A 56,175-nucleotide genomic window follows, 5' to 3' on the forward strand; every position below is an offset into this window, starting at 1 on the left:
GTCGGCTTCACCAAGACGGTGGCGCTGGAAACCGCCGAGGAGCCGATCACCTGCAATGCGATCTGTCCGGGCTATGTGCTGACGCCACTGGTCGAGGCGCAGATCCCCGATCAGATGAAGGTGCACGGGATGGACCGCGAGACGGTGATCCGCGAGGTGATGCTGACGCGGCAACCCTCGAAGCAGTTCGCCACGGTCGAGCAACTGGGGGGAACGACGGTCTTCCTGTGTGCCGAGGCGGCGGCGCAGATCACCGGCACGACGATTTCTGTGGATGGCGGCTGGACGGCGCTGTGAGAGATTGCGCCTCGGGGCAAGCCCGAGGCGACCCGCCGCGGGCTCCGCCCCGGACCCCCGAGGTATTTCAGGCAAGATGAAAGAGGGGCGCTCAGGCGGCCTTCTTCGCCGCCTTGCCCGGTGTCTCGGGCTTCTTGTCGGCCGGATAGACGAGCCCGGCCGAGATGATCAGCTTGGCGGCATCCTCGACCGACATGTCGAGATAGGTGATCTGGCTTTCCGGCAAATAGAGCAGAAACCCCGAGGTCGGGTTCGGCGTCGTCGGCAGGAAGACCGAGATCAGCGGATCTTCCGCCTCCCCCTGCAGCGCAATCTCGCCCTTGGCCCGGGCCGAGACGAAGGCGATCGCCTTCAGCCCCGGGCGGGGATAGTCGATCAGGCAGGCGCGGTCGAATTTCGTGTCGCCCTGGCTCAGCACGGTTTCGGCGATCTGCTTCACGCCGTTGTAGACAGAGCGCACCACCGGCATCCGGTCCACCAGCGCCTCGCCGAAGCGGATCACCGCGCGGCCGATGAAATTGCGCGCCAAGGCCCCGACGGTGATGGTGAAAAGCAGGAAGATCACCACCCCCACGCCGCGCAGATTGGTGCCGACATAGGTTTCGGGGCGCATATGCGCGGGGATGAAGGGCAGCACCCAGCTGTCGACCATGCCGGCGAGCGTCCACATCAGCCACAGCGTCGCGGCGATCGGCGCAATGACGATCAGCCCGGTCAGGAAGGACGCCCTCAGCCCGGCCAGAACGCCCCGCTTGTGCGGCTGCGGCATGAGCGAGAGCTGTTCTTGCGGCGTCGGATGCGGGTCATGCTCGGTCATGCTGGGCCTCGTGGTTGCGCAAGAAGTAGGGACCGCAGGCGGCGGGCGCAATGCGCCCGTCACCGTTCGGCGGCGATTTCGCGGGCAATGGCGGCGCCAAGGCGGGCATTGTTCAAAACAAGGGCGATATTGGCCGCAAGCGAGCGTCCCTCGGTCAGTTCGAAGATCCGCGAGAGCAGGAAGGGCGTGACCGCCTTGGCGGCGATGCCCTGCGCCGCCGCCTCGGCCAGCGCGGTCTCGATCACCGGCACGATCGCCTCGCGGGGGATCTCGGCCTCGGGCGGGATCGGATTGGCGACAAGCTGGCCGCCCGCAAGGCCAAGACGGGCGCGCAGCAGATGGGCGCGGGCGATCTCGGCGGCGGTTTCGGCGCGCAGCGGTGCGCGCAGGCCCGAGCTGCGCGACCAGAAGGCGGGGAAGTCGTCCTGACCGAAGGCGATTACGGGAACGCCATTCGTTTCAAGAACTTCCAGGGTCTTGTTCAGATCAAGGATGGCCTTGGCCCCGGCCGCGACGACGGTGACGGGGGTCAGGCCCAGCTCGGTCAGATCGGCGGAGATGTCGAAGCTCTCCTCGGCGCCGCGGTGCACGCCGCCGATGCCGCCGGTGGCGAAAACCGCGATCCCGGCCAGATGCGCGCAGATCATCGTGGCGGCCACCGTGGTGGCGCCGATGCCCCCGCTGGCCAGACAAAAGGCCAGATCGGCGCGCGAGAGCTTCATCACCCCCGTCGCCCGGGCCAGGGCTTCCAGCTCTGCCCCGGTCAGGCCGATGTGGATCCGCCCGCCCATCACCGCGATCGTCGCCGGGGTGGCGCCGGCGCTGCGGACCTCGGCCTCGACCCGGCGGGCGGTCTCGAGGTTTTGCGGAAACGGCATGCCGTGGGTGATGATCGTGCTTTCCAGCGCGACGACCGGGCGGCCTGCGTCCAGCGCGGCGCGGACTTCGGGGGAAAAGGCAAGCGGCAGGGCGGTCATGTCGGTTTGTCTCCGGAGACGTAGCGAGCGGCGGCGGCAAGGGCGCGGTCAAGGGCGGTCTCGCGGTCCGCGCCTTCGCGCTCGGCCACCAGATGGGCGGCCATGAAAGTGTCGCCCGCGCCGGTGACGCGGGTGACCAGAACCTCGGGCGGGGTGGCGGTGATGACGCCTTGTCCGCGCGAGCCATCGGCGGCGGCGCTGCCGCCATCCGTGACAAGGACATGGCTGGCGCCGCGGGAAAGCAACCCCTCGGCCGCGGCTTCGGCGGTGGTGAAGTCGCGCTGGCAGAGGATGCCCGCCTCTTCGCGGTTCACATAGATCGTCGCGCGGGGATGGGGCAGCAGCGGCGCCAGCCGTTCGGCCTTGCCGGGGCTGGCGGGGGCGACGCGCAGATCGGCGCGGGCAAAAAGCGGCGAACGCGCGATCTCGGCCAGCAGCGCCTGGGTCAGGTTGCCATCCAGCGCCACCGGCCCCGCCCAGGGCTGCGCGGCGCTGCCCAGACGGCCATCGGTCAACGGGCGCAGGATCTTGTCGCCCGCCGCCTCGAGGCTGTGCGCATCGGCAATGGCGGCGATCAGCCCGTTCGCCCCCTCGATCGCCATGTAGCGGTCGGTGGGCAGATCGTCCGAGCGATAGAGGAACCGGCAGTCGATCCCCATCAGCTCGGCCGACTGGATCAGCTCGGCCCCCTGCGTGTCGCGACCGATTGCCGTCAGGATGGCCGGGCGCAGCCCGAAGCGGGTCAGCGTCATCGCGATGTTCATCGCCACGCCGCCGGGCAGGCGGGTGATCCGCCCGGGCACGTCGGAGCCCGCGCGCATGTGCACCGGCGCGCGGCCGATGATGTCCCACAGGACCGAGCCGATGCAAAGAATGTCGGGAGTGTCTTTCATGGTCCCTTGGTGCTACGGCTTCGCGGAGGGCGCAAGGGGGGGCGCTGCCCCCTCGGCGCTTTCGCGCCTCTCCCCCGGGATATTTGCAGCAAGATAAAGGAACACCGATTTATCTTGCGCCAAATATCCCCGCCGGAGGCTTCGGCCGTCAAAGACCGGCGCGGGGGCTTGCCAGACGGGCGGGGCTGGTCTATAGGGCGCGCACTTCACAGGCGGAGGCGGGCCAACGGCGGGAGACATCCCCGTTCGGTCCACCGGTTGGGGGCAACCCTGAAATTCCTCCGCTCAGGCGCAAACCGGAAAGGAAATGGACCATGGCGCTTCCCGATTTCTCGCTGCGTCAGCTTCTTGAAGCTGGCGTTCACTACGGCCACCAGACGCAACGCTGGAACCCGCGCATGGCGGAGTTCATCTATGGCGAGCGGAACGGCATCCATATCATCGACCTGACCCAGACCGTGCCGATGCTCGACGCGGCGCTGAACGTGGTCCGTGACACCGTCGCCAAGGGCGGCCGCGTGCTCTTTGTCGGCACCAAGCGTCAGGCTGCGAAAGCCGTCGCCGATGCCGCGGAAAAATGCGCGCAATACTACATGAACCACCGCTGGCTGGGTGGCACGCTGACGAACTGGAAGACCGTGTCGCAGTCGATCGCCCGTCTGAAGCAGATCGACGAGATCATGGCCTCGGGCGCCGAAGGCCTGACCAAGAAAGAACGTCTGGGCATGGAACGCGAGCAGGCCAAGCTGCAGGCCTCGCTGGGCGGGATCCGCGAAATGGGCGGTCTGCCGGACCTGCTCTTCGTGATCGACGTGTCGAAGGAAGACCTCGCCATCCTCGAAGCGCAGAAGCTGGGCATCCCGGTCGTGGCCGTGGTCGACACCAACTGCTCGCCCAAGGGCGTGGACTACATCATCCCCGGCAACGATGACGCCGCCCGCGCCATCGCGCTTTACTGCGACCTCGTCTCGCGCGCGGCGCTGGACGGCATGAGCGCCCAGATGGGCGCCGCCGGTGTCGACCTGGGCGCGCTGGAAGAAGCCCCGGTCGAGGACGTCGCCGAGGCCTGAGGCCCGGCCGTCACACAAGCTTCATCGGGCGGGGGTAACCCCGCCCTCACCTCATTCCAAGGAGAGTTCCCATGGCTGTCACCGCTCAGATGGTGAAAGAACTGCGCGAGACCACCGGCGCCGGCATGATGGACGCGAAGAAGGCGCTGACCGAATGCGACGGCAACATGGATGCCGCCATCGACTGGCTGCGCACCAAGGGCCTGGCGAAAGCCGCGAAAAAGGCCGACCGCGTTGCCGCCGAGGGTCTGATCGGCGTCGCCGTGACCACCGGCCGCGGTGTCGCGATCGAGATCAACTCGGAAACCGACTTCGTGGCGAAGAACACCGATTTCCAGGCGCTGGTGCGCGACGTGGCGAAAACCGCGCTGGAAGTGGGCGAATCGGTCGAAGTGGTGAAAGCCGCGGCGCTGAACGGCAAGACCGTTGACGAAGTGCTTGGCGAAGCCATCGCCCGCATCGGCGAGAACATGACCTTCCGCCGCCTGCACATTCTGGAAGGCGACACCATCGTTTCCTATGTCCACAATGCCGCCGCCCCGGAAATGGGCAAGATCGGCGTTCTGGTCGCGCTGAAGGGCGATGCCGCCAAGGCGCAGGAAATCGGCAAGCAATTCGCGATGCATATCGCGGCGACCGCGCCGATCTCGCTGAACGAGGCCAGCCTTGATCCGGCCGTGCTGGAGCGCGAGCTGCAGGTGCAGACCGCCAAGGCGCTGGAAGAGAACGCCACCTCGGCCAAGCCGAAGCCCGAGCAGGTGATCCACAACAACATCATCCCGGGCCGGATGAAGAAGTTCCTCGAGGAAGTGACCCTCGTGAACCAGAAATTCGTGATGAACCCCGATGTGACCGTGGCCCAGGCCGCGACCGAGGCGGGCGTGGAAATCACCGGCTTCGCGCGTCTTGCCGTGGGCGAAGGCGTCGAGAAGAAGGAAGAGGATTTCGCCGCCGAAGTGGCGAAGATGGTCGGCGCGTAGGCGCTGCCCCCTCGGCCAAGACAGCGCCGCCCTTCGGGGCGGCGTTTTTGTTACGATGTGGGCATTTGCGGCGCCCTGAACCGTCAGGGCGCGCTTTCCTGCATATCTTGTGCATGAAATTGAAACGGCCCAGACGGGTGACTATAAACCCGCTGGGCCGTACCGGAAAACCGGTGGGATCTCGCCGGATCAATCTTCGACTGCTTCCCTGTTCCTGGCCGAAGCCACCACTCACGGAACACGTGTATCTAAGGCATTTCCCATGGATTCGGAGTAGTCAGGTATTCCTTACCATGCCAGAATGTCGCAGCCCCCGGGGCCGCTCGACCGGCTCAGGGGGCCGAGGTGATGAAAAGCTGCTTCTGCATCGACGCCTTGAGCAGCGCCTGCGCGGTGGTTTCGACCTCGAGCGCCTCGCGGGCGAGGCGCAGATGTTTCTCGACCGTGGCCGTGGTCGGGCCGAGGATCTGCGCGATATCGGCCGAGGTCTTGCCGTCGCCGACCCATTCCAGCACCTCGCGCTGACGCGAGGTCAGCGGCCGACGGGTGGTCGAAAAGGGCAGGGCGCTGATTTTCAGATGCATGATCGAATTCAGCACCCGCAGGTCACGCCCATGCTCCTCCCAGATCGCGTCGACATCGGCCTGGGTCAGGCCGGGCTGCGCGCAAAGGCCGATCGCCCCCTTGGCGCGGGCGGAGGTGTCGGGAAAGCCGATCGAATAGCCCGCCAGAACCTGAAAACGGCGGTTGAGGTCGATCACCCTGCGCTCGCCTTCGGTCAGCTCGCCCGCGGCCATCCGTTCGGCGACGACGCGCCACGAACAGGCCCCCACCGAGTCGAGGGCCCATTTCACCATCGGCGCCTCCGAAAAGAGACCGGCGCCGAGGAAGGAATTCAGATAGGCCGGATCGTGGTTGGACAGGATCAGCGTATCATCGAGCGAGCCGAGATTCTGCGTCGCGCGGAACCGGGTGAACCCGTAGATCAGACGGTCGAAGCCGAACTTGGCCATCTGCGCACAATGCATGCTCCAGATGGTCGCGACATCATCGGCGACCAGAAGTTGTTCAAGATGATCCAGCATTGCGCGCGTCTCACACCTCGCAAGCTTGCACAGATCACGGTTTTGCCATGTGTCGCCCCCTTGGCGCAAGTGTGTTCCGCCCCGCGGCGCAGGGCATGTCACAAGGTCGCAGACTGCACCATCCCCAAAGGATCTGTGCAATTATGCTTTTTTACCAAGCGTTTAAGTTTCGACCTTCACACGGCGAAACCGCTGTTGGCGGCCTTGGCGCGCAGCATCGGCACCAGGGCAGACAGATCATAGCCCGCATTTTGGGCAGTTTGCAAAATCTCGTCGAGGGGGCGTCGTCCGGCCTGGCTCAGGGCCCACAGATGCGAGGAGCGCGTCCCGGACCGGCACCAGGCCAGAACCGGAGCTTCGGCCGCGGCAAGGGCGGCTTCGAAAGCGGCGATCAGATCGGCGCTCAGTTCCCCCGGATAATAGGGCAGATGCACATAGGACAGCCCCGCGGCGGCGGCGGCCTCCTGCAGCGCGGCATTGAGACCGGCGTCGACCTCTTCATCCGGGCGATTGTTGATCAGCGTGCGAAAGCCGAGGCGGGCGGCCTCGGCAATATCGTCAAGGGCGATCTGCGGCGCCACAGCGAAATCGGGCGTCAGGGTACGCAGGTCCATGTCTTCCTCCGGCAAGTTCCGTGGCCACTCTGGACCGCGCTGCCGACAGGTGCAAGGGGCTCAGGGCAGCTCCGGGATCGCTTTGGTCGCGGCGCGGGTCAGATCGGGGATCAGCCAGTCTGCGGCCGTGAAATCGTCGCCGCGGGTGTATTCCGAAGGCGTCAGAACCACCCGAAGCTCGGCCGCCTTGGCCGAGGCGAGACCGGCACGGCTGTCCTCGAAGGCCAGGCACGCCGCGGGCGGCAGTCCAAGACCCTGCAAAGCCAGCAGATAGACATCGGGGGCGGGTTTCTTCTGCGCCACCTCGTCCCCGGCGGCGATCACCTCGAAGATGTCCCCGGCAGGCCTGCGGAAGGTGGCGGCGATCAGCGCATCCACATTTGCCCGCGTGGTCGTGGTGGCGATGGCGAGACGAAGTCCCGAAGCTTTTGCCCGGTCGATCAGCGCCGCGACACCGGGCAGCAGGCCGACCTGACCCGAGGCGATGATCTCGACATAGCGTTGCGTCTTCGCTTGGTGCAGCGCGGCGATGTCCACATCGGAGGGGCCGGAGCCCACGGTCTCCCGATGTTTCGCCATCCGCTCCTTGCCGCCGGTGGTGCGCAGAAGCGTCCGATAATCTTCCTTCGACCAGTGCCAGTCCAGTCCCTGGGCCGCGAAAGTCTCGTTGAAGGCCTGCCGATGCACTTCCTCGGTTTCCGCCAAAGTGCCGTCAACGTCGAAGATCAGCGCCTTCAGCTCCATGTCCATTCCTCAACGATGCCGGGCAGGGCATTGAAATCGCTGAACTTCGCGGCATGCGGCAGATCTTCGACCGGGGTCTTGCGATAGCCCTCGGTATAGATCAGGAACGGCAGCCCCGCGTTTTGGGCGGTCTGTGCGTCGATCTCGCTGTCGCCGATGTACAGCGCATGGTCGCGGCCCAATAATCTTTGCGCCTCCTGCACCATCTCGGGGTTCGGCTTGCGCGTGGGCAGGCTGTCGCCGCCGATCACAAGCTGGAAATAATCGCTCAGACCGACATGGGCGATCGCCGCAAGCGCAGGCTTGTAGGGCTTGTTGGTGGTGATCGCCATCGGGCAGCCCATCGCCTGCAGACGTTGCAACGCTGTGATCACACCCGGGTAAAGCGTGTTGCCCGCGACATCGGTTTCATAGCGTCCGACAAGATCGGCATAGATCGCGTCGAAAAGCGGCCCTTCGGGATCTTCACCGGCGGTCGTCAGCAGGCAGCGCACCAGATGGGGCGCGCCCTGTCCGACGAAACTGCGGATCTGATCGAGGCTGAGGGGCGCGTAACCGCGTCCGGTCAGCACATCGTTCGAGACCTTGTGAATGGCGGGCGCCGAGTCGATCAGCGTGCCATCGAGATCGAAAATCAGCGCCGGCGCCATCAGTCTTTCCATTTGATCGAACACCCGAGCGAGGCGATCTGGTCGCGCGGTCCCTGACCCGTTTCGGCCACGCGCACCATCGCCTCGTAAAGTTCGCGCCGCGCATCGGCCGGGCCGGGCTGGCGCCCCGAAGCATCCAGACGCCCGCGATACTGCAACGCATCCTCGGCATTGAACCCGAAGAAATCCGGTGTGCAGATCGCATCGTAAGCCTTTGCCACGGCTTGCGTTTCATCAAACAGATAGGGGAAGCGGAAGCCGCGTTCCGCAGCCAGCCGCGCCATGTGCTCGGGGCCGTCCTGCGGATAGGTCCCGACATCGTTCGAGGAAATCGCCGCAACGCCGATGCCCAGATCCATCAGCGCCTCGGCATCGCGCTGCAGCCGGTCGAGGATCGCCTGAACATAGGGGCAATGGTTGCAGATAAACATGATCAGCAGGCCTTTCGGCCCGCGGATGTCATCCAGGCTCCAGAACCTGCCCGAGGTGTCGGGCAGGCGGAAATCCGGGGCTTTCCAGCCGAAGTCGCAAACCGGGGGAGAGACGCCCATGACGACCTCAGAGCGCCGCTTGCGCCGCGGCCCGGATTGCCGCGATGTTCTTGCCATAGACCTCGGGGGTTGCAACCGAACCGCCCTTGAAGACGCCCGAGCCCGCCACGAAGACATCGGCGCCCGCCGCGGCCATCAGGGGCGCCGTCACCGGGTCCATGCCGCCGTCGATCTCGATATGCACCGGACGGTCGCCGATCATCGCGCGCAGCTTGCGCACCTTGGCCGTCATGTCGATGTATTTCTGCCCGCCAAAGCCCGGGTTCACCGTCATCACGCAGACAACATCCGCAATATCAAGGACATGCTCGATCGCTTCGGCGGGGGTGCCGGGGTTGATCGCCACGCCCGATTTCATTCCGGCGGCGCGGATCGCCTGCAGCGTGCGGTGGATATGCGGCCCGGCCTCGACATGCGCCGTCAGCACATCGGCGCCCGCCTGCGCATAGGCGTCGATATAGGCATCGACCGGCGAAATCATCAGATGCACGTCCATCACGGTTTTCACATGCTTGCGAAAGGCCGCGACGGCGGGCGGACCAAAGGTGAGGTTCGGCACGAAATGCCCATCCATCACGTCGACATGCACCCAATCGGCGCCCTGCGCCTCGATGGCCTGGATTTCACGGCCGAAATCGGCGAAGTCGGCAGAAAGGATCGAGGGGGCGATCTTGATGGAACGGTCGAAGGTCATGTCGGTCTCCTGAGGGGTTGGGCGGGGTGTCCCCCGCCCGGATAGCACCGGCGTTCAGTTAACGCCCAGAGCGACGCGCCAGCCCGGATAGAGCTTGTCGGCATCGTTCGGGAAGCTTTCGAACGCCCGGGCCAGTTCGCGATGCGATTTCGCATAGGTCACCAGATCCACGCCCGCCTTCCAGGCGTCGCAGGACTGGCGCAGCGATTTCGCCCCGGCGGTGCCGCCATCCAGGTGACCAAAGGCACCGCCGCCCGAGGTCTGGATCACGTTCGAATGGCCGAGGTTGTCGAAGAAGCCCGGCAGACGCAGCGCGTTCATGCCGCCCGAGATGATCGGCGTCGTGGCCTTCATGCCCAGCCAGTCCTGATGGTAGAACGGGCCCTGCGCCGCCTCGTCGGTCAGCATGTAGGCCATGATCTTGTCGGAGGCATCGCCCTCCATCTTGCCATAGCCCATCGTGCCGGTGTGGATGCCCGAGGCGCCCTGCAGACGCGACATCTTCGAGAGCACGAAGGCGGTGTAGCCGCGCATCGACTGCGGCGAGGTCACGGCGCCGTGGCCCGCGCGGTGATAGTGCAGGAACTGGCGCGGGAATTGCCGACGCGCGGTGGTGATCGCCGCCGGGCCGGTGACATAGCCATCCACGAGGAAGGCGACGTGATCGGCGTTTTCGCCAAAAGTTTCAAGGATGTATTCGCCGCGGGCGACCATTTCGTAATGGTCGTCGGCGGTGATGTTGGCCGAGAAAAGCTTGGCTTCGCCGGTTTCGTCCTGCGCCCGTTTCATCGCATCGGCGACGAGACGGATGGTTTCCTTCAGCGGCGCGAAGGTCTGGTTGCCCTGCGGTTCGTCATTCTTGATGAAATCGCCGCCCAGCCAGAATTCATAGCAGGCATCGGCAAAGGGCTTCGGACGCAGACCCAGTTTCGGCTTGATGATCGTGCCGACGACCATGCCGCCATCGACCACCGGACGGCCCAGAACGCGCCACATGTCGGCGATGTTCATCGAGGGGCCGTCGAACAGGCGCAGATAGCAGGGCGGCACGTAGAATTCGTGCATCTTGGCATATTCGACGTCGCCCATGCCCTGGTTGTTGCCGATCGTCAGCGTCAGGAACGAGCACAGCATCGCCCGGCCGTCGATGATGTTTCTGTCAAAGAGTTCAACCGGATAGGCGATCTTCATGATCTCCTTTTCCGGGTCGATCTCGTAGACCAGCGCATCGACGCCGCGGGTGAAATCGTCGGTGGTCGAGACCTCGACGTTCGTCCCGGTCGAGCTTTCGGCGGCGAAATGGGCGGCGGTTTCCAGATAGCCGTAGCCCGCCTTGGGCTTCATGACATAGGCGCAGAGCACATGGCGCCCGCCGGCGATGAGATCGGCTTCCTTGAGGTCGAGCCGGGCGTAACGGTTAGACTGATCCATGATGAGGGGTCCTTTCGATCAGGCGGTTTTCGGCGCAAGCGAGCCGCTGGCATAGCGTTTCGCCATGTCATCCATCGGGATGACCTTGATTTTCGACGCATGGCCCGCGGTGCCGAAGGCCTCGAGACGCGCCTTGCACAGATCGCGCATCGCATCCATCGCGGGCTTCAGGAATTTGCGCGGGTCGAATTCGGCCTTGTTCTGCTCGGCGATGCGGCGGAACTGCCCGGTCATCGCCATGCGGCAGTCGGTGTCGATATTGACCTTGCGCACGCCCATCTTGATGCCGCGCACGATTTCCTCGACCGGCACGCCGAAGGTTTGCGGCATCGCCCCGCCGAATTCGTTGATGATGTCCTGCAGATCCTGCGGCACCGAGGACGAGCCGTGCATGACAAGGTGGGTGTTCGGCAGTTTCTTGTGGATCGCCTCGATCACCGACATCGCCAGGATCTCGCCATCGGGCTTGCGGCTGAACTTGTAGGCGCCATGCGAGGTGCCGCAGGCGATCGCCAGCGCGTCGACTTGGGTTTTCTTCACGAAATCAACGGCCTGATCGGGGTCGGTGAGCAGCTGGCTGTGATCCAGAACGCCTTCGGCGCCGTGGCCATCCTCGGCCTCGCCTTGCCCGGTTTCGAGCGAACCCAGAACGCCCAGCTCGCCCTCGACCGAGGCGCCGACCCAATGCGCCATGCGCGAGACGCGCTCGGTGATGTCGACGTTGTACTCGTAGCTGGCCGGGGTCTTGGCGTCGCCCTCGAGCGAGCCGTCCATCATCACCGAGGTGAAGCCGTGACGGATCGCGGTCATGCAGGTGGCTTCGTTGTTGCCGTGGTCCTGGTGCATGCAGAGCGGAATATCCGGATAGATCGCGGCCAAGGCCTCGATCATCTTCGCCAGCATGATGTCATTGGCATAGGACCGGGCGCCACGCGAGGCCTGGATGATGACCGGCGCATCGACGGCCTTGGCGGCCTCCATGATGGCGAGGCCCTGTTCCATGTTGTTGATGTTGAAGGCGGGCACACCGTAGGAATATTCCGCAGCATGGTCCAACAGTTGCCGAAGGGTGATCAGTGCCATTTTCTCAGTTCCTTGAGTTCGCGGCCTTTTTCTTGGCCGAAATACGCCGGGGGTCCGGGGGCAGCGCCCCGGCGTTTTCTCAGATCAGCTTGCCCATCGCCACGGCGGTATCGGCCATGCGGTTCGAGAAGCCCCATTCATTGTCATACCACGACAGGATGCGGACCATCCGGCCCTCCATCACCTTGGTCTGATCCATGTGGAAGACCGAGGAATGCGGATCGTGATTGAAGTCCGACGAGACGTTGGGCTGGTCGGTATAGCCCAGCACGCCTTTCAGCGGGCCATCGGCGGCGGCGCGGATCGCGGCGTTCACTTCCGCCACGCTGGTGTCACGGGCGGCTTCGAAGACCAGATCGACGACGGAGACGTTCGGGGTGGGAACCCGGATCGCGACGCCGTCGAGCTTGCCCTTGAGTTCGGGCAGCACCAGACCCACGGCCTTGGCAGCCCCGGTCGAGGTCGGGATCATGCTCAGCGCGGCGGCACGGGCGCGGTAGAGATCCTTGTGCATCGTGTCGAGCGTCGGCTGATCGCCGGTATAGCTGTGGATCGTCGTCATGAAGCCTTTCGTGATCCCGATCGCGTCATTCAGCGCTTTCGCAACGGGGCTCAGGCAGTTCGTGGTGCAGGAGGCGTTCGACACGACCAGGTCTTCGGCACTCAGCGTGGCGTGGTTCACGCCAAAAACGATCGTCTTGTCGGCATTGTCGCAGGGCGCCGAGACCAGGACGCGCTTCGAGCCATTTTGCAGATGGGCCGCGGCCTTCTCCTTGGTGGTGAAGATGCCGGTGCATTCCAGCGCGACATCGACATTGCCCCAGGGCAGCTCGGCCGGGTTGCGGATCGCGGTGACCTTGATCGGGCCGCGACCGACGTCGATCCAGTCCTCGCCGGTGGTCACGGTCGCCGGGAAGCGGCCGTGGACAGAATCGAAGCGCAGCAGATGGGCGTTGGTTTCCACCGGGCCAAGGTCGTTGATCGCGACGACTTCGATATCGGTGCGGCCCGACTCGACGATGGCACGCAGCACGTTGCGGCCGATGCGGCCAAAACCGTTGATGGCAACTTTGACGGTCATCATTTCCCTCAGATCAGGTTTTTTGCTTCAGAGACAAGCGCCTCTGCGGTGATGTTGAAGTGTTGATAAAGCTGCGGGGCAGGGGCCGAGGCACCAAAGCCGGTCATGCCGACAAAGGCATCGGTGGGCCCAAGCAGCATGCACCAGCCTTGCCGGATCGCCGCCTCGCAGCCCACCCGCGGCGCCGTGCCCAGAACCTTCGTCACATAATCGCGCGGTTGCGCCGCGAAAAGTTCAAAGCAGGGGGCAGAGACGACGGCGGCGCGGATCCCCTCTTTCGCCAGCTGATCGGCGGCGGCGAGCGCAATCTCGACCTCGGAGCCGGTGGCGATCAGCGTCACCTGCCGGTCCTCGGGACCGCGCAAGAGATAGGCGCCGCGCGCGGTCAGGTTCTCGGCCGTATGGGTGGTGCGCAGCGTCGGCAGGTTCTGCCGCGACAGCACCAGCAGGTTCGGCGTCGCCTTGGAGGTCATGGCGATTTCCCAGGCCTCGGCGGTCTCGACCGCATCGGCGGGGCGGATCACGTTCAGGTTCGGGATCGCCCGCAGCGAGGCCAGATGCTCGACCGGCTGGTGGGTCGGCCCGTCCTCGCCCAGACCAATCGAGTCATGCGTCATCACATAGGTGACCGGAACCCCCATCAGCGCCGAGAGGCGAATGGACGGGCGGCAGTAATCGGCAAAGGCCATGAAGGTGCCGCCATAGGGGCGCAGGCCGCCATGCAGCGCTATGCCGTTCATCGCCGCCGCCATCCCGTGTTCGCGGATGCCGTAGTGAATATAGTTGCCCGCAAAGGCGCCCGGCTTCACCGAGACCATCCCCTTCGACCGGGTCAGGTTCGAGCCGGTCAGATCGGCCGAGCCGCCAACGGAGTGGGGCAGGGTGGCATTCACCACCTCGAGCGCCATCTCGCTGGCCTTGCGCGTCGCCACTTTCGGCTTGTCGGCGGAAAGACGCGCCTTATAGGCCGCGATGGCGGCGGGCAGGGCCGAGGTGTCGTCGGCCTCGGCCTTGATGAAGTCGGCGCGGGCCGCGTGGTTTTGCAACCGCGCCTCCCAGTTGGCCCGCGCCGAAGCCCCCCGTGCCGCAACCCGGCCCCAGGCCGCGGTGAGTTCGGAAGGGATCTCGAAAGGGGCATGCGGCCAGTCAAGGAAAGCCCGCGCGGCGGCGATTTCCTCGGCGCCCAAGGGCGCGCCGTGCACATCGTGGCCGCCCTGCTTGTTCGGCGCGCCAAAGCCGATCACCGTGCGGCAGGCGATCATCGAGGGGCGCGGGTCGGCCTTGGCGGCCTCGATCGCGGCGGCGATCTCATGGGGCGCATGACCGTCGCAGGATTGCACATGCCAGCCCGAGGCGGCAAAGCGCGCCTTCTGATCGGTCGAGGTCGAAAGATCGGTGTCGCCGTCGATGGTGATGCGGTTGTCATCCCAAAACACGATCAGACGGCCCAGCCCCAGATGCCCGGCCAGGTCGATCGCCTCGTGGCTGATGCCCTCCATCAGGCAGCCGTCCCCGGCGATGACATAGGTGAAATGATCAACCAGATCATCGCCATAACGTGCGTTCTTCATGCGCTCGGCCAGCGCCATGCCGACCGCGGTCGCAATCCCCTGACCGAGCGGGCCGGTCGTCATCTCGATGCCGTCGGCATGGCCATATTCGGGATGGCCGGCGGTGCGGGCGCCAAGCTGGCGGAAGTTTTTCAGCTGCGCGATATCCATGTCGGCATAGCCGAGCAGATGGTGCAGCGCATAAAGCAGCATCGAGCCATGACCCGCGGACAGCACGAAGCGGTCACGGTCGGGCCATTTCGGCGCCGCCGGGTCGATCTTCATGAAACGGTTGAAAAGAACGGTGGCGACATCGGCCATGCCCATCGGCATGCCGGGATGCCCGGATTTCGCCTGTTCCACCGCATCCATCGCCAGCGCCCGGATGGCATTGGCCATCCGCGTTTCCTGCGCCATATCGAGATCCTTCATGGCTCCTCCTCCCTGATGAGCCTTTCGTCCGAGCGGCGGGCCCGGTGGGCCGGGCCTCGCCAATGTCTTGAAATCGTTCCGGTTCAGGCCCGCGCGCGACGGCCTTCGCGCACCAGACGCTCGATCAGCGGCGTCAGGATCAGCTGCATCGCCAGATCCTGCTTGTTGCCCGGAATGACGATCGAGTTTGCCCGGCTCATCCACGACCCATGGATCATCGAGGTCAGATAGGGGAAATCGATGCCGCGCGGGTTGCGGAAGCGGATCACGATCAGGCTTTCGTCCGGCGTCGGGATCCAGCGGGTGATGAACGGGTTCGACGTGTCGACAACCGGCACGCGCTGGAAGTTGATGTCGGTCTGCGAGAATTGCGGCACGATGCAGTGCACATAGGCATGCATGCGACGCAGGATCACGTCGGTGACGGCCTCGGTCGTGTAGCCGCGCTGCGCCCGGTCACGGTGGATTTTCTGGATCCATTCAAGGTTGATCACCGGCACGACACCGATTTTCAGGTCGGCATGGGCAGCGATGTTGACCTGATCATTCGTCACGCAGCCATGCAGGCCCTCGTAGAAGAGCAGGTCGGTATCTTCCTCGAACGGCGCCCAGTCGGTGAAATGGCCCGGCTCGACCCCGTATTTCGCCGATTCATTGGCGTCGTGGACATAACGCCGGGTGCGGCCCTTGCCGGTTTCGCCATATTCGCGGAAGACGCGTTCCAGATCCTCGAGCGCATTCGCTTCGTAGGAGAAATGCGAGAAGGTGGCATCGCCCGCGGCATAGCGGCGTTCCAGTTCCGCCTTCATGTCGGCGCGGTTGAACCGGTGGAAGGCGTCGCCCTCGATCGAGACGGCTTTCACCCCCTCGCGGCGGAAGATCTGGTCGAAGGTCGCCTTGACGGTCGAGGTGCCAGCCCCCGAGGAACCGACGACAGAGATGATGGGGTATTTTTTCGACATGGGATCAGCTCCGGAAAAGACCGCGGGTGTTGAAGAGTGCCGAGGTCTCCTCCCCGGGCAGGTCGTGATAGGCGGTGACGCGGGCCACCTTGGCCGCGCAGCCGAAAACGAAGGGCGTGCGCGCATGCAGCTTGTCGGGCAGGGCGGAGAGGATGTCCTCGCAGCCGTCGGTGGCGCCGCCGCCCACTTGCGTGATCAGAAAGGCGATCGGCGCACATTCATAGACATGGCGCAGACGGCCGCGGGCATAGCCCTTGCGTTCGTCGCCCGGATAGAGGAACACGCCGCCGCGCATCAGGATGCGGTGGGTTTCGGCAACGAGCGAGGCGATCCAGCGCATGTTGAAGTTGCGCCCGCGCGGCCCCTCGGCGCCCGCCACCAGATCGTCGATGAAGGCGCGGATCGGCGAGGGCCAATGCCGGTAGTTCGAGGCGTTGATCGCATATTCCGACGTGTCTTGCGGCAATGCCTTGATGTCGGGCAGGCGCTTGAAGCTGCGGCTGTCGAGATCAAGCACCCAGTGATGCACGCCGCGCCCGAAGCTGCACACCAGCGCGCATTGTGGCCCGTAGATGATATAGCCGCCCGCGATCTGTTCCGAGCCCTTGCGCAGGAAGCTGGTGTTCGGATCGTCGGTCGCCGGGAAGATCGAGAAGATCGTGCCGATCGACACGTTCACATCGATGTTCGAGGAGCCGTCGAGCGGATCGATGGCCAAGGCGAGCGTACCTTTGCCCAGCGTCACCACTTCGTCCTGTTCTTCGGAAGCATAATAAGCGACGGCGGTGCCCGTCAGCGCCTCGCGGAAGGCGTCGTCCGCCATCACGTCGAGCGCCTTTTGACCATCGCCCCCGGCATTGGTGCCGACGCCCGCCGCCAGGTCCGTTTCCACCCCGTTGCGGGCAATGGTGCGGGCCAGATCCGCCCCCACACGCGCCAGCCGGGTCATCACATCCGCCAGTTCCGGGCTAAGCCCGAGACCTTCAAGCTCGATCGCCATGGCCTCCTCCTCATTCGGTTGGCCGGACGTTGCGCCGAAAGCGGTTTCATGCAAATTTGAAATTCGGCAACTCGCTTTCAGGAAAATTTAATATGGTCCGGCTGGACGGGATCACGATGAAGCAACTGCGCGCGCTGAGGGCGGTTGCAAAATGGGGCTCGCTGACTGCGGCGGGACAGGCGCTTGGCCTGACGACGCCAGCAATTCATACGCAAATCAAGGGTTTGGAGGACGCAGTTCAAGTGCGTCTTTTGCAGCGGGCCGCCGATGGCGCGGGGTCGGACCTGACCGATGCCGGTCATGCGATGCTGGCGGCGGCGAAGCGGATCGAAGACGCTTTGTCGCAGGCCGGGGCCGATCTGGCAGCGCTATCACGCGGGAAAACCGGCCGGGTGACGCTGGGCGTGGTCTCGACGGCGAAATATTTCGCGCCAAGGCTGGTCAAGGCCCTGAGTCTTTCGCACCCGGATATCGAGGTGGCGCTGCGGGTGGGCAACCGCGAGACCACGATCGAGGGGCTGGAACGCGGCGCCTTTGAAATTGCGATCATGGGGCGGCCGCCGCGGCGCCCGCCGGTTCTGGCCGAGCCGCTGGGGCCGCATCCGCATACGCTGCTCGTGCCGCCGGGGCATCGGCTGCTGGGGCAGGGGGTCAGTGCGGATGCGCTGCTGGACGAGGTGTTCCTGACGCGCGAACCGGGCTCGGGGACGCGGATCCTGATGGAGCGCTGGCTGGACCGGGTGGCGGACGGACGCGCTTTCGAGACGATGGAGATGGAGAGCAACGAGACGATCAAGCAGGCGGTCATGGCGGGGCTGGGCATCGCCTTTCTCAGCCTGCATACGGTGACCGAGGAGCTGGGCTCGGGGCGGCTGGTGGAGCTTTCGGCGCCGGGGCTGCCGATCGTGCGCAACTGGTTCATGGTGCGGCGCGAGGACGAGGTGCCAAGGCCGGTGGCCGAACGGCTGTGGGAAGCGATCCTGGCGCTTCGGGGCAGCTATTTTCCAACGATTCCGATGATTGACGCGTCGTGATGGCGGGGTCATTGTGAGCGCAAACGGGTCACGGGCACGGGGTGGTGTCGGGCCGGAACCGTCTTTCGGAAGGAGATTGCGATGAGCTATGCGATGGTGGTGACCGCTCCCGGCGGGGTGGAGAATTTTCGTCTGCTGGAGCGCGATGTGCCGCAGCCGGGTCCGGGCGAAGTGCTGTTGCGGCAGACCGCGATCGGGCTGAACTATATCGATGTCTATTTTCGCACCGGGCTTTATCCCTGGGGCGTGCCTGCGGATCTGATAACCGGGGGCGAGGCTGCGGGGGTGATCGAAGCGGTCGGTCCCGGCGTCGATCTGCCGGTGGGACAGCGCGTCGCCTATACGGTGCGCAATGGCGCCTATGCGAGCCACCGGGTGATTGCGGCCGAGGATCTGGTGCCGATCCCGGAGGGGATCAGCGACGAGATCGCGGCGGCGGTGATGCTCAAGGGGCTGACCGTGCATTACCTGATCCATCATTCCTATCCGGCCGCCGCGGGGGACTGCGTTCTGGTGCATGCGGCGGCGGGCGGTGTCGGGCTGCTGGCCGGGCAATGGCTGAAACACAAGGGCGTGCGGGCGCTTGGCACGGCGGGCACGGCCGAGAAATGCGCGCTGGCGCTGGCGCATGGCTATGATGCGGTGATCGATTACAAGACCAGAGATTTCGTCGCCGAGACGATGCGGCTGACCGAGGGCAAGGGCGTGAAGGCGGTCTACGATTCCGTTGGCGCGGTGACGGTGAAGAAATCGGTCGAAGTGCTGGAGACTTTCGGAACGCTGGTCAGTTTCGGGCAAAGCTCGGGACCGGCGCTTGATTTTCGGATCACCGATCTTTCCCGCGGCTCTTTGCGTCTGACACGGCCGACGCTGTTTCATCACACGGCGCAACCGGGCTGGCTGCGCAAGGCGAGCGCCGAAATGTTCGATCTGATCCTGAAGGGAACGATCCGGGTCGAGATCGGTCAGCGCTATGACCTGAAAGATGTCGCCGCGGCCCATACGGCGCTTGAAAGCCGAAAGACCACCGGCTGCACGATTTTGACCCCGTGATGGGTCCTGGATCGCACCCGCATTTTACATAATACTGATTATAGGATTTTCCTGTGTGAGACCAAAGGCGCCACCTCTTCGAAGTGGCGCCTTTGATTGTCAGGTGATCACATCCGGGCCTTTCCGTCCCGTTCGGGCCTTGATCCCGACAAGATCCTCTGTCGCCGCGATGATCGGCGCCAAAGCGTGCTGAGGATCTTCTGTCAGGCCCTCCGGTCCGGCGACATACCGCTCCAGATAGACCCGCAGCGTTGCGCCTTCGGTGCCGGTTCCGGACAGACGCAAGACCGCGCGCGAGCCACCTTCGAACAGGATGCGAAAGCCCTGATGTGCGGAAATCGAGCCGTCGACCGGATCTTCATAGCTGAACTCATCTGCATCTTGCACCACAAGCCCCTGAACTTGCGTCCCTTTCAAGGAAGACAGCCGATCGCGCAAATCACCGAGCATGGCGTTGGCCTGATCGACCGGCAAAGCCTCGTAGTCGTGCCGCGAATAGTAATTCCGCCCGAAGGTCTCCCAATGATCCGCCATGATTTCGGCCACGCCCATGTTCCGGGCCGCAATGATGTTCAGCCACATCAGCACGGCCCAGAGCCCGTCCTTTTCCCGAACATGGTCGGACCCGGTACCGAAGCTTTCTTCGCCGCAAAGGCTGACCCGTCCGGCATCCATCAGATTGCCGAAGAATTTCCACCCCGTCGGCGTTTCATAACACGCCAGTTTCAAGGCCTCGGCCACCCGATCAACGGCGGCAGAGGTCGGCATCGACCGCGCCACCCCCTTCAGACCTTGCGCATAACCGGGCACCAGATGCGCATTGGCGGCGATGACGGCAAGGCTGTCCGAGGGCGACACATAGATGCCGCGACCGACAATCATGTTGCGGTCCCCGTCGCCGTCCGAAGCCGCCCCGAAATCGGGCGCATCGGGGCCCATCATCTCGGCCATCAACTCATGTGCCCAGGTCGGATTCGGATCCGGATGCATGCCGCCAAAATCCGGAAGCGGTTGTTCGTGAACGACCGTGCCTTTCGCAGCGCCCAGCCGGTTTTCGAAAATCTCCACCGCATAGGGACCGGTGATGGCGCACATGCTGTCCATCCGCATCGCGAATCCCTCGTGAAAGAGACCCCGCAACGCCTTGAAATCAAAAATGGATTCCATCATGTCGGCATAGGCCGACACCGGGTCGATGACGTCCACCACCATGTCGCCCAAGCGGCTTTCACCGACCATCGTCAGATTGACATCTGGCGCGTCGAGCTTCCGATAAGAGTCGATGACCTGCGTGCGTGCAAATATCGCGTCCGTCACCGCCTCCGGCGCGGGACCGCCATTGGCCATGTTGTACTTGACCCCGAAATCCTCGTCGGGGCCGCCCGGATTGTGACTTGCGGAAAGGATGATGCCGCCATCGGCCTTGCGCAGACGGATCAAGTTGGAGGCCGCAGGCGTCGAGAGCCAGGACCCCTGCCCCACGATCATCCGCGCCGCACCGCCAGCTGCCGCGATCTTCAGGATCACTTGAGCAGCTTCGACGCCGAAATAGCGGCCATCGCCCCCGAGGACGAGCGTCTTTCCGGCAACTCCGCCGATCGCATCGAACGTGCTTTGGACGAAATTCTCGAGATAGCCCGGTTGCATGAAGACGGGCGTTTTCTTGCGCAACCCGGACGTCCCGGGTTTCTGGCCCTCGAACGGGCGTGTCGGATGGGTGGTCATGGACTTGGCTCCTGCCGTGCAGTCGATCGGATGAACAGTTGAACGGATTGCGCGGCAACGCAAGTCGCTGCGGCAAAATGCGGGGCTTCGGGGCGATCAGGTTCGGCCGTGTCGATCAGCAGCCGCCACGCGCCGTCTGGCAGATGCACCTCGGTCGCCCCTCCCGCGTTGAAGACGGCAAACATCGCTTCCCCCGAGGCAAGACCCGGGGGACCCTCGGCGGCGCCCCGCACCTCGGCGCAAAGACAGCGCGACTGGGCGTCATGCCAATCTTGCGAGGACAGTTCGGCACCGGAAGGCAGCCGCCAGATCAGGTCGCGAACCCCGTCCTGAGCGCGGATCTTGGCATGCAGGAAACGGGTCTGTCGCAAGACAGGATGGTCTCGGCGCAGCCGGATGAGACGCGACACAAAGGCAATCAGCCCCTCGTCCGCGGTCTGCCAATCTACCCAGCCGATCGGATTGTCCTGCGCATAAGCGTTGTTGTTCCCCGCTTGCGAATTGCCCAGTTCATCCCCGGCAAGCAGCATCGGGACACCTTGCGACAGCATCAGGGTCGCCAGCATCGCCCGCTTTCGCGACGCCTTCGCACCGGCATCAGGCAAAGCCTGCGAGAAATTCGCATTGTGACCGTCGCGATTGTTTTCACCATTCGCCTCGTTTCGCTTTTCCGCATAGGAAACAAGGTCATGCAAGGTGAACCCATCATGGGCCGTAAGAAAGTTGACCGACGTCGTCGCGGGTCGGCCACGATGATCGAAGATCTCCGCAGAGCCCGCAACGCGCCGCGCCAGTTCCGGAATCAACCCGGCATCCCCCCGCCAGAACTGCCGCACACCATCGCGGAAGCGATCGTTCCACTCCACGAACGGGTAAGGAAAAGCGCCCAGGCGATAGCCGCCGGGACCGATGTCCCAAGGTTCCGCAATCAGTTTCACCGCGTTGAGAACCGGGTCCTGCCGGATCGCAGAGATCAGCGAAGCCAGTTCCTTGAACTCTCCCGTCGAGGCCCGGCCAAGCGTCGTGGCCAGATCGAAGCGGAAGCCATCGACCCCCATTTCCTCGACCCAGTGACGCAAGGCATCCATCACCAGACGCAGAACCATCGGATGCGCAAGGTTGAGCGTATTCCCCGTCCCAGTGTCATTGACGTAAGAGCGCCCACCTTCACACAACCTGTAATAGGAATTATTGTCAATTCCGCGCAGGCTCACGGTCGGACCGGTCCCATCGCCCTCGCCCGCGTGATTGAAGACGACGTCCAGGATGACCTCGATCCCGGCCGCATGCAAAGCCCGGACCATGGCGCGAAAGCTCTCACGCGTGCCATACCGCGGATCGGGGGCCATGAACCCGATCGGCTGATACCCCCAGTAATTGCGCAGCCCCTTCTCGACCAGAAAGCGGTCATCGATAAAGGCCGCGACAGGCAAGAGTTCAAGCGCAGTGACCCCGAGCCGTTTCAGATGCTCGATGATCGGCGGCGACGCGACAGCCTCATAGCCCCCTCTCAAGGCCGCCGGGACTTCGGGGTGCTGCATCGTCAGCCCACGCACATGCGCTTCGTAAATAATCGTTTGCGACCAGGTTCTTGTAGGCCGATCCCAAAGTGGCTTCTGAATTTCGCAGACGATCCCGCGCGCCGTTGACGCGGCGGAATCGCGCCGATCCGGCCGGGTCGCGCCGACGCCCCCCTGCATTGACGGCCCCCAGACCAGAGGGCCCGTCAGGGCCCGCGCATAGGGATCGACGAGCAGCTTGGACGGGTTGAACCGGTGACCGATCTCCGGGGCCCAGGGTCCATAGACACGATATCCGTATTCCGCACCCGGAACCAGGCCGGGAACAAACCCATGCCACACATCCCCGGCACGCCCCGGCAGGACAAGTCGGGTCTCCTGGTCACCGTCGAAAAGGCAAAGCTCGACCTTTTCCGCATGGGCAGAAAAAAGAGCGAAATTCACGCCGCCGGAAACCGGGATTGCCCCCAGGATCTCTGCCCTTCCCGGTCCGATCTTCATCGCGCCAGCAACCGTTCATAAAGTGCCGCGTAACGGGCGGCAGACCGCGACCACCCAAGATCGGACTTCATTGCCCGCTTCATCATCGCGGTCCAGATCCTGCGATCGGCATGCAGATCGCACAGCTGCCGCATCCCCTGTCGCAGCGCCAAGGCATCGACCGGATGGAACACGACGCCCGTCGCCGCTTGCCCCGCCAGGCTTGCCGGGGAAGCCCCGATCACCGTGTCGGCAAGGCCGCCGACCGCGGAAACAAGGGGCAGGCAGCCGTAACGCAACCCATAAAGCTGGGTCAGACCGCAGGGCTCGAAGCGCGAGGGCACAAGCACCGCATCTGCGCCCGCAAACATCCGATGGCTCAACGATTCGTCGTAACCGATCCGCACCCCGACCCGGCCGGGGAAGCGTGCGGCCAGACCGCGCACGAGATCTTCGGCCCAGGAATCGCCAGAGCCAAGCAGGGCAAGCGCCCCCCCTCTGGCGACCAGCTCCTCGACCGCAGGCGGCAGAAGGTCGATCCCCTTTTGCGCCGTCAGCCGCGAGACGAGGATCACCAAAGGTTCGTCGATCTTCTTTTCAAGTTGAAATTCAGCCTGCAACGCTTTGCGATTTTTTGATTTTCCGGAGATGTTCGTCACAGAGAAAGAAATGCACTCCGGGTCGGTTTCCGGATTCCATACCCGGTCATCGATGCCATTCAGAATACCGACAACCACACCGGCCCGCGCGGCAATGACCCCTTCAAGCCCCTGACCATATTCGCCGCGCATCAGTTCCTCGGCGTAGCGGGGACTGACGGTGGTAATCGCATCGGCAGTCGTCAGACCGGCCTTCAGGGTCGAGATGTCTCCCCAGAACTCATACCCATCCCGGTGGAACGCCTCGCGTGGCAAGCGCAGGGCGCCCATCTTGTCGGCCCCCACACGGCCCTGAAAGGCCATGTTGTGAATCGTGATCAGGCTTGGCAACGACGCCCCGGCATAGCGCAGATAAGCAGGCGCAAGGGCGCCTTGCCAGTCATGCGCATGCAGCACATCCGGCCGCCAGTCCTCCGCGCCCTCGCGCGCCACAGCTGCCGCCGCCCAGCACAAAGCGGCAAACCTCTCGGCATTGTCGCCGAAATCACCGTGGAGATCGGAATAGGGACCGCCCGCCCGATCGTAGAGATGCGGCGCGCTCAGCGCCATCACCTCCATCGTCCCGACCTTGCCCAGATGCACCTCGGCCGGTCCGCCAAAAAGGTCCGGATCGCTCCAGACCACGGTCGTGGCCGCAAGCCGATCCAGCACGCCACGATAGGCGGGAAGCATCACCCGCATCTCCCAGCCCTGCCCCGCAAGCGCTTCGGGCAAGGCCCCCACAACATCGGCCAGGCCACCGGTTTTCACCAGCGGAACCGCCTCGGACGCAACGGAAAGAACACGTTTCATCGCCGTCCCCTTGATTATGCGCATCTGGTCGCCGTTTGACTCAAATCGGTTGCCGTCTCAGCCCAGGGCTGCCGCACGGGCGTCAAGCATGCTTTGCGTGATCAGCACGATCCCGCCCTCGGTCCGGCGGAACCACTTCGCATCTTCTTCCGGGTCCACCCCGACGACAAGTCCCGGCGGAACCTTCACCCCGCGGTCGATGACGCAACGCGTGAGCTGGGCACGTTCGCCGATATCGACATAAGGGAGGGCGACAACATGTTGAACTGTCGACCAACTATGCGACCGGCACCCGGTGAACAGAAGCGAGTTGCGCACTTCGGAACCCGAAACGATGCAATCCCCCGAGATCAGCGAACTGACCGCACTGCCGCGCCGCCCGTCTTCGTCATGGATGAATTTCGCCGGCGGCACGATCTCGGCATAGGTCCAGATCGGCCAGGCATTGTCATAAAGATCAAGCTTCGGCGTGAATTCCGTCAGGTCTATATTGGCCTGCCAGAACGCGTCGATCGTGCCGACGTCGCGCCAATAAGGCTCGTGTTCCAGACCCGACGTCACGCAGCTTTCCGAGAACCGATGCGCCATCGCCTTGCCATATTTCACGATCTGCGGGATCAGGTCGTGACCGAAATCATGGCTGGAATGGGGATCCTCGGCATCGCGGATCAGCAACTCGCGCAGGAACACCCAGTCGAAGACATAGATCCCCATCGAGACCAGCGAATGGGTCGGATCTTCGGGCAGCCCCGGCGGATTGGCCGGTTTCTCGATGAACTGGGTGATGCGCCCGGTCTTGTCCGCCGCCATACAGCCGAAGGCGGAGGCCTCGGCTCTCGGCACGGTCAGACAACCGATCGTCACATCGGCCTTGCTCAGCACATGCTGCAGCAACATCACCTCATAATCCATCTTGTAGATGTGATCGCCAGCCAGAATGATCACATATTTGACGTCATAATCTTCGATGATGTCGATGTTCTGCGCCACCGCATCGGCGGTGCCCAGATACCATTTGCTTTCGTCGATCCGCTGACTTGCCGGAAGAATATCAAGATATTCATTACGTTCCGCGCGGAAGAAGTTCCAGCCGCGCTGCATGTGCCGGATCAGGCTGTGCGCCTTGTATTGTGTCGCGATCGCCATCTTGCGAATGCCGGAGTTGAGCGCATTCGACAGGGCGAAATCGATGATGCGTGTCTTGCCGCCAAAATAGACCGCAGGTTTCGCGCGCCTGTCGGTCAGCTCCTTCAGACGGCTCCCCCGACCGCCCGCCAGAACGAAGGCCATGGCCTGTGACGAAAGCCTCTGGTTCGGTTGCGGTTTCATGCTTTCCTCCCTTGCGCCTCAGGCGGGCGTGAACATCACCACGGAGAGTGGTGGCAGATAGACCTCGGCGCTGAACGGGCGTCGCGTGGTGGCGATCTCGTCGGCCTCGATCGCGCCGAGATTGCCCCAGTTGGCACCGCCATAATAGCCGCTGTCGGAATTGAAGATCTCGCACCATGTCCCCGCCTGGGGCAGGCCGATGCGATAGGTGCGGTCGAGAGGCGTCAGATTGGCCGCCACCACGACAGGATCTGCGCCCGGGGCACGACGTTCGAAAACATAAACCGACGCTTCGGCATCATCCGCCTCGATCCAGTCGAAACCGGAGGGGTCGCAATCGCCCCAATGCAAGGCCGGGGTATCGCGGTAAAGCTTGTTCAGATCGCGCACCAACGCCTGCATGCCGCGGTGCAGCGGGTCGTCCAGAAGGTGCCAGTCAAGGGCCCCCTGATGCGCCCATTCGCGCCCCTGCGCGAACTCCTGCCCCATGAAGAGCAGCTTCTTGCCCGGATGCGCCCATTGGTACGCATAGAAGGCCCGCAGGTTGGCGAATTTCTGCAACCCGTCTCCCGGCATCTTGCCCAGCATCGACCCCTTGCCGTGAACGACCTCGTCGTGACTGATCGGCAGGATAAAGTTCTCGCTGTAAGTGTATGAACTTGCGAAGGTAAGTTCGTTGTGATGCCAGCGGCGATGGATCGGATCGCGGGAAAAATACCGCAGGCTGTCATTCATCCAGCCCATGTTCCACTTGTAGCCGAAGCCAAGCCCGCCCAGATGCACCGGCCGGGTCACCCCCGAAAAGGCGGTGCTTTCCTCGGCCACCGTCATGATCCCCGGGGCGCCGCCATAGGCCTCTGCATTGACCTCTTTCAGAAAGTCGATCGCCTCCAGATTTTCTCGTCCGCCATGAATATTGGGCACCCATTCGCCGTCCCGCCGCGAATAGTCGCGATAGAGCATCGAGGCCACTGCATCGACCCGAAGCCCGTCGAGGTGATATTCCTCAAGCCAGAACAGCGCGTTGGCCAGAAGGAAATTCTTCACTTCGCGCCGGCCGTAATTGTAGATCAACGTGTTCCAGTCCTGATGGAACCCTTCTTTCGGATCGGCATGTTCATAAAGCGCGGTCCCGTCGAAGCGGCGCAGCCCATGATCGTCGGTCGGGAAATGGCCCGGCACCCAATCCAGGATCACCCCGACACCCCGGCGATGCGCGGCATCGACAAAAGCCGCGAATTCCTCAGGGCGCCCATGGCGGATCGTTGGCGCATAAAGCCCGATCGGCTGATAGCCCCAGGAGCCATCAAAGGGAAATTCGGTTATCGGCAAAAGCTCGATATGCGTGAACCCCATCTCGACGACGTAATCGACAAGTTGCCCCGCCAGTTCGTGATAGCTCAGAGCGCGTCCGCCCTGATCCCAGACCCGTCGCCAGGAGCCGAGATGCACCTCATAAATCGAAATCGGTGCATGAATGTCCTGCATCTTCTGGCGTTGCCCGATCCAGGCGCCGTCGCCCCACAGATGCAGTCCAAGCTCGCGGACCTGAGACGCCGTCTGCGGCGGATGCTCGGCGCCAAATCCCACCGGATCGGCCTTGAAAGGCTGAACGACGCCATCGGCCGACAGGATCTCATATTTGTAAACTTCGCCCGCCATCAGGCCCGGCACGAAGATCTCCCAAACCCCCGTCGCGCCGCGACGGCGCATCTGATGTCGGCGGCCATCCCAGATGTTGAAATTTCCGACGACCGAAACCCGCCGCGCCGAGGGCGCCCAGACTGCGAAATGCACGCCGCGGATCCCCTCGTGCCAGATCACATGCGCGCCCAGAACCTGCCACAGACGACGATGCGTGCCCTCTCCGATCAGATATTCGTCGATCTCGCCAAGCACCGGACCGAAGGCATAGGCATCCTCGAAATCCCAGGTGGATTGGGCATTGCGGGCGCGCAGACGATATCTGCCGCCTTCCCATTTTCCTGCGAAGAGTCCGTTGGTTACATGTTGAAGCTCAGCTTCTGCCCCGGTCTCGCGGGAAATTGCCCAGACATGTTCGGCCCCCGGCACGAGCGCCACCAGACGCCCCCCTTCCGGGGTCTGATGCCAGCCCAGAATCGAAAAAGGATCGTCATGCCGGCCCTCGGCCAGCGCCAGCGCCTCGGCAGACAAGATCATCGACATTCCTTCACCTTCAAAGGGCGGATTCGGTCCCCCAAATATCCGTCATGTAACCACGAATGGCGCGGTCGGAGGAGAAAAACCCCATCCGCGCCGTGTTCAGGATCGCCATCCGCCACCACCGATCCGGCTCGGCGAAGGTCTGGTCCACTTCCGTCTGCGCATCGCGATAGGCCTCGAAATCCGACGCGACCAGGAAATAATCGCTGTGCCACATGTTATGGACAAGCCCGTGATAGCGGCTCGGCTCCTCGGGACAGAAACGCCCCTCGGCGATCATCTGCAGCACGTCCTGCAACGGCTGGCTTTTCAGGATCGCATGGCGGGCATGTTCGGGATCCTTGCGCCGCTCCGTCACCTCTTCCGCCGTCAGACCGAACAGGAAGAAATTCTCCGCCCCGACCTCGTCGCGGATCTCCACATTGGCGCCATCCAGCGTCCCGATGGTCAGCGCCCCGTTCAGCGCGAATTTCATGTTGCCGGTGCCCGAGGCCTCCTTGCCCGCGGTCGAGATCTGTTCGGACAGATCCGCGGCCGGGATCAGCCGCTCGGCCATCGAGACATTGTAATTCGGCGGATAAACGATCTTCAGCCGGTCGCCGACATAGGGATCGTTGTTGACCACCCGCGCCACATCGTTGATCAGCCGGATCACCTCTTTGGCGGCCTGATAGCCGGGCGCCGCCTTGCCGCCGAAGATCTTCACCCGCGGCACCACCTCGGCCGTCGGGTTGGAGCGGATGACATGCCATTCGGCAATCGTCTGCAGGATGTTCAGCAACTGCCGCTTGTATTCGTGGATGCGCTTGACCTGCACATCGAACAACGCGTCCGGGTTGACCACCACCCCCTGCGTCTGCGCGATCCACTCCGCCAAAGCGACCTTGTTCGCGCGCTTGGCTTTCGCAAAGTCATCCCGGAAGACTTTGTCTTCGCTCAGTTTATCCAGTTCGCGCAGGCGGTCGAGATCGGCCTCCCAACCCTGCCCGATCGCCCCGGTAATCAACCGCGACAGCGCCGGGTTGGCCATGCGCAACCAGCGCCGCGGCGTCACCCCGTTGGTCTGGTTGATGATCCGCCCGGGATGCAGCTTGTCAAGCTCGGGGAACAGGTTCTTCTTCACCAGCTCCGTATGCAGCGCCGAAACGCCGTTGACCTTGTGCGAGGTGATGAAGGCCAGCTCGCCCATCCGCACCTCGTGATGCTTGACGATCCCCACATAATGCGGCCGCGTCGGATTCATCCGCAAATGCCAGGCGTCGATCGCCTCGATGATCTGCATGTGCCGCGGCAGCACCGAGCCCATCAGATAGGTCGCCCAGCGTTCCAGCGCCTCGGGCAAAAGCGTGTGGTTGGTATAACCCAGACATTTGACGCCGATCTCCAGCGCCTCTTCGAAACTCATGCCATGCACGTCGCTGAGCAGCCGGATCAGCTCGGGGCCGGCGATCGCGGGATGCGTATCATTCATCTGGATCGCGACATGATCGGGCAGATCGGTCAGCGCCAGACCGGCCGTCAGATGACGGCGCAAGATGTCCTGCAACGCCGCCGAGGTCAGGAAATATTCCTGTTTCAGGCGCAGTTCCTTGCCCTGAAAAGTGGTGTCATCCGGATAAAGCACCCGGCTGAGCGTGCGCGCCAGGGCCTCCGGCTCGGCGGCAGCGGCGAAATCCCCATGGTTGAAGCGGGCCAGATCGAAAAGCGTCGTCGGCTTTGCCGCCCAAAGCCGCAAGGTGTTTGCCCAGCGTCCCTGCCAGCCGATCACCGGCATGTCATAAGCTTCGGCGATCACCGTTTCCGCCGGGGCCCAGACCGATTTGCCATTCACGATCTCGACCGTGCCCTTGAACCCGATCTCATAACAGACTTCGGGCCGCTCGAATTCCCAGGGGTGACGCTGTTTCAGCCAGTCCTCGGGGGTCTCCACCTGGCGGCCGCCATCGAACCACTGCCGGAAAAGCCCGTGCTCGTAGCGGATCCCATAGCCATAACCCGCACAGCCCAGCGTTGCCATGCTTTCCATGTAACAGGCCGCAAGCCGTCCCAGACCGCCGTTCCCAAGCGCCGCATCCGGTTCATCTTCGACGACCTGATGCCAGTCCTGCCCCAGCCCCTCGATGGCCTCGCGCGCAATCGCCCGCATGCCCAGATTGATCGCGGCATCTTCAAGCACCCGGCCGATCAGGAATTCCATCGACAGGTAATAGACCCGCTTGCGCCCCTGTTCATAGGTTTGCCGGGTGGCGTCGAACCAGGGTCCGACAATGTGATCACGCAGCGCAAGGCTCAATGCCATGCGCCAGTCGTAAAGCGAGGCATGGCCCGCATCCTTGCCCATGGAATAGGTCAGATGGCGCAGGATTTCCGCCCGGAAAGCCTGCGACGCTGGGCGCGCTTGCATCTCTCACTGTCAAACCCTTCTTCGTTCTCCCACCCCCTTGATGGGATGCCGCCCCGCCGCCGTCAAGCCGAACCCGCCCCATCGGACGTTCTGTCATTGCCGCGGCAAAGAATGCGCCTATGCTTGCTTCATATAGTGGCACGGAGATGACGATGGGCAGAGATTGGTGGCGTGGCGCAGTGATCTACCAGATTTATCCGCGCAGTTTTCAGGATTCGAACGGCGACGGCATCGGAGACCTGAAAGGCATCACCGAAAGGCTGCCCCATGTCGCCGCGCTCGGGGTCGATTCGATCTGGCTCAGCCCGATCTTCCGCTCGCCGATGGACGACATGGGCTATGACGTCTCGGATTATCGCGATATCGATCCGGTGTTCGGCACGCTTGCGGATTTCGACGCGCTGGTGGCGCGCGCCCATGATCTGGGTCTCAAGGTGATCATCGACCAGGTGCTCAGCCATTCCTCGGACCGCCATCCCTGGTTTGCCGATTCGAAGCGGCGCGGTCCCAAGGCGGACTGGTATGTCTGGGCCGATCCGAAGCCCGACGGATCGCCGCCGAACAACTGGCAGTCGGTCTTTGGCGGCTCGTCCTGGGAATGGTCGCCCGAGCGCGGCCAGTATTATCTGCACAATTTCCTGATCTCGCAGCCCGATCTGAACCTGCGCAATCCCGAGGTCCAGGACGAGATGCTCGAGGTGTTGCGGTTCTGGCTTGATCGCGGCGTCGACGGCTTCCGGCTCGACACGGTGAACTATTACATCCACGATGGCGCGCTGCGCGACAACCCGCCGATGCCCCCCGATCCGACGCGCTGGCCGCCGGTCTCGACCTATGACATGCAAGACCATGCCCATGACAAGAACCGGCCGGAAAACCTTGATTTCCTTGCGCGAATGCGCAAGCTTCTGGATCAGTACGAGAACCGCTGCATGGTCGGCGAGATCGGCGAAGTCCCCCATCGCGCGCTGCCTTTGATGGCGGAATACACTTCCGGAACGGCGCATCTGCACATGGCCTACAGCTTCGACATGCTGGGGCCGAAATTCGCCCCGGCGCATTTCCGCAGGGTGCTTGACGGCTTTTTCCGCGCGGCCCCCGACGGCTGGCCCTCCTGGTCCTTCTCCAACCATGATGTGAACCGCCATGTCACCCGCTGGGCCGGATACGGCGATCAGGATGCGGTGGCGAAACTGGCGATCTCGATGCTGGCCTCCTTCGAGGGCACGATCGGCCTTTATCAGGGCGAGGAACTGGGCCAGACCGAAACCGACCTCGCCTATGAGGAGCTGACCGATCCGCCCGGGCTGCGCTTCTGGCCAGAGAACAAGGGGCGTGACGGCTGTCGGACGCCGATGGTCTGGGACGGCACCGCGCAGGGCGGCTTCAGCACGGTCAAGCCCTGGCTTCCGGTCAAGGCCCCGCGCCTTGCGCGCAACGTCGCCGCTCAGGAGGCTGATCTCGCCTCGGTGCTGCACCATTACCGCGCCGTTCTGGCCTTCCGCCGCGCCAGCGCCGCGCTGCGCACCGGCCGCACCCGCTTCCTCGACCTGCCCGATCCGGTGCTGGGCTTCCGGCGCGAAACCGACACGGAAAGCCTGACCTGCCTCTTCAATCTCGGCCCCGATCCGGTGACTCTCAGCGGGATTATCGGCACGCCGACCGGACCGGTGGTCGCGGCAAAGATCCAAGATGGCACCGTGCAGCTTGGCCCGAATGGCGTGATCTGGCTGCGCTGAAGACGCGGGAACAGATAAGGAACACCCTCTATCCCCTTCGTCTTGCTGAAAATATCCCGGGACAAGACGGGATCGGAAAGCCTTCCGGTGGGGGGGCCTTCCGGTCGAACGGGCTGCCCAAGGCAGCCCCCCTCGGGATCAGGACACCGGCAGCAGGATCAGGAACCGGCTGCCCTGGCCCTTTTCGCTTTCGATCTTCATCCGCCCGCGATGGCGCAGAACGATATGCTTGACGATCGCCAGCCCCAGCCCGGTCCCGCCCTGCTCGCGCGAGCGATGGGTGTCGATGCGATAGAACCGCTCGGTCAGCCGCGGCAGATGAATCGGATCGATGCCTTCGCCGCGATCCGCCACCACGACCCGCAAGGCCGCGCGGCGCAGAACCGGCTCATAATCGATCTTATCGACAGAAATCCGCACCTCGCCGCCGCTGCCGCCGTATTTGATCGCATTCTCGATCAGGTTGGTGAAAACCTGCGTCAGCTGGTCGGGATCGGCGGGGATCTTCAACCCCTCGGTCAGGCCCTCGCGCAGCAGCTGCACCTGCCGCGCCTCGGCCAGGGGCGCCAGCGCCTGCATCGCGCCGCGCAGCACCGCGCCCAGATCCGTGCCCGTCGTCGGCCGCCGCCGCTCCTCGGCCTCGACCCGGCTGAGCGACAGAAGATCCCCCACCAGCCGGTTCATCCGCCCGGCTTCCCGCTCCATGATCGCCAGAAAGCGGTCGCGCGCCACCGGATCGTCCTTGGCCGCACCGCGCAACGTCTCGACAAAGCCCATCAGGGCTGTCAGCGGCGTGCGCAGCTCGTGGCTGACATTGGCGACGAAATCGCGCCGCATCGCCTCGGCCGTCTCGACCGCGGTGCGATCTTCGAAGGTCAGCACCAGGGAACCCTCGGCCAGCGCGGCGACCGTGACCAGTACCTGCGTCTCCCGCCCCTGACTGCCCAGCCGCAGCCGCACCTGCTGCCGTCCCTGCCCGGCCAGCACCGCCTCGACCGCCTCGATCAGCCCGGGCTGGCGCAGCACCGTCACCAGCGTCCGCCCCACCAGCCCCGTCCCCAGCAGCGCCTCGGCGCCGGAATTGGCATGCAGCACCCGCTGCGCGGGAGACACGAGCAGAATCGGAAACGGTAACGTCTCGGCCAAGGAGATTGTTGACGAATCCGCCATTTTTCGGTCACCCTGACATATCCAATGCTTGACCCGAGCAAGCTTCGGGAAACGATACCCAAGTTCAAGGCCGCATGCAAAAGCCAGGGGGGCTAAGCTTTTGCTGAATTCGCGGATGTTGTTGTCATGAGCGATGGGTTTCCGTCGCAGTACCGGATGGAATGATGCCCCCGCCGATCGATGCCCCCAAAAGCAGCAAACGTCTTGATCCCGCCGAGGTGTCGCTGGCCGGGCGCCGCATTCTGGTGGTCGACCCGTCGCAATCCCTGCCGCGTGCCCTGCGCGGCGTGCAGGGCGCCTCGATCACCATCGCGCGGCTGGCGATGATCGACGCCGAGATGCTGGCCCGTGTCAGCCCCGATGTCGTGCTGGCGCCGCTGTTCAGCCCGGGGCACGACATTCTGGACCTTGCCCGTCTGCTGGACCGGCTCGGCTATCAAGGACCGCTGCGGGCCTATTCGCCCCCCCTGCCCAACACCGCGATCGTTTGCGCCGAAGTGCGCCAGATCTGGGGGGGCCGCGATTTCGACATCCTCGAAGTGCCGCCCAGCTGGAACTGATCAGACGGGCGTCAGCCCGCGGGCGAACCGCGCCGCATTGGCGCGGTAATGTTCGGCCGATCGCAACAGCCGCGCCCGGGCGGCCGCGTCAAGCTCCCGCACCACCTTGCCCGGCGCGCCCATCACCAGCGATCCGTCCGGGATCTCCTTGCCCTCGGTGATCAGCGCCCCGGCGCCGATCAGGCAGCCGCGTCCGATCTTCGCCCCGTTCAGCACCACCGCCCCCATCCCGATCAAGGACCCCTCGCCGATCGTGCAGCCATGCAGCATCGCCCGATGGCCGATGGTGCAATGCGCCCCGATGAGCAGCGGAAAGCCCATGTCGGTATGGCAGATCACCGATTCCTGCAGATTCGTTCCGGCCCCGACCCGAATTTCCTCGTTGTCGCCGCGCAGGGTGCAGCCGAACCAGACCGAGGCGCCCTCTTCCAGCACCACCTTGCCGATCACATTCGCATCGGGCGCCACCCAGACACCCTGCCCCAGCACAGGCGCAACACCGTCCAGCGCATAGATCATCTTGCCTCGAACTCCCTGTTCAGCCCGCGCACGAACTCGGTCAGCCCCGGCTGGCGCACCGCCCGCGCCCGTTCCGCCTGCAGGATCGTCACCAGCTCGGCCTCGGAAGCCGCGATATCGCGGTTGATCACGACGTAATCATATTCGCCCCAATGGCTGATCTCGTCGCGGCTTTTCGCCATCCGCCCGGCAATCACCTCGTCGCTGTCCTGCGCGCGCATCCGCAACCGCCGCTCCAGATCGGCGATCGAGGGCGGCAGGATGAAGATCGACACCACATCCTGCGCCAATCTCGAGCGCCGCACCTGCTGACCGCCCTGCCAGTCGATATCCAGAATCACATCCCGCCCCTCGGCCAGCCGCGCCTCGACCGGGGCCGAGGGCGTGCCGTAAAGATTGCCGAAGACCTCGGCATGTTCCAGCATCTCGCCCGCCGCCACCATCGCTTCGAATTCGGGGCGCGAGCGGAAATAATATTCCCGCCCGTCTTCCTCGCCCGGGCGCGGATTGCGCGTCGTCGCCGAGACCGAAAACGACAGCGACGCATCCCAGGCCATCAGCCGCCGCGCCAAGGTCGATTTCCCCGCCCCCGAAGGCGAGGACAGGATGATCAAAAGGCCCCGGCGCCGCATCTCGGGCATGACTTACTCCACGTTCTGAATCTGCTCGCGCATCTGGTCGATCACATGTTTCAGGTCAAGCCCGATCGCGGTCAACGCGGTCGATCCCGACTTCGAACAGAGCGTATTCGATTCGCGCACGAATTCCTGCGTCAGAAAATCGAACTTGCGCCCGATCGGCCCGGGATCCGTCAAAAGCGCCCGCGCCGCCGCCACATGCGCCCGCAGCCGGTCGATTTCCTCGGTCACGTCGGCCTTGACCGCCAGCAGCGCCAGTTCCTGCGCCACCCGCTGCGGATCGCCCCCGGTCTCCAGCACCCGCGCCAGCGCCGCCTGCAGCGCCGCCGCCACCTCGGGCCGCCGCGCCTCGGCCATTTTTGCCGCCTGCTCGGTCAGATCGGCGATTCTGTCGATCTGCGCCACAATTATGCCACCAAGCTGCCCGCCTTCGGCCGCACGCATTGCCAGAAAATCAACCAGAAGCCGGTCCAGATCGGCCAGCAGCGCCTCGCGCAGCGGCCCCTGCTCCTCGGTTTCGCCGCCGCCCTGATCCAGCACGCCGCGCAGCGACAGCAGGTCCGTGGCCCGCGCCGGAGCGAGGCTGACCCCATGCTGCCGCGCCGCCTCCTCGACCTCGCGCAAAGCCGCCAGCGCGGCCGCCAGACCAGGCCCCGAAAGACGCAGCCGATCCGCCCCGCTTCCCCGCGCAAGCTTCAGTGAAAGCTGAATATTCCCGCGCGAGACCCGCTGCGTCAGCGCCGCCCGCACAGCCCCCTCCAGCCCCTCGATCTCGGGCAGGCGCAGCCGCAGATCCAGGCCCTTGCCATTGACCGAGCGGATCTCCCACAGCCAGTCATGGCCATGGCCGGAACCGGAAACAGAGGCAAAGCCGGTCATCGACAGCGGGCCTTGCAGCGAACGGGCGGTAGAGACAGGTTTAACCATTTAAGACTTTAGTTCCCCATATGGCCGAAAAAAGGCGTATTAAGACTTCAGTAAGCATTTCACTCCCGGGGTCAACCGAAAGACCCGAAACGCCACAGGCCGGGGGTGCAGGGGACGGCAGCCTCGGCTGCGGGGACAGTTGCAGCTTCGGGCTGCATCGCAATGGCGCGGCTGCGGCCGCAAACACGGGAAGAACGACGATGGACCGCGACTTCGACACAGTTGAAAAAGTGGCACGGCTTGGGCAGGCTGGCGTCGGGCGGCGCATCGTGGCGCAGATGCGGGCCTATTGGGAAGGGCTGCGCGCCGGTCGCGACGTGCCCGCCCGGGCCGACATCGACCCGCGCGGTCTGGAAAACGCGCTCGAATATGCCTTCATCCTGGAACGCGTCGCCCCCGGCATGGGCCGCTTCCGTCTGGCGGGCATGCATCTGAACGATCTGATGGGGATGGAAATCCGCGGCATGCCGCTGACCGCGATGTTCACCCCCGAGGGCCGCAAACGCGTCGCCGATGCGACCGAGGCGGTGTTTCAGGGCCCGGCCATCGCCGAACTGGTGCTGACCGCCGAAGCCGGGATCGGCAAGCCGCCGATGACGGCGCGGCTGCTGCTGTTGCCGATGACCTCGGACATGGGCGACGTGACCCGCATCCTGGGCTGTCTGGTCGGCGAAGGCCAGGGCATCGGCCGCACCCCGCGCCGCTTCCTGGTCGATGCCGCGCATGTGCAGCCGATCACGCCTTGTGCTTCCACCGCGCCGCTGCCCGCCCCGGTCCGCCCCGAGGCCTTCGGTCTGGGCAAGCGCCTGCCGCATCTGAACACGCCGAAAACGCCGACGCTCGCCCCCGCGCCCGCCGCCCGGACCCCCGCCGCCCAGACCCCGGTGGCGCAGCCGCCGCGGCAGCCGGTCTCGGCGATGACGCCCGAGGAACGCCGGGCGATGTTCCGGGTGGTGAAGTAAGATCCCCGCAAGAAAAAGGCCCGGCATCACCGCCGGGCCTTTTCTTTTGAACCAAGGACTTGCGGGGCGATCTTAAAGCCCCGCAGCCTTTTTCATCACGCGCAGGTCCTGCAGCTCCTCGGCGACGAGGAAGGCCAGTTCCAGCGATTGGCTGGCGTTCAGCCGCGGATCGCAGGCGGTGTGATAGCGGCTCGACAGGTCTTCGTCAGAGACCGCCCGCACGCCGCCGGTGCATTCGGTCACATCCTTGCCGGTCATCTCGAAATGCACGCCGCCCGGGATCGTGGCCTCGGCCTTGTGGATGGCAAAGAACTCGCGCACCTCGCGCAGCACGGAATCGAACGGCCGCGTCTTGAAGCCCGAGGCCGATTTGATCGTGTTGCCATGCATCGGATCGCAGGTCCAAAGCACCTGCGCCCCTTCGGCCTGCACGGTGCGGATCAGCCGCGGCAGATGCTCGCCCACCTTGCCCGCGCCAAAGCGCGCGATCAGCGTCAGCCGCCCCGGTTCATTTTGCGGATTAAGCTTCGCCATCAACAGCTTGAGATCTTCCTCGGTGGTCGAGGGACCGCATTTCAGCCCGATCGGGTTTTGCACGCCGCGGCAGAATTCGACATGCGCACCATCGACCTGCCGGGTCCGGTCCCCGATCCACAGCATGTGACCCGAGCCCGCGATCGGCAGCCCCGTCGTGCTGTCGATCCGGCACAGCGCCTCTTCATATTCCAGCAGCAGCGCCTCGTGGCTGGTGTAGAAATCGACCTTGCCCAGCTGATGCGCCGTCTCCGAGGTCACGCCCGCGGCGGCCATGAAATCCATCGCATCCGAGATCCGCTCCGCCACTTCGCGATAGCGCGCGGCATCGGCCTCGTCGGTAAAGCCCGAAATCCAGCTTTGCACCCGGTGAATATCGGCATAGCCGCCGGTCGAAAACGCCCGCAGCAGATTGAGCGAGGCCGCCGCCTGGGTATAGGCCTGCAGCATCCGGTTCGGATCGGGCAGCCGGGCTTCCTGCGTCGCTTCGAACCCGTTCACGATATCGCCGCGGTAACTCGGATATTCGACGCCGCCGATGATTTCGGTCGGCGCCGAGCGCGGCTTGGCGAATTGCCCGGCCATCCGCCCGACCTTGATCACCGGAACCTTCGCCCCCCAGGTCAGCACGATCGCCATCTGCAACAACACCTTGAAGGTGTCGCGCAGGTTGTCGGCGGAAAATTCGGTGAAGCTTTCGGCGCAATCGCCGCCCTGCAACAGGAACGCCTCGCCCTTCGCGGCCTTCGCCAGATCGGCCTTCAGCCGCCGCGCCTCACCGGCAAAGACCAGCGGCGGCATCTTGCCCAGCTGCGCCTCGACCGCGGTCAGGGCCGCAGCGTCGGGATAATCGGGCATCTGCACCCGCGGCTTCGCGCGCCAGTCCGATTTCATCCATGCCTTGGCCATAGTCCACTCCCTTCGGGGCTTTTCGTCGCCCGGCCTTATAAAGCGATGCGTGAAATAGAACAAACCCGTTTTTCGGCCCCGGCCCCCGGGCTGGCAAGCGGCTTGCCCAGACCGAAAGGCCCCCTTGCGCTGCGACGCAAAGCCTGATTGTGTGCGTGAAACGACATGAAAGACGTCGCAAAAATGCGCCTCCCCTCGACCACCCCCCGCACCCACACCCGCCCCGCGCCCTCGCAGGGCACTGTGCGCCTGACCGCGCCCGAACGCTCGCGCCGCTACGTGTTCTTGCTGCTCGACCGCTTCACCATGATGGCCTTTGCCAGCGCGATCGAGCCGCTGCGACTGGCCAATCAGGTCTCGGGGCTGAAGCTTTACGACTGGAAACTGGCCTCGGACGACGGCCAGGACGTCACCTGTTCGAACGGCACGGTGTTGCGCGTCGACATGGGGCTCGACGAGATCTCGCGCGATGACACCGTGCTGGTCTGCGGCGGCATCGACGTGGCCGAGGCGACGACGAAGCCGATCCTGAACTGGCTGCGCCGCGAGGCCCGGCGCGGGGCGGCGGTGGGCGGGCTGTGCACCGGCGCCTGGGCGGTGGCCAAGGCCGGTCTGCTCGACGGCAAGCGCGCCACCATACATTGGGAGAATCAGGACAGCTTCCTCGAGGATTTCGAGGGGGTGAAGCTGACGAAATCGGTCTTCGTGATCGACGGCAACCGGCTGACCTCGGCCGGGGGGACGGCCTCGATCGATCTGATGCTGAAGCAGATTGCCCGCGATCATGGCGAGGGTCTGGCCAATACGGTCGCCGATCAGTTGATCTACAACTCGATCCGCACCGATCAGGACACGCAAAGGTTGTCGATCCCGACCCGGATCGGCGTGCGGCATCCGAAACTGGCCCAGGTGATCGGCCAGATGGAGGCCAATATCGAAGAGCCGATCAGCCCGGCGAAACTGGCCGAGGATGTGGGCATGTCCACCCGCCAGCTGGAACGGCTGTTCCGCCGCTATCTGAACCGCTCGCCAAAGCGCTATTACATGGAGATCCGCCTGCAAAAGGCCCGCAACCTGTTGATGCAAACGGAAATGAGCGTGATCAACGTGGCCTTGGCCTGCGGCTTCGCCTCGCCCTCGCATTTCTCGAAATGCTACCGCGCGCATTACCAGACCACGCCCTATCGCGAACGCGGCACCTCGGGCGGGGCCGAGGAAGAGGCGGCCGAAAGCGTCGTCGAAGCGGGGCTGGATGGTCTCGACGAGGATTTTCTTGACTGATGCGTCAGAATGTTGCGCAAAACGGGCCGGTTCAGATCGAAACTTGACCAACTGGCCTATTTTCTTTTCCAGTTTCCGGTTCTAACCTGCGCCGCCAGGACAATGTTCCAACTTGGGAGTGAACACATGAAGAAGCTTCTCCTGGCAAGTGCCACGCTGGCGCTGACCGCTGGCGGTGCCTTTGCCGACGAAGTGAAACTGGGCATCTCGCTCGGCTTCACCGGTCCGCTCGAATCGATGTCGCCCGCGATGGCGCAGGGTGCCGAACTGGCGATGAAGGAAGTGAGCGACTCGGGCAAGTTCATGGGCGGTGCGACCGTCGTGGGCGTGCGGGGCGACAGCACCTGCATCGACTCGGCGGCAGCCTCGGCCACCGTCGAAAAACTGATCACCGCCGATGGCGTCAAGGGGATCGTCGGCGGCATGTGCTCGGGCGAAACCGTCGCCTCGCTGCAAAACGTCGCCATGCCGAAGGGCGTCGTGATGATCTCGCCCTCGGCCACCTCGCCCGCGCTCTCGACGCTCGAGGACAACGGCCTGTTCTTCCGCACCTCGCCCTCGGATGCGCGCCAGTCCGAAGTGATGACCGACATCATCATGGAACACGGCATCAAGTCGGTGGCGCTGACCTATACCAACAACGACTACGGCAAGGGCCTGGCCGACAGCTTCGCCGCAGCTTTCGAAGCCAAGGGCGGCAAGGTCACGATCAACGCCGCACATGACGACGGCAAGCCGGATTACTCGGCCGAAGTCGCCTCGCTGGCCTCGGCCGGCGGCGAAGCGCTGGTGATCGCGGGCTATGTCGACCAGGGCGGTTCGGGCATCCTGCGCGGCGCGCTCGACACCGGCGCCTTCTCGACCTTCGTCTTCCCCGACGGCATGGTCGGCGGCAAGCTCGAGACTGATTTCGGCAAGGAAGTCAACGGCTCCTTCGGCCAGATGCCGTCGTCGGAAGGCGAAGGCAAGGACAAGTTCCTCGCCGCCGCGACCGCCGCGGGCTTTGACGGCACCGGCGTCTATTCGGGCGAGGCCTATGATGCGGCTTCGCTGATCCTGCTGTCGATGGCAGCTGCCAATTCGACCGATCCGGCCGTCTACAAGGGCAAGGTGATGGATGTCGCCAATGCTCCGGGCGAAAAGATCCTTCCCGGCGAGCTCGGCAAGGCGCTCGATCTGATCGCGGCCGGTCAGGACATCGACTATCAGGGCGCGACCTCGGTCGAGCTGATCGGCGCGGGCGAATCCGCCGGCACCTTCCGCGAAATCGAGATCAAGGACGACAAGATCGAAACCGTCAAATACCGCTGAGGTTTCGAAAGAGATCGAAGCAGCCCGGAGAAATCCGGGCTGTTTCCTTTGAAAACAAAGCCGAAAACGGCACAGAGACCGGCCCTTCGGGGCCACCGAGGGGACTGCATGATCCGGGTCGAGAACCTGCACAAGCACTTTGGCGGCTTTCACGCCGTTGACGGTGCCTCGCTAGACATCGCCAAGGGATCGATCACCGGGTTGATCGGTCCGAATGGCGCGGGCAAGTCGACGCTTTTCAACGTCATCGCCGGGGTGCACAAGCCCACCTCGGGGCGGGTGACGATGGCGGGCGAGGACATCACCGGGCTGAAACCGCACGAGCTGTTTCACAAGGGGCTGTTGCGCACCTTTCAGATCGCGCATGAATTCCCGACGATGACGGTGCGGGAAAACCTGATGATGGTGCCCTCGGGCCAGTCGGGCGAGACGCTGTGGAACGCCTGGTTCGGCCGCGGAAGGATCGCCGAGGAAGAGGCGGCCCTTCTGAAGAAGGCCGACGAAGTCCTTGACTTCCTGACGATTTCCCATCTGAAGGACGAACGCGCCGGGAACCTTTCGGGCGGGCAAAAGAAGCTTCTGGAACTCGGCCGCACGATGATGGTCGAGGCGAAGATCGTCTTTCTGGACGAGGTCGGCGCCGGGGTGAACCGCACGCTTCTGAACACGATCGGCGATGCGATCGTGCGTCTGAACAAGGAACGCGGCTATACCTTCTGCGTGATCGAGCACGACATGGATTTCATCGGCCGCCTGTGCGATCCGGTGATCGTCATGGCCGAGGGCAAGGTGCTGGCCGAGGGCAGCCCGGCCACGATCATGCAGAACGAAGCGGTGATCGAGGCCTATCTGGGCCGCGGCCTGAAGAACAAGATCAAGGCGGAGGCGCAACAATGAGCTTTCTCGACGCCTCCGAGATGACCGGCGGCTATGGCGCCGCCGACATCCTGCACGGCTGCACGCTCAAGGTCGAAAAGGGCCAGATCGCGGTGATCGTCGGCCCGAACGGCGCGGGCAAATCCACCGCGATGAAGGCGGTCTTCGGCATGCTGCGTCTGCGCGGCGGCCGGGTGACGCTGGATGGCGAGGACATCACCGCGCTCTCGCCGCAGGAGCGGGTGAAGAAGGGCATGGGCTTCGTGCCGCAGGTGAACAACGTCTTCCCGACGATGTCGGTCGAGGAAAACCTGGAAATGGGCGCCTTCATCCGCGCCGACGATTTCCGCGACACGATGGACCAGGTCTATGAGCTGTTCCCGATCCTGCGCGAAAAGCGCCATCAGAACGCCGGGGAGCTCTCGGGCGGGCAGCGCCAGCAGGTCGCCGTCGGCCGCGCGCTGATGACGAAACCCAAATTATTGATGCTGGACGAACCCACCGCGGGGGTCTCGCCCATCGTCATGGACGAGCTTTTCGACCGCATCATCGAGGTGGCGCGGACCGGAATCTCGATCCTGATGGTGGAACAGAACGCCCGGCAGGCGCTGGAAATCGCCGATCAGGGCTATGTTCTGGTGCAGGGCGCGAACAAATATACCGACACCGGGGCGGCGCTGATGGCCGATCCCGAGGTCCGCCGCACCTTCCTCGGGGGTTGAGATGAAAACGCCCCTTCTGGCCGCGCTGCTGCTGGCCGCGCCCCTGCAGGCCGAGACGATCCACCCCGAGCGCGCCTTCGTGCTGAACTGTCACTTCACCCAGTCCTGCATCTCGGGCGGCTGCGGCGAGGAAGATTACAACGTGACGCTCGAAACCCGCGGCGCCGAGGCCACCTTCCGCGACCACCGCGCCAAGATCGCCTTGGCGGGCGGCTTCGATCCGGTCTCGGGGCAAATGAGCTTTGCCTCTCAACCCTCGGACGGATCATCCTATTTCTTCTCCGACTTCGGCGCCTCCGGGGCCGTTTTGTCGATCCACACCCAATCCGAGGGACAAGCCCTCGTGATCGCCTTCGAAGGCCGCTGCGAGGAGGTGCAGTGATGGATATCCTCAATGCCTTCGTGGCGATCCTGAATTACATCATCGTTCCCGCCACCGCCTATGGCGCGCAACTGGCGCTGGGCGCGCTGGGCGTGACGCTGATCTACGGCATCCTGCGGTTCTCGAACTTCGCCCATGGCGACACCATGGCCTTCGGCACCGGGCTGACGATCCTTGTCACCTGGGGGCTGCAATCGGCGGGCATCAGCTTCGGGCCGCTGCCGACGGCGCTGCTGGCCCTGCCCTTCGGCATCGCCCTGACCGCGGCGATGGTGCTGGCCACCGACAGGGTGGTTTACAGCTATTATCGGAAGGTCCGCGCCGCGCCGATCTACATCACCATGGTCTCGGTCGGCGTGATGTTCGTGATGAACGGCCTCACCCGGGTGCTGATCGGCGTCGACGAGATCAAATTCGCCGATGGCGCCCGGTTCCTGATCTCGGCTGCCGATTTCAAGGCCGCGACCGGCCTGACCGAGGCGCTGGCCATCCGCGGCAGCACCGCGATCACCGTGATCACGGCCGGTCTGGTCGTCTGGGCGCTGTTCTGGTTCCTGGCGAAGACCCGCACCGGCAAGTCGATGCGCGCCTATGCCGACAACGAGGATCTGGCGCTGCTCTCGGGCATCGACCCGAACCGCGTCGTCGCCGTGACCTGGGTGATCGCCGCGGCGCTGGCCACGATCGCGGGCACGCTTTACGGCCTCGACAAGTCGTTCAAGGCCTTCAACTACTTCCAGCTGCTGCTGCCGATCTTCGCCGCGGCGATCGTCGGGGGCCTGGGCAGTCCGCTGGGCGCCATCGCGGGCGGCTTCGTGATCGCCTTTTCCGAGGTCTCGATCACCTATGCCTGGAAGAAGGTGGCGATGTATCTGATCCCCGGCTACGAACCCGAGGGGCTGCTGCAACTGCTGTCCACCGAATACAAATTCGCGGTGAGCTTCGCGATCCTGATCATCGTGCTGCTGTTCAAGCCCACCGGTCTGTTCAAAGGAAAATCGGTATGAGCACGCATCAACCGAAAGCCGCGAAGGGCGGCAAATGGCGCGCGCCCGCAATGTTCGGGGCGCTTGCGGTCCTGTTCCTGCTCGAAGGCACGGTCTCGAACAGCTTCTTTTCGGGGCATTGGGACAATGCGCTCGGCATCCTGCGGGTCGGGCTGATCTCGGCGATCCTCGCGCTCGGCGTGAACATCCAATGGGGCTATGCGGGGCTTTTCAACACCGGCGTCGTGGGCTTTCTGGCGCTGGGGGGCCTTGCGCCGGTGCTGGTCTCGATGCCGCCGACCCCGGGCGCCTTTTCGGCCGGGGGCTGGGGCGTTCTGATCGCGATGGTCATCGCCATGGCGACGCTCGTCGCCGCCGTCTTCCTGCACGGCCGTCTTGACACGAAGCTGCGCGGCTGGGCCGTGGCCGGGGTTCTGCTGCTGGGCTTCATCGCCTATCGCACCCTCTTCGACCCGGCGGTCGAGGCGATCCAGGCGGTCAACCCTTCGGCCTATGGCTATCTGGGCGGCATCGGCCTGCCGGTGCTGATCTCCTGGCCGGTGGGCGCGCTTCTGGCCGCCGCCGCCGCCTGGGTGGTGGGCAAGACCGCGCTTGGCCTGCGCTCGGACTATCTGGCCATCGCCACGCTCGGCATCGGCGAAATCATCGTCGCCGTCCTGCGCAACGAGGAATGGCTGGCCCGTGGCGTTTTGAACGTGAACGGGATTCCGCGGCCCTGGCCCGTGCCTTACGAGACGAACTTGCAACAGGATCCGGGCTTTGTCGCGCGTGCGACCAGCTTCGGGCTGGACCCGATGACCGGCTCGACGCTGCTGGTGAAGCTGCTCTATTGCCTGCTTTTCGTCGCGGTTCTGGGCCTTCTGATCTGGGCGGCGCAACTCGCGCTGAATTCGCCCTGGGGCCGGATGATGCGCGCGATCCGCGACAACGAGGTCGCCGCCGCCGCCATGGGCAAGAACGTCACCGGGCGGCATCTGCAGATCTTCATCCTTGGCTCGGCCGTTCTGGGTCTGGCCGGGGCGATGCTGATCTCGCTTGACGGTCAGATGACCCCCTCGGCCTACAACCCGCTGCGCTACACCTTCCTGATCTGGGTGATGGTGATCGTCGGCGGCTCGGGCAACAACTGGGGCTCGGTGCTGGGCGGCCTGCTGATCTGGTTCGTCTGGATCAAGGCGGGCGAATGGGGCCCGACGCTGATGGGCATGGTCTCGACCCATCTGGCCGATGGCACGCTGAAGACCCATCTGCTCGACTCGGCGCCGCACATGCGCCTTGTGATCATGGGGCTGATCCTGCTTTTGGTGCTGCGCTTCAGCCCAAGGGGCCTGCTTCCCGAACGCTAAGACCGCAAAAGGGGCCCTCACCGGCCCCTTTTCCTTTCAATCACAAGCGCAGCCGGGCCCTTTGTGGCAGCTTTTGGAACGGCTGATACAACTGTCGCCGCAAGCCTTGCCTTTGCTGCAATGCTTGCAGCAGCCTGCATAAACGGCCTCGGGCGGCGTGGGGGTCAGAAGCGCGACCGCAGCCCGCGTGTCTTTCAAGGACCCGGTCTCGGCGCCCCGATCATCGGCCATAACCGGAGAGCACAGAAAGATGCCAAACAATACCGCGGCGACAACAGATTTCATGTTCATGGCGAGAATATCCGATCAACAAGATTAACCAAGGTTAACGCGCTGAACCGAGACTGTCACGCCGGAACTTCTGCGCTCTTGCTTTCCGAAACAACCGCCCCTATTCCGCATCCATGACCCAGCATCAGCGCCTTCTCATCATCGACTTCGGCTCGCAGGTGACCCAACTCATCGCCCGGCGCCTGCGCGAGCTTTCCATCTACTGCGAAATCCACCCCTATCAGAAGGTGACCGACGCCTTCCTGGCGGATTTCGCCCCCAAGGCCATCATCTTCTCGGGCGGCCCGGATTCGGTCACCCGGGAGGGTTCCCCCCGCCCGCCGAAATCCGCCTTCGCCCTGGGCGTGCCGATCCTTGGCATCTGCTACGGCCAGCAGGTGATGATGCAGGAACTGGGCGGTCTTGTGGAAACCGGCCACGGCACCGCCGAATTCGGCCGCGCCTTCGTGACCCCCACGGACGAACGCCTGCCGATCCTGGACGGCTGGTTCGATGCCGGTCCCGAACAGGTCTGGATGAGCCACGGCGATCACGTCTCGCGCATCGCCCCGGGCTTTGCGGTCTATGGCACCTCGCCCGGTGCGCCCTTTGCGATCACCGCCGATGTGGCGCGCAACTTCTACGCCGTGCAATTCCACCCCGAGGTGCACCACACGCCCAAAGGCGCGAAGCTTTACGAAAACTTCGTGCGGCTGGCGGGCTTCACCGGCGACTGGACGATGGCGTCTTACAAAGACGACGCCATTGCGAAAATCCGCGCGCAGGTGGGCGACAAGCGGGTGATCTGCGGCCTTTCGGGCGGCGTCGACAGCTCGGTTGCGGCCGTGCTCATCCATGAAGCCATCGGCGATCAGCTGACCTGCGTCTTCGTCGATCACGGTCTGATGCGGCTCAACGAGGCCGACGAGGTCGTCTCGATGTTCCGCGACAATTACAACATCCCGCTGATCCACGCCGACGAGGCCGATCTCTTCATCGGCGCGCTCGAGGGCGTTTCGGACCCCGAGGTCAAGCGCAAGACCATCGGCAAGCTTTTCATCGACGTCTTCCAGCGCGAGGCGAACAAGATCGAGGGCGCCGAATTCCTCGCCCAGGGCACGCTTTACCCCGACGTGATCGAATCGGTCTCGTTCAGTGGCGGGCCTTCGGTGACGATCAAATCGCACCACAATGTCGGCGGCCTGCCGGAAAAGATGGGGCTGAAGCTGGTCGAACCCCTGCGCGAGCTTTTCAAGGACGAAGTCCGCGCCCTTGGCCGCGAGCTTGGCCTGCCGGAGAAATTCATCGGCCGCCATCCCTTCCCGGGCCCGGGTCTCGCCATCCGCTGCCCCGGCGAAATCACCCGGGAAAAACTCGACATCCTGCGCAAGGCCGATGCCGTCTATATCGACCAGATCCGCAAGCACGGGCTTTATGACGAAATCTGGCAGGCTTTCGTCGCGATCCTGCCGGTGAAGACGGTGGGCGTGATGGGCGACGGGCGGACCTATGATTACGCCTGTGCTTTGCGCGCGGTGACCTCGGTCGATGGCATGACGGCGGATTATTACCCGTTCAGCCATGACTTCCTGGGCGAGACCGCGACGCGGATCATCAATGAAGTCAAGGGCATCAACCGGGTGACCTATGACATCACCTCAAAGCCCCCGGGCACGATCGAATGGGAGTGACCCGCAAGGGTCGCTTTTGCAAGGCCTGACCGCCCGGCGCGGTCAGGCCTTTTTCATGGCTTACCGCCGCGCCAGGGCCTCGGTCAGCAGGTCTTTCAGCACCTCACGCGGCACGTCCGAAGTGACAAAAGCCGCGCCGATCCCCCGCGCCAGAATGAAGCGCAGCTTGCCATCCAGCACTTTCTTGTCCTGGCCCATAAGCGCGATCAGCCCCTCGGCATCCGGCAATTCCCCCGGAATATCAGACAGTTCCACCTTCATCTTCATGTCGCGCAAATGCGCCCGCACACGGCTTGGCGCCTCTTGCGAACAAAGCCCCAGCCGTTGGCTCAGCTCAAACGCCAGCGCACAGCCGATCGCCACCCCCTCGCCATGCAGCAGCCGGTCGGAATAACCCGTCGCCGCCTCCAGCGCATGACAGAAGGTGTGACCGAGATTCAGCAAAGCCCGGTCGCCCTCCTCGGTCTCGTCGCGCGCGACGATCTCGGCCTTCATCTCGACCGAGCGTTTCACCGCATATTGCCGCAAGGCCCGGTCGCCCGCCGCCATCGCCGGGCCGTTCGCCTCGAGCCAGTCGAAAAACGCCGCATCGCCCAGAAGCCCGTATTTCACCACCTCGCCATAACCGGCCAGAAAATCGCGCGGGGCGAGCGTATCGAGCAGCCCGATATCGGCCAGAACCAGCGAAGGCTGATGAAAGGCGCCGATCAGGTTCTTGCCCGCCGCGACATTGATCCCGGTCTTGCCGCCGACCGAACTGTCGACCTGCGCCAGAAGCGTCGTCGGGATCTGCACGAAGCGCACGCCGCGCCGCAACACTGCCGCGGCAAAGCCCACCAGATCGCCGATCACGCCCCCGCCAAAGGCCACGACGATATCCTTGCGCTCGACCCTTTGCGCCAGAAGCCATTCGCAGACACGCTCGAAATGCGGCCAGCTTTTGGTTCCTTCGCCCGAGGGCAGCGTCATCGACACCATCTCGACATCGCCGAGGCCCGCCCGCAGCGCCTCCAGATGCAGCCCGGCCACGGTCGCGTCGGCCACCACCGCCACCTTGGGCTTGCGCAGCAAGGGCGCGATTTCCGCCCCGGCCCGCGCCAGAAGCCCGGCCCCGATCCGCACCTCATAGGCGCGCGCGCCCAGCTCCACCTTCACCACTTCGGTCATTCAATCCTCCGCGAACAGCCCCGGGTGGCCCCGAAGCGCTTCGATCACCTTTTGCGCCATCTGCTCGATCGACAGCCCCGGCTCGGCCTCCACCGCCAGCTGCGCCAGCGCATAGACGGGATAGCGCCGCTCGATCAGCTCGGCCAGCGTCGCCTTGGGATCGGCGGTGCGCAAAAGCGGCCGCGTCGTCTTGCCCTTGACCCGGGTCCAGAGCAGCTCCAGATCCGCCTGCAGCCAGACCGAGACCCCCAGCCGCGCGATCATCGCCCGGTTCGCCTCTGACAAAAACGCCCCGCCGCCGGTCGAGACCACCCCGGGCGTGCCCGAGAGCAGCCGCTCGATCACCTCCGATTCGCGGGCGCGAAAGAACGGCTCGCCATCGCGTTCGAAGATCTCGGCAACCGAACGCTGCGCCGCCCTGACGATCTCCTCGTCGCTGTCGTGAAACGGCACCCGCAGCGCCCGCGCCAGCGCGGTGCCCACCGCGGTCTTGCCCGCGCCCATCATCCCCACCAGCACGATCGTCTTTTGCAGACGCGGGTGAACTTGGTCTTGCCCGGTCACGCAGCCCTCCCCGGCCCGGCGCCCTGCGGCGCTTGCGCATTCGTGATCTTTGCGCCCTTCAATGGCGTGAACTTTGTCGAAATGCCATATATAATCTTGCCAGCGCGACGTTTCGGCGGCATCCCCGCAGCAAGTCAGGCCAAAGCCGGTGCAGACGGTCGCAAACGAGCATAAGACAAGAAAGCAAAATCATGGGGCGCATGTTCAAGGCCATTCTCGTTCTTCTTCTGGCGGCGGTGCTGGGCACGCTCGGCTATGCCTATTTCGGCGAGATGACGGCCGATCCGGTCGAGATCCGCAGCCCCGTCGCCCTGCCCGATCTGGCCCCGGCCCCGGCTGTGACACCGGCTCCGGCCGCCCCTGCGGCCGCGTCCCCGGCCCCGCAGGCCCCCGCGCAACCGGCCCCGGCGACCGAAGCTGCGGGGGCGGGCTTGACGATTGATCGCCGTCTGCTTCTGGCCCTGACGCTGGGTCTTTGGCCTGCCCCCCCGGCGCTGGCCGAGGCGCCGATGTCGGCGATCGACTGGCTTTCGACCTCGGTCAGCGGCGTGCCGCTGCGCCCGGGCGGCGGCTCGGTGGCGGTGCTGCCCCCCGTCGCGGGCGAGGCCCCGGTTTCGGGCGCGGGCATGGTGGAGCGCATCGGCGTCGCCTCGCTGGATTCGGCGCGCAATGCCGACAGTCTCGGGCTTTTGCCCGCCAGCCGTCTGGGCCTGCCGCGCGGGCTTTGGGGCGCGACGCCCGAGGTCGATCTGGCGGCGGCGCTGCGCAAGGAGCGGCTCGATACCCTGCCCGCGGTGCAGGGCTTCCTGCTTGAACTGATGCTCGCCGAGCTGGACCCGCCGATCACCCCGGCGCCCGAGGGGCAGAACGTGCTGTTTCTGGCCCGCATCGACCGGCTGCTGGATCTGGGCGCGCTGGATCAGGCGATGGCGCTTCTGGAACAGGCCGAGCCCTCGGATCCCGAGATCTTCCGGCGCCGCTTCGATGTTGCCCTGCTTCTGGGCGAGGAAGACCATGCCTGTGAAATCATGGAGAAAACCCCCGCCGTCGCGCCCTCTTATCCGGCGCGGATCTTCTGTCTGGCGCGGCGGTCGAAATGGGATGCGGCGATGCTGACGCTGGGCACCGGCCGGGCGCTTGGGCAGATCGACAGCGAGACCGCGCTGCTTCTGGAACGGTTTCTCGATGACGAGGGCGCCGATGGTGCCACCGATCTGCCGCCGCCCGCGCGGCCGACGCCGCTCAGCTTCCGGCTGATGGAGGCGATCGGCCAGCCGATGGCGACGACGACCCTGCCCGTCGCCTTTGCCCATTCCGACCTGCGCGCCAATGCCGGCTGGAAGACGCAGATCGAGGCGGCCGAGCGGCTTTCGCGCATGGGGGTGCTGGATCCAAACCAGCTGCTTGGGCTTTACACCCAGGACCGCGCTTCTGCCTCGGGCGGGGTGTGGGACCGGGTTTCCCTTGTTTCCCAACTGGATGCGGCCCTTTCTGCAAGTGATGTCGCGCGCGTCGAGCAGGTCCTGCCCGCCGCCTGGGATCTGATGCAGGCGCAGGAGCTGGAAACCGCTTTCGCCGCGATGTTCGCGCCGCGGCTGCTGGATCTGCCGCTGACCGGCGCGGCCAGACGGCTGGCGCTGCGGCTGGCGCTGCTGACGGGCGGCTTTGAAACCGTCGTGCAGACCCGGCCCGATGCCGCCGCCGAGGAGCCGCTTCTGAGCGCGCTGGCGCGTGGCGACACCGCGCCGGTCGAGGCGCAGGATCTTCTGGGCCTGACGGTGAAGCGGGTCTTCGACGCCCCGCCCGCCGCCGTGCCCGAAGCCTATGCGGGGCTCGTGCCCGACCGGCTGGGCGAGGCGCTGCTGGCGGCGGTCGATGACATTTCCGAAGGCGCCAAGGGCGATGCGCGGCGGCTTGAATCCGGTCTGACGCTGTTGCGCAAGGCCGGGTTCGAAAGTCTGGCGCGACGCACGGCCTTGCAGCTGATCATTCTGGAGCGGCGCGGATGATCCCGATGCTGCCGCGCGAAAGGATCGCCGTCTTCCTGGAGGCGCAGGCCGCCGAGGCCGGGGCGGCGCGCAACACCATTGCCGCCTATGGCCGCGATCTGAGCGATTTTCTGGACTTCACCACGGCGAAGGGCCTTGATCTGATCACGCTGGATCGCGCCGCGGTCGAGGACTGGCTGGTCCGGCTCGAGGCCGAGGGGCTGGCGAAAGCGACCCGGGCGCGCGCGGCTCTCGGCGGTGAAGCAATTCTACCCGCTTCGCCTATGACGAGGGCTGGCGGGCGGACAACCCCGACCCTGCAGATCTCGGGGCCGGGCAAGGCGCAGCGGCTGCCGAAAACGCTGAGCATCGAGGAGGTCGAGGCGCTTCTGGAGGCCGGGCGCGATCAGGGCCGCAGCCCGGCCGAGCAGATCCGCAACCGCTGCCTGATGGAGCTGCTTTACGCCACCGGCATGCGGGTGAGCGAGCTGGTCGGCCTGCCGGTGGCGGCGGCGCGCGGCAATCCGGCGATGCTGATGGTGCGCGGCAAGGGCGACAAGGAACGGATGGTGCCGCTCTCCGCCCCGGCGCGCGAGGCGCTGGCAGCCTGGCTCGCCACCCGTGACGCCGCCGAGGAGGCGGCGCGGATCGCCCGCCGTCTGCCGCCCTCGCGCTTTCTGTTCCCGTCCTCGGGCAAGGAGGGGCATCTGACGCGGCAGGGATTTCATGCGCTTTTGAAGGATATCGCGCTGGCGGCGGGGCTCGACCCGGCGCGGGTGACGCCGCATGTGCTGCGCCATGCCTTTGCCACGCATCTGCTGCAGGGCGGCGCCGATCTGCGGGTGATTCAGACGCTTCTGGGCCATGCCGATCTGTCCACCACCGAAATCTACACCCATGTGCTGGAGGAGCGGCTGAAGGATCTGGTGCTGGGCCATCACCCGCTGGCCCGCCGCGCCGATCCGCAAGCTTGATCCCGGCGCCGTAACGCGACATCATCCGCCATCATGCCCGAAACCACCGTTCTTGCGACCCTTTCCGCCTTTGCCGACCGGCTTGACACCGGGTTCTGGCTCAATGCCGGGGCCATCGTCGTTCTGCTGATGCTCTCGGCTTTCTTTTCCGGCTCGGAGACCGCGCTGACGGCGGCCTCGCGCCCGAAGCTGCGCGCCCGCGCCGACCGGGGCGAAAAGGGCGCCGAAGCCGCGCTGAAGGTCACCGAGGACAGCGAGCGGCTGATCGGCGCGCTGCTTTTGGGCAACAATGTCGTCAACATCCTCTCGGCGGCGCTGGCGACGGCGCTTTTGACCCGGCTTTTCGGGCAATCCGGGGTGGCGGTCGCGACGCTGGTGATGACAGCTTTGGTGCTGATCTTTTCCGAGGTGCTGCCGAAGACCTGGGCGATCACCAACCCCGAGACGGTGGCGGCGCGGGTGGCGCGGATCGTGCGGGTGCTGATCCGGCTGCTCAGCCCGATCGTGACGGTGGTGCGGATGATCGTGCGTGCGATCCTGTGGGTCTTCGGTCTGCGCACCGATGCGAACCAGAACATGTTCTCGATCCGCGAGGAAATCGCCGGGGCGCTGGCCATCGGCGCCTCCGAGGGGACGGTGGACAAGGCCGACCGCGACCGGCTTTTGGGGGCGCTCGATCTGGGCAATCGCACGGTGGCGGAAATCATGCGCCACCGCAGCCAGGTCGAGATGATCGACGCCGAGGACGACCCGAACGAGGTTCTGGCGCAGGTTCTGGCCTCGCCGCACACCAGGTTGCCGCTTTACAAGGGCGAGCGGGAAAATGTGGTGGGCATCCTGCATGCCAAGGATCTGTTGCGCGCGGTCGAGCGGTTCTTGCGCAGCGGTGATGGCAAGCTCGATTCCGTCAGCGATCTTGACCTGATGAAAGTGGCGATGAAGCCCTATTTCATCCCGGAAACGACGCCGCTGGATGAACAGATGCGGGAATTCCTGAAACGGCGCACCCATTTCGCGCTGGTCGTCGATGAATATGGCGATCTGAAGGGGCTTTTGACGCTGGAAGACATTCTGGAAGAGATCGTCGGCGAGATCACCGACGAATTCGACCCCCGCGCGGCGCGGCAGCTGAAACCGACCGAGGCGGGCGATTATCTGGTCGATGGCGCGATGACGATCCGCGATCTGAACCGGGAAACCGACTGGGCGCTGCCCGACGACGAGGCGCATACGGTGGCGGGCCTCGTCATCCACGAGGCCCAGTCGATCCCCGAGGTCGGTCAGGTGTTTTCTTTTCACGGCTTCCGCTTCGAGGTCGCCGGGCGCAAGGACAACCGCATCAGCCAGCTGCGCATCCGCCCGCTCGAAGGTCTGCCGCGCTAGGCGTTACCGGCCCAGCTTCGCCAGCCGCGCCGCGCGCAGTTTCGCGAAATCATCGCCCGCGTGATAGCTCGACCGCGTCAGGGGCGTCGCCGAGACCATCAGGAAGCCCTTGCCATAGGCCGCCTTTTCGTAATCGGCGAATTCCTCGGGCGTGACGAAGCGGGAAACGGCATGATGTTTCGGCGTCGGCTGCAGATACTGGCCGATGGTCAGGAAATCGATGTCGGCGGCGCGCATGTCATCCATCACCTGCAGCACGCCCTGCCGGTCCTCGCCCAGCCCGACCATGATGCCGGATTTGGTGAACATCGCCGGGTCAAGCTCCTTGACGCGTTGCAGCAGCCGCAAGGAATGGAAATAGCGCGCCCCGGGCCGCACGGTCGGGTAAAGGCCGGGCACGGTCTCGAGGTTGTGGTTGAACACGTCGGGCCGGGCTTCGACAACCTTTTCAAGCGCTTCCGGGCCACACTTGAGAAAGTCGGGGGTCAGCACCTCGATCGTCGTATCCGGCGCGCGGTGGCGCACGGCGCGGATCGTCTGGGCGAAATGCTCGGCCCCGCCATCGGTGAGATCGTCGCGATCGACCGAGGTGATGACCACATGTTTCAGACCGAGCGTCGCCACCGCATGCGCCACCCGGCCGGGCTCGAACGCATCCAGCGCCTCGGGCTTGCCGGTGGCGACGTTGCAGAAGCTGCAGCCGCGGGTGCAGGTCTCGCCCATGATCATCATCGTGGCGTGGCCGTGGCTCCAGCATTCGCCGACATTGGGGCAGCCTGCTTCCTCGCAGACGGTGACAAGCTTGTTCGTCTTCAGCAGATCGCGGGTTTCCTTGTAGCCCTGCGAGGTCGGCGCCTTGACCTTGATCCAGCCCGGTTTCTTCGGCTGGGCATTGTCAGGGCGATGCGCCTTTTCCGGGTGGCGCAGAACGGGCGCCTTGTGGGCCGGGTCCTGGATGTCGGGCATCGGGCTTCCTTTCGCAGCGGGATTGCCCCCAGATAGGCCGAAAACCCGCCCGATGCAAATTGCCTGTGCCCCGCCTAGCCGATCAGCGGCGCGGCCCCGCCATAGGTTTCGTCATAATGGCGCTTGAGCCGCATCAGCGCGATGCGCAGCACGATCTTGCCCGAACGCGCCGACCAGCCCATGCGCTTTTCCGCCGTCTCGAGCCCTTCCAGAAAACAGCAGCACCGCAGCACCATGTCGCCCAGGCCCGGCCCGAGGTCGCAAAGCGCCGCCGCCACCCGTTCCCGGGCGCGGTCAGAGCCGCCCGGACCGCCATGGCCCAGCTCGGGCCGATACTGCCCGCGGGCGCCGCCGGTCATGAAGCGTTCCCAGTTCTGCGCCACCCGCGGCCCCATCTGCGCCAGTTCGAAATCCTCGCGCAGCCGTTCCCCCGCCGCCACCAGATCGGGCGAGAGGAACGGCCGCCCGTCGCTGTCGCGCCGCCGCGCCAGCACCCCAAGCGGGCTTTCGGCCAGGTTCATCCGCATCCGCGTCACCCGGCCCTGCCCCTCGTTCACCGTGCGCTCGCCCCAGTCGCGGTGACGGTCGGCATGCGGGTTGTCCGCCGCCGTCGCGGGGTCGCGTCCCGCGGTCAAGGCCTCCGCTTCCAACAGCCGCTTCAACGCCGCCCGCCCGGTGGCGGACAGCTCGTAGCTGGTCACCCGCCCGCTGTGCTGCACCAAGATCCAGCCGTTCAGCGCAAAGCCCTGCGCCACCTCGCGCGCCACCACCGCCGTGCGCACCGTGCCCCGCAACACCACCGCCTTTTCCATGTCGGGCGCGATGATCAGCAGCGCCCCCGGCTCCGCCAGCCGCCGCAGCACCCGCCGCCCCTCGCGCGAAAGCGTCGCGATATCCGGGCTGTCGGGGTCTTCGGCGGCTTCGGGGCAGGCTTGCGGCGCAGTCGGGCGGATCGGAGCGGTCATCGCAGGGTCATCCTCTCTGGGCGGGGCGGCAGATGCGGCGGCGGCAAAGCGGCCAAGCCGGGTCAGGGCTTCGTCAACAAGCGGATCGTCGCGGCGCTGCTCGATCCGGCGCACCCGGCGCAGGATGGTCGAGGCGTGACAGCCCTCCGCCCGCGCCAGCTGCCGGATCGGCACGCCCTCCTCGACGTGACGCAGATAAAGCCGTGCATGGTCGGGCAACCAGTCCGGCAGGCTCTCCCGATCTTGCATGGTCTTCATCTCCGGTCTCCCATCGACAGGCTGGCAGTCAGATAGCGCAAACGGCATCTGCAACCGTGGGTTGCTTTGGTTACCCCTTGGTTAAGAAATGGGGCGATCTCGAAAATTCTTTATAAACTCTAAAGATTTCCAAACGCAGCGTTCGGTTGAGCGAATATTTGCGCAACACCCGTTTTGGTTGCGCAACACTGATCCGGACCGAGTGAGGGGATCACGATGACCGACCAGATCGACCAGATGGCGCGTCTGCGCCGTCCGAAACTGCTGATCCGGGCCGCACGCTTCGGGCAGCGCGATTACGACCGCAACCGCGATCTGCGCCGACTTTTGGCGACGCGCGAGCTGCCCGGCCCCGAAGCGGCGCTGCGCCTGCTGATGGCCGAGGAAGACGGGCTGGAAGCGGCGCGTCAGGCCGGAGAGGCCGGCTACAGTTTCCTGCGTCACATCGAGGTGCTGATCGCGATGATGGCCGAGGCGCGGGGGCTGCCGCAAGCCCGGCAGCCCGCGCAGATCCGCGTCGCCTGATCCCCGATCAGCGCGCCCCGATCAGCGCGCCTTGAACAGCGAGCCCAGCACCCCGCGCACGATCTGCTGACCGGCCTTGCTGCCCAGCTGCCGCGCCAGCGACTTGCCGAAGACCTCGGCGATGCTGTCGCTGCGCGAGGCCGACCCGGCCGGTCGGCGCGGGGCTGCGGGCTGGGGCTGCGGGGCCTCGAACCGGCGGGCGCGGTTGAACTCCAGCTTCGCCGCGGCGCCCCCCGCGGCGGCTTCGGCACCGGCCTTTTGCATCCGTGCCGTCAGGATCTCGAAGGCCGAGGGCCGGTCCACCGCCTGATCATATTTCGCGCCGAGGGGCGAGGCCGCGCGCAGCGCCGCGCGTTCCCCGGCCTCGAGCGGGCCAAGCCGGGACTGCGGCGGGCGCACCAGCGTGCGCTCGACCATGCCGGGCACGCCCTTCGGCTCCAGAAACGAGGT

General features: G+C 64.8%; 52 protein-coding genes (2 of these 52 only partly in view). 20 read left to right on the forward strand and 32 right to left on the reverse strand.

Features of this window, described 5'->3' with window-relative positions; translation table 11 throughout:
- Nucleotides 1–297 carry the end of a 3-hydroxybutyrate dehydrogenase gene (locus RCAP_RS09015; RefSeq protein WP_013067541.1) on the forward strand. The gene continues 477 nt to the left of window position 1, outside the view, so only the last 297 of its 774 coding nucleotides appear in the window; the start codon falls outside the window, past its left edge; its stop codon occupies nt 295–297.
- A 91-nt stretch (nt 298–388) separates the two neighbouring features.
- On the opposite strand, the gene RCAP_RS09020 is transcribed toward RCAP_RS09015, so the two are convergent.
- The 3 genes from RCAP_RS09020 to RCAP_RS09030 are packed head-to-tail and all read right to left on the reverse strand — an operon-like array spanning nt 389 to nt 2,984.
- The gene (locus tag RCAP_RS09020; RefSeq protein ID WP_013067542.1) at nt 389–1,114 is read right to left on the reverse strand and encodes a DUF502 domain-containing protein; all 726 of its coding nucleotides are present in this window, start codon (nt 1,112–1,114) and stop codon (nt 389–391) included.
- Nucleotides 1,115–1,173: 59 nt separating this feature from the next.
- Nucleotides 1,174–2,091 carry a pseudouridine-5'-phosphate glycosidase gene (locus tag RCAP_RS09025; RefSeq protein WP_013067543.1) on the reverse strand — a complete coding sequence of 306 codons (918 nt, stop codon included), beginning with the start codon at nt 2,089–2,091 and terminating at the stop codon, nt 1,174–1,176.
- A complete protein-coding gene (locus RCAP_RS09030) occupies nt 2,088–2,984 on the reverse strand; it encodes a PfkB family carbohydrate kinase (protein WP_013067544.1) in 897 nt (298 codons plus the stop codon). The genes RCAP_RS09025 and RCAP_RS09030 overlap by 4 nt, the downstream gene beginning before the upstream one ends.
- Nucleotides 2,985–3,298: 314 nt before the next feature.
- On the opposite strand from RCAP_RS09030, the gene rpsB reads away from it, so the two are divergent.
- Entirely contained in the window at nt 3,299–4,054 is a 756-nt protein-coding gene (rpsB, locus tag RCAP_RS09035; RefSeq protein WP_013067545.1) for a 30S ribosomal protein S2, read from the forward strand.
- Between the two features lie 71 nt (nt 4,055–4,125).
- Nucleotides 4,126–5,034, forward strand: coding sequence for a translation elongation factor Ts (gene tsf, locus RCAP_RS09040; RefSeq protein WP_013067546.1), 909 nt, complete (start codon nt 4,126–4,128; stop codon nt 5,032–5,034).
- 332 nt (nt 5,035–5,366) lie between these two features.
- Here the strand turns inward: tsf and RCAP_RS09045 are convergent, their stop codons facing one another.
- The 12 genes from RCAP_RS09045 to RCAP_RS09100 all read right to left on the reverse strand — a co-directional run bounded on the left by RCAP_RS09045 (nt 5,367) and on the right by RCAP_RS09100 (nt 16,911).
- On the reverse strand, nt 5,367–6,119 hold the full coding sequence (locus RCAP_RS09045) for a LuxR family transcriptional regulator (protein WP_013067547.1): 753 nt from the start codon (nt 6,117–6,119) through the stop codon (nt 5,367–5,369).
- Between the two features lie 176 nt (nt 6,120–6,295).
- Complete coding sequence (locus RCAP_RS09050) at nt 6,296–6,733, reverse strand: TIGR01244 family sulfur transferase (RefSeq protein WP_013067548.1); 438 nt, start codon at nt 6,731–6,733, stop codon at nt 6,296–6,298.
- 60 nt (nt 6,734–6,793) lie between these two features.
- Entirely contained in the window at nt 6,794–7,477 is a 684-nt protein-coding gene (locus RCAP_RS09055; RefSeq protein WP_013067549.1) for an HAD family hydrolase, read from the reverse strand.
- Nucleotides 7,468–8,127 (reverse strand): phosphoglycolate phosphatase, encoded by a 660-nt coding sequence (locus RCAP_RS09060; protein ID WP_013067550.1) that lies wholly within the window; start codon nt 8,125–8,127, stop codon nt 7,468–7,470. Before RCAP_RS09060 ends, RCAP_RS09055 begins: the two co-directional genes overlap by 10 nt.
- Complete coding sequence (locus RCAP_RS09065; protein ID WP_013067551.1) at nt 8,127–8,678, reverse strand: thioredoxin family protein; 552 nt, start codon at nt 8,676–8,678, stop codon at nt 8,127–8,129. Before RCAP_RS09065 ends, RCAP_RS09060 begins: the two co-directional genes overlap by 1 nt.
- A gap of 7 nt (nt 8,679–8,685) precedes the next feature.
- Nucleotides 8,686–9,372 carry a ribulose-phosphate 3-epimerase gene (gene rpe / locus RCAP_RS09070; RefSeq protein ID WP_013067552.1) on the reverse strand — a complete coding sequence of 229 codons (687 nt, stop codon included), beginning with the start codon at nt 9,370–9,372 and terminating at the stop codon, nt 8,686–8,688.
- Between the two features lie 54 nt (nt 9,373–9,426).
- The gene (locus RCAP_RS09075) at nt 9,427–10,803 is read right to left on the reverse strand and encodes a ribulose-bisphosphate carboxylase (protein ID WP_013067553.1); all 1,377 of its coding nucleotides are present in this window, start codon (nt 10,801–10,803) and stop codon (nt 9,427–9,429) included.
- An 18-nt stretch (nt 10,804–10,821) separates the two neighbouring features.
- The gene (gene fba, locus RCAP_RS09080) at nt 10,822–11,886 is read right to left on the reverse strand and encodes a class II fructose-bisphosphate aldolase (RefSeq protein ID WP_013067554.1); all 1,065 of its coding nucleotides are present in this window, start codon (nt 11,884–11,886) and stop codon (nt 10,822–10,824) included.
- A 79-nt stretch (nt 11,887–11,965) separates the two neighbouring features.
- Nucleotides 11,966–12,967, reverse strand: a complete 1,002-nt coding sequence (gene gap / locus RCAP_RS09085; RefSeq protein ID WP_013067555.1) for a type I glyceraldehyde-3-phosphate dehydrogenase — start codon at nt 12,965–12,967, stop codon at nt 11,966–11,968.
- Between the two features lie 8 nt (nt 12,968–12,975).
- Nucleotides 12,976–14,949, reverse strand: coding sequence for a transketolase (tkt, locus tag RCAP_RS09090; protein ID WP_013067556.1), 1,974 nt, complete (start codon nt 14,947–14,949; stop codon nt 12,976–12,978).
- Nucleotides 14,950–15,032: 83 nt separating this feature from the next.
- Nucleotides 15,033–15,911: a phosphoribulokinase gene (locus RCAP_RS09095; RefSeq protein ID WP_013067557.1), complete on the reverse strand. Its 879-nt coding sequence runs from the start codon at nt 15,909–15,911 to the stop codon at nt 15,033–15,035.
- Nucleotides 15,912–15,915: 4 nt separating this feature from the next.
- Nucleotides 15,916–16,911, reverse strand: a complete 996-nt coding sequence (locus tag RCAP_RS09100) for a class 1 fructose-bisphosphatase (RefSeq protein ID WP_013067558.1) — start codon at nt 16,909–16,911, stop codon at nt 15,916–15,918.
- Between the two features lie 92 nt (nt 16,912–17,003).
- On the opposite strand from RCAP_RS09100, the gene cbbR reads away from it, so the two are divergent.
- Both cbbR and RCAP_RS09110 read left to right on the forward strand, forming a co-directional pair.
- Nucleotides 17,004–17,945 carry a LysR family regulator CbbR gene (gene cbbR / locus RCAP_RS09105; protein WP_013067559.1) on the forward strand — a complete coding sequence of 314 codons (942 nt, stop codon included), beginning with the start codon at nt 17,004–17,006 and terminating at the stop codon, nt 17,943–17,945.
- 81 nt (nt 17,946–18,026) lie between these two features.
- Nucleotides 18,027–18,998, forward strand: coding sequence for a quinone oxidoreductase family protein (locus RCAP_RS09110; RefSeq protein WP_013067560.1), 972 nt, complete (start codon nt 18,027–18,029; stop codon nt 18,996–18,998).
- 99 nt (nt 18,999–19,097) lie between these two features.
- Here the strand turns inward: RCAP_RS09110 and RCAP_RS09115 are convergent, their stop codons facing one another.
- From RCAP_RS09115 to RCAP_RS09140, 6 genes are read right to left on the reverse strand one after another with little or no spacing between them, the layout of a single operon-like run.
- Nucleotides 19,098–20,723 carry an alpha-D-glucose phosphate-specific phosphoglucomutase gene (locus RCAP_RS09115; protein ID WP_013067561.1) on the reverse strand — a complete coding sequence of 542 codons (1,626 nt, stop codon included), beginning with the start codon at nt 20,721–20,723 and terminating at the stop codon, nt 19,098–19,100.
- Nucleotides 20,720–22,744, reverse strand: coding sequence for a glycogen debranching protein GlgX (gene glgX, locus RCAP_RS09120; protein WP_013067562.1), 2,025 nt, complete (start codon nt 22,742–22,744; stop codon nt 20,720–20,722). Before glgX ends, RCAP_RS09115 begins: the two co-directional genes overlap by 4 nt.
- Nucleotides 22,741–24,174 carry a glycogen synthase GlgA gene (gene glgA / locus RCAP_RS09125; RefSeq protein WP_013067563.1) on the reverse strand — a complete coding sequence of 478 codons (1,434 nt, stop codon included), beginning with the start codon at nt 24,172–24,174 and terminating at the stop codon, nt 22,741–22,743. Before glgA ends, glgX begins: the two co-directional genes overlap by 4 nt.
- A 57-nt stretch (nt 24,175–24,231) precedes the next feature.
- Nucleotides 24,232–25,503, reverse strand: a complete 1,272-nt coding sequence (gene glgC / locus RCAP_RS09130; RefSeq protein WP_013067564.1) for a glucose-1-phosphate adenylyltransferase — start codon at nt 25,501–25,503, stop codon at nt 24,232–24,234.
- 18 nt (nt 25,504–25,521) lie between these two features.
- Nucleotides 25,522–27,690 (reverse strand): 1,4-alpha-glucan branching protein GlgB, encoded by a 2,169-nt coding sequence (glgB, locus tag RCAP_RS09135; protein WP_013067565.1) that lies wholly within the window; start codon nt 27,688–27,690, stop codon nt 25,522–25,524.
- Between the two features lie 10 nt (nt 27,691–27,700).
- Nucleotides 27,701–30,091 (reverse strand): glycogen/starch/alpha-glucan phosphorylase, encoded by a 2,391-nt coding sequence (locus tag RCAP_RS09140; protein ID WP_013067566.1) that lies wholly within the window; start codon nt 30,089–30,091, stop codon nt 27,701–27,703.
- Between the two features lie 152 nt (nt 30,092–30,243).
- Here RCAP_RS09140 and RCAP_RS09145 point away from each other — a divergent pair, with 152 nt between their 5' ends.
- Nucleotides 30,244–31,830, forward strand: coding sequence for an alpha-glucosidase (locus RCAP_RS09145; protein ID WP_013067567.1), 1,587 nt, complete (start codon nt 30,244–30,246; stop codon nt 31,828–31,830).
- Nucleotides 31,831–31,968: 138 nt separating this feature from the next.
- Here RCAP_RS09145 and RCAP_RS09150 read toward each other — a convergent pair whose 3' ends face one another.
- A complete protein-coding gene (locus tag RCAP_RS09150; RefSeq protein WP_013067568.1) occupies nt 31,969–33,000 on the reverse strand; it encodes a sensor histidine kinase in 1,032 nt (343 codons plus the stop codon).
- Nucleotides 33,001–33,161: 161 nt separating this feature from the next.
- On the opposite strand from RCAP_RS09150, the gene RCAP_RS09155 reads away from it, so the two are divergent.
- Complete coding sequence (locus tag RCAP_RS09155; RefSeq protein WP_023911444.1) at nt 33,162–33,560, forward strand: hypothetical protein; 399 nt, start codon at nt 33,162–33,164, stop codon at nt 33,558–33,560.
- On the opposite strand, the gene RCAP_RS09160 is transcribed toward RCAP_RS09155, so the two are convergent.
- From RCAP_RS09160 to RCAP_RS09170, 3 genes are read right to left on the reverse strand one after another with little or no spacing between them, the layout of a single operon-like run.
- Nucleotides 33,561–34,079: a gamma carbonic anhydrase family protein gene (locus RCAP_RS09160; protein WP_013067570.1), complete on the reverse strand. Its 519-nt coding sequence runs from the start codon at nt 34,077–34,079 to the stop codon at nt 33,561–33,563. It abuts the gene before it with no gap.
- Nucleotides 34,076–34,711, reverse strand: coding sequence for a guanylate kinase (gmk, locus tag RCAP_RS09165; RefSeq protein WP_031321221.1), 636 nt, complete (start codon nt 34,709–34,711; stop codon nt 34,076–34,078). Before gmk ends, RCAP_RS09160 begins: the two co-directional genes overlap by 4 nt.
- Nucleotides 34,712–34,723: 12 nt before the next feature.
- Nucleotides 34,724–35,644, reverse strand: a complete 921-nt coding sequence (locus tag RCAP_RS09170; protein ID WP_238530191.1) for a YicC/YloC family endoribonuclease — start codon at nt 35,642–35,644, stop codon at nt 34,724–34,726.
- Nucleotides 35,645–35,844: 200 nt separating this feature from the next.
- Between RCAP_RS09170 and RCAP_RS09175 the strand changes: the two genes are divergently transcribed.
- Nucleotides 35,845–36,606, forward strand: coding sequence for a PAS domain-containing protein (locus RCAP_RS09175; protein ID WP_013067573.1), 762 nt, complete (start codon nt 35,845–35,847; stop codon nt 36,604–36,606).
- Between the two features lie 72 nt (nt 36,607–36,678).
- On the opposite strand, the gene RCAP_RS09180 is transcribed toward RCAP_RS09175, so the two are convergent.
- Entirely contained in the window at nt 36,679–38,049 is a 1,371-nt protein-coding gene (locus tag RCAP_RS09180; RefSeq protein ID WP_013067574.1) for a class II 3-deoxy-7-phosphoheptulonate synthase, read from the reverse strand.
- A 183-nt stretch (nt 38,050–38,232) separates the two neighbouring features.
- On the opposite strand from RCAP_RS09180, the gene RCAP_RS09185 reads away from it, so the two are divergent.
- The 7 genes from RCAP_RS09185 to RCAP_RS09215 all read left to right on the forward strand — a co-directional run bounded on the left by RCAP_RS09185 (nt 38,233) and on the right by RCAP_RS09215 (nt 44,974).
- On the forward strand, nt 38,233–39,330 hold the full coding sequence (locus tag RCAP_RS09185) for a GlxA family transcriptional regulator (protein ID WP_115503959.1): 1,098 nt from the start codon (nt 38,233–38,235) through the stop codon (nt 39,328–39,330).
- Nucleotides 39,331–39,456: 126 nt separating this feature from the next.
- Nucleotides 39,457–40,641, forward strand: coding sequence for an ABC transporter substrate-binding protein (locus RCAP_RS09190; protein WP_013067576.1), 1,185 nt, complete (start codon nt 39,457–39,459; stop codon nt 40,639–40,641).
- A gap of 108 nt (nt 40,642–40,749) precedes the next feature.
- Entirely contained in the window at nt 40,750–41,538 is a 789-nt protein-coding gene (locus tag RCAP_RS09195) for an ABC transporter ATP-binding protein (RefSeq protein ID WP_013067577.1), read from the forward strand.
- On the forward strand, nt 41,535–42,239 hold the full coding sequence (locus RCAP_RS09200) for an ABC transporter ATP-binding protein (RefSeq protein WP_013067578.1): 705 nt from the start codon (nt 41,535–41,537) through the stop codon (nt 42,237–42,239). Before RCAP_RS09195 ends, RCAP_RS09200 begins: the two co-directional genes overlap by 4 nt.
- Nucleotide 42,240: 1 nt before the next feature.
- Nucleotides 42,241–42,621: a hypothetical protein gene (locus RCAP_RS09205; protein ID WP_013067579.1), complete on the forward strand. Its 381-nt coding sequence runs from the start codon at nt 42,241–42,243 to the stop codon at nt 42,619–42,621.
- Nucleotides 42,621–43,628 carry a branched-chain amino acid ABC transporter permease gene (locus RCAP_RS09210; protein WP_013067580.1) on the forward strand — a complete coding sequence of 336 codons (1,008 nt, stop codon included), beginning with the start codon at nt 42,621–42,623 and terminating at the stop codon, nt 43,626–43,628. The genes RCAP_RS09205 and RCAP_RS09210 overlap by 1 nt, the downstream gene beginning before the upstream one ends.
- Nucleotides 43,625–44,974 carry a branched-chain amino acid ABC transporter permease gene (locus RCAP_RS09215; protein WP_013067581.1) on the forward strand — a complete coding sequence of 450 codons (1,350 nt, stop codon included), beginning with the start codon at nt 43,625–43,627 and terminating at the stop codon, nt 44,972–44,974. Before RCAP_RS09210 ends, RCAP_RS09215 begins: the two co-directional genes overlap by 4 nt.
- Nucleotides 44,975–45,010: 36 nt before the next feature.
- Here RCAP_RS09215 and RCAP_RS19890 read toward each other — a convergent pair whose 3' ends face one another.
- Nucleotides 45,011–45,259, reverse strand: coding sequence for a hypothetical protein (locus tag RCAP_RS19890; RefSeq protein WP_238530192.1), 249 nt, complete (start codon nt 45,257–45,259; stop codon nt 45,011–45,013).
- A 119-nt stretch (nt 45,260–45,378) separates the two neighbouring features.
- Between RCAP_RS19890 and guaA the strand changes: the two genes are divergently transcribed.
- On the forward strand, nt 45,379–46,935 hold the full coding sequence (guaA, locus tag RCAP_RS09225) for a glutamine-hydrolyzing GMP synthase (protein WP_013067582.1): 1,557 nt from the start codon (nt 45,379–45,381) through the stop codon (nt 46,933–46,935).
- Between the two features lie 60 nt (nt 46,936–46,995).
- Here the strand turns inward: guaA and aroB are convergent, their stop codons facing one another.
- Both aroB and RCAP_RS09235 read right to left on the reverse strand, forming a co-directional pair.
- Nucleotides 46,996–48,102, reverse strand: a complete 1,107-nt coding sequence (gene aroB, locus RCAP_RS09230) for a 3-dehydroquinate synthase (protein WP_013067583.1) — start codon at nt 48,100–48,102, stop codon at nt 46,996–46,998.
- Nucleotides 48,103–48,666 (reverse strand): shikimate kinase, encoded by a 564-nt coding sequence (locus tag RCAP_RS09235; RefSeq protein WP_013067584.1) that lies wholly within the window; start codon nt 48,664–48,666, stop codon nt 48,103–48,105.
- 191 nt (nt 48,667–48,857) lie between these two features.
- Here RCAP_RS09235 and RCAP_RS09240 point away from each other — a divergent pair, with 191 nt between their 5' ends.
- From RCAP_RS09240 to RCAP_RS09250, 3 genes are read left to right on the forward strand one after another with little or no spacing between them, the layout of a single operon-like run.
- Nucleotides 48,858–50,675 carry a hypothetical protein gene (locus RCAP_RS09240; RefSeq protein ID WP_013067585.1) on the forward strand — a complete coding sequence of 606 codons (1,818 nt, stop codon included), beginning with the start codon at nt 48,858–48,860 and terminating at the stop codon, nt 50,673–50,675.
- The gene (locus tag RCAP_RS09245; protein ID WP_013067586.1) at nt 50,672–51,628 is read left to right on the forward strand and encodes a tyrosine recombinase; all 957 of its coding nucleotides are present in this window, start codon (nt 50,672–50,674) and stop codon (nt 51,626–51,628) included. The genes RCAP_RS09240 and RCAP_RS09245 overlap by 4 nt, the downstream gene beginning before the upstream one ends.
- Nucleotides 51,629–51,661: 33 nt before the next feature.
- The gene (locus tag RCAP_RS09250) at nt 51,662–53,011 is read left to right on the forward strand and encodes an HlyC/CorC family transporter (RefSeq protein WP_013067587.1); all 1,350 of its coding nucleotides are present in this window, start codon (nt 51,662–51,664) and stop codon (nt 53,009–53,011) included.
- A gap of 3 nt (nt 53,012–53,014) precedes the next feature.
- On the opposite strand, the gene lipA is transcribed toward RCAP_RS09250, so the two are convergent.
- Together lipA and RCAP_RS09260 are read right to left on the reverse strand one after the other, a co-directional pair.
- Complete coding sequence (lipA, locus tag RCAP_RS09255) at nt 53,015–53,977, reverse strand: lipoyl synthase (RefSeq protein ID WP_013067588.1); 963 nt, start codon at nt 53,975–53,977, stop codon at nt 53,015–53,017.
- Nucleotides 53,978–54,051: 74 nt separating this feature from the next.
- Complete coding sequence (locus tag RCAP_RS09260) at nt 54,052–55,200, reverse strand: DUF6456 domain-containing protein (RefSeq protein WP_013067589.1); 1,149 nt, start codon at nt 55,198–55,200, stop codon at nt 54,052–54,054.
- Between the two features lie 216 nt (nt 55,201–55,416).
- On the opposite strand from RCAP_RS09260, the gene RCAP_RS09265 reads away from it, so the two are divergent.
- Entirely contained in the window at nt 55,417–55,725 is a 309-nt protein-coding gene (locus RCAP_RS09265; RefSeq protein ID WP_013067590.1) for a DUF6477 family protein, read from the forward strand.
- A 21-nt stretch (nt 55,726–55,746) separates the two neighbouring features.
- Here the strand turns inward: RCAP_RS09265 and RCAP_RS09270 are convergent, their stop codons facing one another.
- On the reverse strand, nt 55,747–56,175 hold the 3' end of the coding sequence (locus RCAP_RS09270; protein WP_013067591.1) for a helicase HerA-like domain-containing protein. It continues 1,119 nt past the right edge of the window; the window shows 429 of its 1,548 coding nt (coding positions 1,120–1,548); its start codon lies beyond the right edge, outside the window; it ends in the stop codon at nt 55,747–55,749.

This window comes from Rhodobacter capsulatus SB 1003, from assembly GCF_000021865.1.
In the GTDB taxonomy this organism is placed as follows: Bacteria; Pseudomonadota; Alphaproteobacteria; order Rhodobacterales; family Rhodobacteraceae; genus Rhodobacter; species Rhodobacter capsulatus_B.

Bases quoted from the DNA above. Each gene is read 5' to 3' on its own strand.
- RCAP_RS09020 (WP_013067542.1), bottom strand. From the start codon at position 1,114: ATGACCGAGCATGACCCGCATCCGACGCCGCAAGAACAGCTCTCGCTC.
- RCAP_RS09025 (WP_013067543.1), bottom strand. From the start codon at position 2,091: ATGACCGCCCTGCCGCTTGCCTTTTCCCCCGAAGTCCGCGCCGCGCTG.
- RCAP_RS09030 (WP_013067544.1), bottom strand. From the start codon at position 2,984: ATGAAAGACACTCCCGACATTCTTTGCATCGGCTCGGTCCTGTGGGAC.
- rpsB (WP_013067545.1), top strand. From the start codon at position 3,299: ATGGCGCTTCCCGATTTCTCGCTGCGTCAGCTTCTTGAAGCTGGCGTT.
- tsf (WP_013067546.1), top strand. From the start codon at position 4,126: ATGGCTGTCACCGCTCAGATGGTGAAAGAACTGCGCGAGACCACCGGC.
- RCAP_RS09045 (WP_013067547.1), bottom strand. From the start codon at position 6,119: ATGCTGGATCATCTTGAACAACTTCTGGTCGCCGATGATGTCGCGACC.
- RCAP_RS09050 (WP_013067548.1), bottom strand. From the start codon at position 6,733: ATGGACCTGCGTACCCTGACGCCCGATTTCGCTGTGGCGCCGCAGATC.
- RCAP_RS09055 (WP_013067549.1), bottom strand. From the start codon at position 7,477: ATGGAGCTGAAGGCGCTGATCTTCGACGTTGACGGCACTTTGGCGGAA.
- RCAP_RS09060 (WP_013067550.1), bottom strand. From the start codon at position 8,127: ATGGCGCCGGCGCTGATTTTCGATCTCGATGGCACGCTGATCGACTCG.
- RCAP_RS09065 (WP_013067551.1), bottom strand. From the start codon at position 8,678: ATGGGCGTCTCTCCCCCGGTTTGCGACTTCGGCTGGAAAGCCCCGGAT.
- rpe (WP_013067552.1), bottom strand. From the start codon at position 9,372: ATGACCTTCGACCGTTCCATCAAGATCGCCCCCTCGATCCTTTCTGCC.
- RCAP_RS09075 (WP_013067553.1), bottom strand. From the start codon at position 10,803: ATGGATCAGTCTAACCGTTACGCCCGGCTCGACCTCAAGGAAGCCGAT.
- fba (WP_013067554.1), bottom strand. From the start codon at position 11,886: ATGGCACTGATCACCCTTCGGCAACTGTTGGACCATGCTGCGGAATAT.
- gap (WP_013067555.1), bottom strand. From the start codon at position 12,967: ATGACCGTCAAAGTTGCCATCAACGGTTTTGGCCGCATCGGCCGCAAC.
- tkt (WP_013067556.1), bottom strand. From the start codon at position 14,949: ATGAAGGATCTCGATATGGCGCAGGAAACGCGGATGGCCAATGCCATC.
- RCAP_RS09095 (WP_013067557.1), bottom strand. From the start codon at position 15,911: ATGTCGAAAAAATACCCCATCATCTCTGTCGTCGGTTCCTCGGGGGCT.
- RCAP_RS09100 (WP_013067558.1), bottom strand. From the start codon at position 16,911: ATGGCGATCGAGCTTGAAGGTCTCGGGCTTAGCCCGGAACTGGCGGAT.
- cbbR (WP_013067559.1), top strand. From the start codon at position 17,004: ATGGTCCGGCTGGACGGGATCACGATGAAGCAACTGCGCGCGCTGAGG.
- RCAP_RS09110 (WP_013067560.1), top strand. From the start codon at position 18,027: ATGAGCTATGCGATGGTGGTGACCGCTCCCGGCGGGGTGGAGAATTTT.
- RCAP_RS09115 (WP_013067561.1), bottom strand. From the start codon at position 20,723: ATGACCACCCATCCGACACGCCCGTTCGAGGGCCAGAAACCCGGGACG.
- glgX (WP_013067562.1), bottom strand. From the start codon at position 22,744: ATGAAGATCGGACCGGGAAGGGCAGAGATCCTGGGGGCAATCCCGGTT.
- glgA (WP_013067563.1), bottom strand. From the start codon at position 24,174: ATGAAACGTGTTCTTTCCGTTGCGTCCGAGGCGGTTCCGCTGGTGAAA.
- glgC (WP_013067564.1), bottom strand. From the start codon at position 25,503: ATGAAACCGCAACCGAACCAGAGGCTTTCGTCACAGGCCATGGCCTTC.
- glgB (WP_013067565.1), bottom strand. From the start codon at position 27,690: ATGTCGATGATCTTGTCTGCCGAGGCGCTGGCGCTGGCCGAGGGCCGG.
- RCAP_RS09140 (WP_013067566.1), bottom strand. From the start codon at position 30,091: ATGCAAGCGCGCCCAGCGTCGCAGGCTTTCCGGGCGGAAATCCTGCGC.
- RCAP_RS09145 (WP_013067567.1), top strand. From the start codon at position 30,244: ATGGGCAGAGATTGGTGGCGTGGCGCAGTGATCTACCAGATTTATCCG.
- RCAP_RS09150 (WP_013067568.1), bottom strand. From the start codon at position 33,000: ATGGCGGATTCGTCAACAATCTCCTTGGCCGAGACGTTACCGTTTCCG.
- RCAP_RS09155 (WP_023911444.1), top strand. From the start codon at position 33,162: ATGATGCCCCCGCCGATCGATGCCCCCAAAAGCAGCAAACGTCTTGAT.
- RCAP_RS09160 (WP_013067570.1), bottom strand. From the start codon at position 34,079: ATGATCTATGCGCTGGACGGTGTTGCGCCTGTGCTGGGGCAGGGTGTC.
- gmk (WP_031321221.1), bottom strand. From the start codon at position 34,711: ATGCGGCGCCGGGGCCTTTTGATCATCCTGTCCTCGCCTTCGGGGGCG.
- RCAP_RS09170 (WP_238530191.1), bottom strand. From the start codon at position 35,644: ATGGTTAAACCTGTCTCTACCGCCCGTTCGCTGCAAGGCCCGCTGTCG.
- RCAP_RS09175 (WP_013067573.1), top strand. From the start codon at position 35,845: ATGGACCGCGACTTCGACACAGTTGAAAAAGTGGCACGGCTTGGGCAG.
- RCAP_RS09180 (WP_013067574.1), bottom strand. From the start codon at position 38,049: ATGGCCAAGGCATGGATGAAATCGGACTGGCGCGCGAAGCCGCGGGTG.
- RCAP_RS09185 (WP_115503959.1), top strand. From the start codon at position 38,233: ATGCGCCTCCCCTCGACCACCCCCCGCACCCACACCCGCCCCGCGCCC.
- RCAP_RS09190 (WP_013067576.1), top strand. From the start codon at position 39,457: ATGAAGAAGCTTCTCCTGGCAAGTGCCACGCTGGCGCTGACCGCTGGC.
- RCAP_RS09195 (WP_013067577.1), top strand. From the start codon at position 40,750: ATGATCCGGGTCGAGAACCTGCACAAGCACTTTGGCGGCTTTCACGCC.
- RCAP_RS09200 (WP_013067578.1), top strand. From the start codon at position 41,535: ATGAGCTTTCTCGACGCCTCCGAGATGACCGGCGGCTATGGCGCCGCC.
- RCAP_RS09205 (WP_013067579.1), top strand. From the start codon at position 42,241: ATGAAAACGCCCCTTCTGGCCGCGCTGCTGCTGGCCGCGCCCCTGCAG.
- RCAP_RS09210 (WP_013067580.1), top strand. From the start codon at position 42,621: ATGGATATCCTCAATGCCTTCGTGGCGATCCTGAATTACATCATCGTT.
- RCAP_RS09215 (WP_013067581.1), top strand. From the start codon at position 43,625: ATGAGCACGCATCAACCGAAAGCCGCGAAGGGCGGCAAATGGCGCGCG.
- RCAP_RS19890 (WP_238530192.1), bottom strand. From the start codon at position 45,259: ATGAAATCTGTTGTCGCCGCGGTATTGTTTGGCATCTTTCTGTGCTCT.
- guaA (WP_013067582.1), top strand. From the start codon at position 45,379: ATGACCCAGCATCAGCGCCTTCTCATCATCGACTTCGGCTCGCAGGTG.
- aroB (WP_013067583.1), bottom strand. From the start codon at position 48,102: ATGACCGAAGTGGTGAAGGTGGAGCTGGGCGCGCGCGCCTATGAGGTG.
- RCAP_RS09240 (WP_013067585.1), top strand. From the start codon at position 48,858: ATGGGGCGCATGTTCAAGGCCATTCTCGTTCTTCTTCTGGCGGCGGTG.
- RCAP_RS09245 (WP_013067586.1), top strand. From the start codon at position 50,672: ATGATCCCGATGCTGCCGCGCGAAAGGATCGCCGTCTTCCTGGAGGCG.
- RCAP_RS09250 (WP_013067587.1), top strand. From the start codon at position 51,662: ATGCCCGAAACCACCGTTCTTGCGACCCTTTCCGCCTTTGCCGACCGG.
- lipA (WP_013067588.1), bottom strand. From the start codon at position 53,977: ATGCCCGACATCCAGGACCCGGCCCACAAGGCGCCCGTTCTGCGCCAC.
- RCAP_RS09260 (WP_013067589.1), bottom strand. From the start codon at position 55,200: ATGAAGACCATGCAAGATCGGGAGAGCCTGCCGGACTGGTTGCCCGAC.
- RCAP_RS09265 (WP_013067590.1), top strand. From the start codon at position 55,417: ATGACCGACCAGATCGACCAGATGGCGCGTCTGCGCCGTCCGAAACTG.